This is a genomic window from Streptomyces sp. NPDC017529 (genome assembly GCF_044329785.1).
Taxonomy (GTDB): Bacteria; Actinomycetota; Actinomycetes; order Streptomycetales; family Streptomycetaceae; genus Streptomyces.
The window spans coordinates 1-56,741 of sequence record NZ_JBIRJY010000020.1; the positions used below are offsets into that span (position 1 = coordinate 1).

The 56,741-nt window shown below is 69.7% G+C and carries 53 protein-coding genes, 1 pseudogene and 1 CRISPR repeat array (1 of these 55 running past the window's edge); of the genes and pseudogenes, 22 read left to right on the top strand and 32 right to left on the bottom strand.

The annotated features are described in order from the left end of the window. Positions 1-1,258: 1,258 nt before the first annotated feature. Together ACH4K4_RS32265 and ACH4K4_RS32270 are read left to right on the top strand one after the other, a co-directional pair. A complete protein-coding gene (locus ACH4K4_RS32265; protein ID WP_398172223.1) occupies positions 1,259-1,900 on the top strand; it encodes a replication/maintenance protein RepL in 642 nt (213 codons plus the stop codon). After that, positions 1,894-2,310 carry a hypothetical protein gene (locus ACH4K4_RS32270; protein ID WP_398172225.1) on the top strand — a complete coding sequence of 139 codons (417 nt, stop codon included), beginning with the start codon at positions 1,894-1,896 and terminating at the stop codon, positions 2,308-2,310. Before ACH4K4_RS32265 ends, ACH4K4_RS32270 begins: the two co-directional genes overlap by 7 nt. Positions 2,311-2,721: 411 nt before the next feature. Here ACH4K4_RS32270 and ACH4K4_RS32275 read toward each other — a convergent pair whose 3' ends face one another. Continuing rightward, complete coding sequence (locus ACH4K4_RS32275; RefSeq protein ID WP_398172227.1) at positions 2,722-3,099, bottom strand: hypothetical protein; 378 nt, start codon at positions 3,097-3,099, stop codon at positions 2,722-2,724. Between the two features lie 241 nt (positions 3,100-3,340). Between ACH4K4_RS32275 and ACH4K4_RS32280 the strand changes: the two genes are divergently transcribed. After that, positions 3,341-3,613 carry a hypothetical protein gene (locus ACH4K4_RS32280; protein WP_398172229.1) on the top strand — a complete coding sequence of 91 codons (273 nt, stop codon included), beginning with the start codon at positions 3,341-3,343 and terminating at the stop codon, positions 3,611-3,613. Positions 3,614-3,718: 105 nt separating this feature from the next. Next, positions 3,719-4,012: a hypothetical protein gene (locus ACH4K4_RS32285; protein WP_398172231.1), complete on the top strand. Its 294-nt coding sequence runs from the start codon at positions 3,719-3,721 to the stop codon at positions 4,010-4,012. Positions 4,013-4,024: 12 nt separating this feature from the next. Here ACH4K4_RS32285 and ACH4K4_RS32290 read toward each other — a convergent pair whose 3' ends face one another. From ACH4K4_RS32290 to ACH4K4_RS32325, 8 genes are all read right to left on the bottom strand, one after another. Further along, positions 4,025-4,720: a hypothetical protein gene (locus tag ACH4K4_RS32290; protein ID WP_398172233.1), complete on the bottom strand. Its 696-nt coding sequence runs from the start codon at positions 4,718-4,720 to the stop codon at positions 4,025-4,027. Between the two features lie 154 nt (positions 4,721-4,874). Beyond that, positions 4,875-5,138, bottom strand: coding sequence for a hypothetical protein (locus ACH4K4_RS32295; protein ID WP_398172235.1), 264 nt, complete (start codon positions 5,136-5,138; stop codon positions 4,875-4,877). Then, a complete protein-coding gene (locus ACH4K4_RS32300; RefSeq protein WP_398172435.1) occupies positions 5,135-5,440 on the bottom strand; it encodes a DUF6247 family protein in 306 nt (101 codons plus the stop codon). Before ACH4K4_RS32300 ends, ACH4K4_RS32295 begins: the two co-directional genes overlap by 4 nt. A gap of 75 nt (positions 5,441-5,515) precedes the next feature. Further along, positions 5,516-6,097 (bottom strand): hypothetical protein, encoded by a 582-nt coding sequence (locus ACH4K4_RS32305; RefSeq protein WP_398172237.1) that lies wholly within the window; start codon positions 6,095-6,097, stop codon positions 5,516-5,518. 15 nt (positions 6,098-6,112) lie between these two features. Then, positions 6,113-6,670 carry a telomere-protecting terminal protein Tpg gene (gene tpg, locus ACH4K4_RS32310; protein WP_398172239.1) on the bottom strand — a complete coding sequence of 186 codons (558 nt, stop codon included), beginning with the start codon at positions 6,668-6,670 and terminating at the stop codon, positions 6,113-6,115. A gap of 4 nt (positions 6,671-6,674) precedes the next feature. Continuing rightward, positions 6,675-8,789, bottom strand: coding sequence for a telomere-associated protein Tap (gene tap, locus ACH4K4_RS32315; RefSeq protein ID WP_398172241.1), 2,115 nt, complete (start codon positions 8,787-8,789; stop codon positions 6,675-6,677). A gap of 556 nt (positions 8,790-9,345) precedes the next feature. Next, a complete protein-coding gene (gene dapF, locus ACH4K4_RS32320) occupies positions 9,346-10,479 on the bottom strand; it encodes a diaminopimelate epimerase (RefSeq protein ID WP_398172243.1) in 1,134 nt (377 codons plus the stop codon). Then, the gene (locus tag ACH4K4_RS32325; protein WP_398172245.1) at positions 10,476-10,748 is read right to left on the bottom strand and encodes a hypothetical protein; all 273 of its coding nucleotides are present in this window, start codon (positions 10,746-10,748) and stop codon (positions 10,476-10,478) included. The genes dapF and ACH4K4_RS32325 overlap by 4 nt, the downstream gene beginning before the upstream one ends. 113 nt (positions 10,749-10,861) lie before the next feature. On the opposite strand from ACH4K4_RS32325, the gene ACH4K4_RS32330 reads away from it, so the two are divergent. The 5 genes from ACH4K4_RS32330 (at position 10,862) to ACH4K4_RS32350 (ending at position 15,075) form a co-directional block, all read left to right on the top strand. Continuing rightward, positions 10,862-11,635, top strand: coding sequence for a GntR family transcriptional regulator (locus ACH4K4_RS32330; RefSeq protein WP_398172247.1), 774 nt, complete (start codon positions 10,862-10,864; stop codon positions 11,633-11,635). A 96-nt stretch (positions 11,636-11,731) separates the two neighbouring features. After that, positions 11,732-12,637, top strand: coding sequence for a hypothetical protein (locus ACH4K4_RS32335; protein ID WP_398172249.1), 906 nt, complete (start codon positions 11,732-11,734; stop codon positions 12,635-12,637). A 237-nt stretch (positions 12,638-12,874) separates the two neighbouring features. Further along, on the top strand, positions 12,875-13,084 hold the full coding sequence (locus ACH4K4_RS32340; protein WP_398172251.1) for a hypothetical protein: 210 nt from the start codon (positions 12,875-12,877) through the stop codon (positions 13,082-13,084). A 173-nt stretch (positions 13,085-13,257) separates the two neighbouring features. Next, a complete protein-coding gene (locus ACH4K4_RS32345) occupies positions 13,258-13,803 on the top strand; it encodes a hypothetical protein (RefSeq protein WP_398172253.1) in 546 nt (181 codons plus the stop codon). Positions 13,804-14,019: 216 nt separating this feature from the next. Then, the gene (locus tag ACH4K4_RS32350) at positions 14,020-15,075 is read left to right on the top strand and encodes a dihydrouridine synthase (protein ID WP_398172255.1); all 1,056 of its coding nucleotides are present in this window, start codon (positions 14,020-14,022) and stop codon (positions 15,073-15,075) included. 146 nt (positions 15,076-15,221) lie between these two features. Then, positions 15,222-15,921: a CRISPR direct-repeat array (repeat unit 29 nt; unit sequence GGGATCACCCACGCGCGCCGGGACCGGAC). A 332-nt stretch (positions 15,922-16,253) separates the two neighbouring features. Here the strand turns inward: ACH4K4_RS32350 and ACH4K4_RS32355 are convergent. Together ACH4K4_RS32355 and ACH4K4_RS32360 are read right to left on the bottom strand one after the other, a co-directional pair. Beyond that, a pseudogene (locus ACH4K4_RS32355) lies at positions 16,254-17,507 on the bottom strand (RNA-guided endonuclease InsQ/TnpB family protein); the annotation flags it as partial. 117 nt (positions 17,508-17,624) lie between these two features. After that, entirely contained in the window at positions 17,625-18,104 is a 480-nt protein-coding gene (locus ACH4K4_RS32360) for a hypothetical protein (protein ID WP_398172257.1), read from the bottom strand. Between the two features lie 361 nt (positions 18,105-18,465). On the opposite strand from ACH4K4_RS32360, the gene ACH4K4_RS32365 reads away from it, so the two are divergent. Continuing rightward, positions 18,466-19,101 carry a hypothetical protein gene (locus ACH4K4_RS32365; protein WP_398172259.1) on the top strand — a complete coding sequence of 212 codons (636 nt, stop codon included), beginning with the start codon at positions 18,466-18,468 and terminating at the stop codon, positions 19,099-19,101. Beyond that, the gene (locus ACH4K4_RS32370; protein WP_398172261.1) at positions 19,020-19,856 is read left to right on the top strand and encodes a hypothetical protein; all 837 of its coding nucleotides are present in this window, start codon (positions 19,020-19,022) and stop codon (positions 19,854-19,856) included. The genes ACH4K4_RS32365 and ACH4K4_RS32370 overlap by 82 nt, the downstream gene beginning before the upstream one ends. 334 nt (positions 19,857-20,190) lie before the next feature. On the opposite strand, the gene ACH4K4_RS32375 is transcribed toward ACH4K4_RS32370, so the two are convergent. Next, positions 20,191-20,466, bottom strand: a complete 276-nt coding sequence (locus ACH4K4_RS32375) for a hypothetical protein (RefSeq protein ID WP_398172263.1) — start codon at positions 20,464-20,466, stop codon at positions 20,191-20,193. 684 nt (positions 20,467-21,150) lie between these two features. On the opposite strand from ACH4K4_RS32375, the gene ACH4K4_RS32380 reads away from it, so the two are divergent. Beyond that, complete coding sequence (locus ACH4K4_RS32380; protein ID WP_398172265.1) at positions 21,151-21,333, top strand: hypothetical protein; 183 nt, start codon at positions 21,151-21,153, stop codon at positions 21,331-21,333. A 161-nt stretch (positions 21,334-21,494) separates the two neighbouring features. Next, positions 21,495-22,769, top strand: coding sequence for a helix-turn-helix domain-containing protein (locus ACH4K4_RS32385; RefSeq protein WP_398172267.1), 1,275 nt, complete (start codon positions 21,495-21,497; stop codon positions 22,767-22,769). A gap of 171 nt (positions 22,770-22,940) precedes the next feature. On the opposite strand, the gene ACH4K4_RS32390 is transcribed toward ACH4K4_RS32385, so the two are convergent. The 4 genes from ACH4K4_RS32390 to ACH4K4_RS32405 form a co-directional block, all read right to left on the bottom strand. Next, positions 22,941-23,636: an HNH endonuclease family protein gene (locus tag ACH4K4_RS32390; RefSeq protein ID WP_398172269.1), complete on the bottom strand. Its 696-nt coding sequence runs from the start codon at positions 23,634-23,636 to the stop codon at positions 22,941-22,943. Between the two features lie 248 nt (positions 23,637-23,884). Next, entirely contained in the window at positions 23,885-24,352 is a 468-nt protein-coding gene (locus ACH4K4_RS32395; protein ID WP_398172271.1) for a hypothetical protein, read from the bottom strand. Between the two features lie 30 nt (positions 24,353-24,382). Further along, on the bottom strand, positions 24,383-25,270 hold the full coding sequence (locus ACH4K4_RS32400; RefSeq protein ID WP_398172273.1) for a hypothetical protein: 888 nt from the start codon (positions 25,268-25,270) through the stop codon (positions 24,383-24,385). A gap of 25 nt (positions 25,271-25,295) precedes the next feature. Then, the gene (locus tag ACH4K4_RS32405; protein ID WP_398172275.1) at positions 25,296-25,790 is read right to left on the bottom strand and encodes a hypothetical protein; all 495 of its coding nucleotides are present in this window, start codon (positions 25,788-25,790) and stop codon (positions 25,296-25,298) included. 1,024 nt (positions 25,791-26,814) lie between these two features. Here ACH4K4_RS32405 and ACH4K4_RS32410 point away from each other — a divergent pair. The 4 genes from ACH4K4_RS32410 (at position 26,815) to ACH4K4_RS32425 (ending at position 33,115) form a co-directional block, all read left to right on the top strand. Beyond that, positions 26,815-30,888 (top strand): SGNH/GDSL hydrolase family protein, encoded by a 4,074-nt coding sequence (locus tag ACH4K4_RS32410; RefSeq protein WP_398172277.1) that lies wholly within the window; start codon positions 26,815-26,817, stop codon positions 30,886-30,888. Positions 30,889-31,008: 120 nt separating this feature from the next. Continuing rightward, the gene (locus ACH4K4_RS32415; RefSeq protein ID WP_398172279.1) at positions 31,009-31,392 is read left to right on the top strand and encodes a hypothetical protein; all 384 of its coding nucleotides are present in this window, start codon (positions 31,009-31,011) and stop codon (positions 31,390-31,392) included. Positions 31,393-31,423: 31 nt separating this feature from the next. Next, positions 31,424-31,711 carry a hypothetical protein gene (locus ACH4K4_RS32420; RefSeq protein WP_398172281.1) on the top strand — a complete coding sequence of 96 codons (288 nt, stop codon included), beginning with the start codon at positions 31,424-31,426 and terminating at the stop codon, positions 31,709-31,711. A gap of 735 nt (positions 31,712-32,446) precedes the next feature. Then, the gene (locus ACH4K4_RS32425) at positions 32,447-33,115 is read left to right on the top strand and encodes an HNH endonuclease family protein (RefSeq protein WP_398172283.1); all 669 of its coding nucleotides are present in this window, start codon (positions 32,447-32,449) and stop codon (positions 33,113-33,115) included. A 782-nt stretch (positions 33,116-33,897) separates the two neighbouring features. Here ACH4K4_RS32425 and ACH4K4_RS32430 read toward each other — a convergent pair. The 5 genes from ACH4K4_RS32430 to ACH4K4_RS32450 form a co-directional block, all read right to left on the bottom strand. Beyond that, positions 33,898-34,389 (bottom strand): hypothetical protein, encoded by a 492-nt coding sequence (locus ACH4K4_RS32430; protein WP_398172285.1) that lies wholly within the window; start codon positions 34,387-34,389, stop codon positions 33,898-33,900. Between the two features lie 66 nt (positions 34,390-34,455). Further along, positions 34,456-34,959: a hypothetical protein gene (locus tag ACH4K4_RS32435; protein WP_398172287.1), complete on the bottom strand. Its 504-nt coding sequence runs from the start codon at positions 34,957-34,959 to the stop codon at positions 34,456-34,458. Between the two features lie 656 nt (positions 34,960-35,615). Then, the gene (locus ACH4K4_RS32440; RefSeq protein ID WP_398172289.1) at positions 35,616-36,770 is read right to left on the bottom strand and encodes a DUF721 domain-containing protein; all 1,155 of its coding nucleotides are present in this window, start codon (positions 36,768-36,770) and stop codon (positions 35,616-35,618) included. Then, the gene (locus ACH4K4_RS32445; RefSeq protein ID WP_398172291.1) at positions 36,767-37,462 is read right to left on the bottom strand and encodes a hypothetical protein; all 696 of its coding nucleotides are present in this window, start codon (positions 37,460-37,462) and stop codon (positions 36,767-36,769) included. The genes ACH4K4_RS32440 and ACH4K4_RS32445 overlap by 4 nt, the downstream gene beginning before the upstream one ends. A 201-nt stretch (positions 37,463-37,663) precedes the next feature. Then, the gene (locus tag ACH4K4_RS32450; protein ID WP_398172293.1) at positions 37,664-39,010 is read right to left on the bottom strand and encodes a tetratricopeptide repeat protein; all 1,347 of its coding nucleotides are present in this window, start codon (positions 39,008-39,010) and stop codon (positions 37,664-37,666) included. 185 nt (positions 39,011-39,195) lie between these two features. Here ACH4K4_RS32450 and ACH4K4_RS32455 point away from each other — a divergent pair, with 185 nt between their 5' ends. Then, positions 39,196-40,305, top strand: coding sequence for an NAD-dependent epimerase/dehydratase family protein (locus tag ACH4K4_RS32455; RefSeq protein WP_398172295.1), 1,110 nt, complete (start codon positions 39,196-39,198; stop codon positions 40,303-40,305). Here ACH4K4_RS32455 and ACH4K4_RS32460 read toward each other — a convergent pair. Further along, positions 40,302-41,177 (bottom strand): glycosyltransferase family 2 protein, encoded by an 876-nt coding sequence (locus ACH4K4_RS32460; protein WP_398172297.1) that lies wholly within the window; start codon positions 41,175-41,177, stop codon positions 40,302-40,304. The genes ACH4K4_RS32455 and ACH4K4_RS32460 overlap by 4 nt on opposite strands. An 85-nt stretch (positions 41,178-41,262) precedes the next feature. Here ACH4K4_RS32460 and ACH4K4_RS32465 point away from each other — a divergent pair, with 85 nt between their 5' ends. Beyond that, positions 41,263-42,084, top strand: a complete 822-nt coding sequence (locus ACH4K4_RS32465; RefSeq protein ID WP_398172299.1) for a hypothetical protein — start codon at positions 41,263-41,265, stop codon at positions 42,082-42,084. 483 nt (positions 42,085-42,567) lie between these two features. Here the strand turns inward: ACH4K4_RS32465 and ACH4K4_RS32470 are convergent, their stop codons facing one another. The 6 genes from ACH4K4_RS32470 to ACH4K4_RS32495 form a co-directional block, all read right to left on the bottom strand. Further along, positions 42,568-43,077, bottom strand: coding sequence for a hypothetical protein (locus ACH4K4_RS32470; protein ID WP_398172301.1), 510 nt, complete (start codon positions 43,075-43,077; stop codon positions 42,568-42,570). Between the two features lie 325 nt (positions 43,078-43,402). After that, positions 43,403-44,857 carry a replicative DNA helicase gene (gene dnaB, locus ACH4K4_RS32475; protein WP_398172303.1) on the bottom strand — a complete coding sequence of 485 codons (1,455 nt, stop codon included), beginning with the start codon at positions 44,855-44,857 and terminating at the stop codon, positions 43,403-43,405. After that, a complete protein-coding gene (locus ACH4K4_RS32480) occupies positions 44,832-45,491 on the bottom strand; it encodes a DciA family protein (protein ID WP_398172305.1) in 660 nt (219 codons plus the stop codon). Before ACH4K4_RS32480 ends, dnaB begins: the two co-directional genes overlap by 26 nt. Before the next feature lie 85 nt (positions 45,492-45,576). Then, on the bottom strand, positions 45,577-46,602 hold the full coding sequence (locus tag ACH4K4_RS32485) for a hypothetical protein (RefSeq protein WP_398172307.1): 1,026 nt from the start codon (positions 46,600-46,602) through the stop codon (positions 45,577-45,579). A 261-nt stretch (positions 46,603-46,863) separates the two neighbouring features. After that, positions 46,864-47,577, bottom strand: coding sequence for a DciA family protein (locus ACH4K4_RS32490; RefSeq protein WP_398172309.1), 714 nt, complete (start codon positions 47,575-47,577; stop codon positions 46,864-46,866). Beyond that, on the bottom strand, positions 47,574-50,114 hold the full coding sequence (locus tag ACH4K4_RS32495) for a hypothetical protein (RefSeq protein ID WP_398172311.1): 2,541 nt from the start codon (positions 50,112-50,114) through the stop codon (positions 47,574-47,576). The genes ACH4K4_RS32490 and ACH4K4_RS32495 overlap by 4 nt, the downstream gene beginning before the upstream one ends. A 1,052-nt stretch (positions 50,115-51,166) precedes the next feature. Between ACH4K4_RS32495 and ACH4K4_RS32500 the strand changes: the two genes are divergently transcribed. Genes ACH4K4_RS32500 through ACH4K4_RS32510 form a run of 3 tightly spaced genes read left to right on the top strand, consistent with a single transcriptional unit; the run spans position 51,167 to position 53,369 of the window. Continuing rightward, positions 51,167-51,826 carry a hypothetical protein gene (locus ACH4K4_RS32500; protein ID WP_398172313.1) on the top strand — a complete coding sequence of 220 codons (660 nt, stop codon included), beginning with the start codon at positions 51,167-51,169 and terminating at the stop codon, positions 51,824-51,826. A gap of 54 nt (positions 51,827-51,880) precedes the next feature. Next, a complete protein-coding gene (locus ACH4K4_RS32505; RefSeq protein WP_398172315.1) occupies positions 51,881-52,528 on the top strand; it encodes an HAD family hydrolase in 648 nt (215 codons plus the stop codon). 4 nt (positions 52,529-52,532) lie between these two features. Beyond that, positions 52,533-53,369, top strand: coding sequence for a DUF1932 domain-containing protein (locus ACH4K4_RS32510; RefSeq protein ID WP_398172317.1), 837 nt, complete (start codon positions 52,533-52,535; stop codon positions 53,367-53,369). A 7-nt stretch (positions 53,370-53,376) separates the two neighbouring features. Here the strand turns inward: ACH4K4_RS32510 and ACH4K4_RS32515 are convergent, their stop codons facing one another. The 4 genes from ACH4K4_RS32515 to ACH4K4_RS32530 all read right to left on the bottom strand — a co-directional run. Beyond that, positions 53,377-53,946, bottom strand: coding sequence for a guanylate kinase (locus ACH4K4_RS32515; RefSeq protein WP_398172319.1), 570 nt, complete (start codon positions 53,944-53,946; stop codon positions 53,377-53,379). Then, positions 53,943-54,980: an AAA family ATPase gene (locus ACH4K4_RS32520; protein ID WP_398172321.1), complete on the bottom strand. Its 1,038-nt coding sequence runs from the start codon at positions 54,978-54,980 to the stop codon at positions 53,943-53,945. Before ACH4K4_RS32520 ends, ACH4K4_RS32515 begins: the two co-directional genes overlap by 4 nt. A 199-nt stretch (positions 54,981-55,179) precedes the next feature. After that, on the bottom strand, positions 55,180-56,433 hold the full coding sequence (locus ACH4K4_RS32525) for a helix-turn-helix domain-containing protein (RefSeq protein ID WP_398172323.1): 1,254 nt from the start codon (positions 56,431-56,433) through the stop codon (positions 55,180-55,182). Then, positions 56,430-56,741 carry the 3' portion of a putative quinol monooxygenase gene (locus ACH4K4_RS32530; protein WP_398172325.1) on the bottom strand. It continues 18 nt past the right edge of the window, so only the last 312 of its 330 coding nucleotides appear in the window; the start codon falls outside the window, past its right edge; the stop codon is at positions 56,430-56,432. The genes ACH4K4_RS32525 and ACH4K4_RS32530 overlap by 4 nt, the downstream gene beginning before the upstream one ends.

The following is a 56,741-nucleotide window of genomic DNA, read 5'->3' on the forward strand; positions in this document are numbered from 1 at the left end:
CCCGCGGAGCGGGATATGCCCCGGCAAGCCGGGGCATAGAGCGCGAATTACGCAAGCGCAATTCGGATTCCGGCGCAGGCGCCGGAATGGAATTCCGCAAGCGGAATTCTAAAGGCGGGGCAATTCGCGCAAGCGCGAATTGCAGGCACCCGCGCAAGCGCGGTTGCCTGGGCTGGCTACGAGGGGAGGTGCATCGTGCGCGAGCCTGTGTAGGGCTTGGGGTTATTGCGCACTACCCCCGCAACGAGTGTGACGGGCCGTCGGCCTGATCGGATGACGGCCGCACGCAGTGACGGGCTCCGCTGCGCTCCACCCGAACCCCTCCCCCACGCTCGAAACCGGCCGCTCGCGTTCACCAGTACCCCGCCAGCATACACTCCAATCCCCCGCCGTGGAGCGGAATGTGGTGAGGCATCACCCGGGCGAGCGAATGCACAGCCACCGTGATGCATCAGGTAGCGAGGCTGTGTAGCGTTTGGGTTCCAGCTGCACCACCCTTGACCCCTGTCAAAAATTTACCGGATGAATTCAGAAGCGCGCGGCCTTAAACAGCTTAGCCACAGAACGGAAGCTCGATATGGGAATGCCGAAATTCGGCGTGCGGAGGTACATGAGCCGTTCGGCCGCCAGGCCGTACGGCGGAACCCACCACCGGCACCGGCCACGCCTCCGCATTTGTTGAGCGTTACGGTCGGCACCACCCGAGACTCAGAGCCGATGGTGCTCTCCGCGACCCGCGCCGGAGTAGCGGAGCCGCACGCGAAGCTGCCTCCGCCACGGAGTTGCTTGGTGCGCAGGTGGGAGGCCGGTGAAGCCGGGTGGCGGCCACAGAGGGCGGGGGGCCACGGTGTGCGCACTTGGTGGCTTTGGTGATGGGTGCCGTCGGAGGCGGTGGGACGGGCGCAAGCGGAGGCCCTGGTGCGGCCCTCGCGCGCGCGTGCGTCTTAGGGAAAAGAGAGCGCCTCGTGGAAACATGCTCTGACCTGCGGGTTTACAAGGAGGGATGTGTCGGCCGCAACACATTGACCTGCGGAAATGTGCCCGCGGTGCCACACCGACACCCATATTTGCCAACCCGGCTTGTACAAGTGCGGATCATTGCAGGTCACTGCTGGTTCCCAGGGAGTACGGCTCGAATCCAGTGTGTCGGCGTCGACACCAAAGCGCCACGCCAGCGTGTACAAATCTGCCAACTGGGCTTGAACAACTGCTAGTGTCCGGCACGTACTCCACAAGATCGAGGACAGGACCCCCGTCGATGCCACCCCAGCCCAAGCGCCCCTCCGCCGGCCGCGGCAAGGGCCGTATCGCCGCCGTTCCGCCCGGTGGTGACAGCGCCTTCCGCGAGACCCTGTCCTCCAGGCTGGGGAAGGACATCAAGCCGCCGACCCGCAAGCGGGCGGTGCAGCAGATGGACGTCAGCGTCCGGTACACGTACCGCGCGCCCCACGACATGTACGGCCGGTCCGGCTACAGCGTCGTCTCCAACGACTTCCTCGCCGACGTCCTGGCCGTCCTCATCGCCCAGCACGGCATGTCACCGATCCAGTCCGCGGTCCTCCTGTGGTGCATCGGCCGGCAGCGCGAAGGGTGGCTGCGCGCCACGCACAAGAAGATCGCCGACAAACTCGGCGTGGAGCGATCGAACGTCACCCGGGCGATCGGCCGCCTCGAGCACTGGCACATGATCCAGCGCGTCGACAACGGGCTGATCTTCGTGAATCCGATGCTCGGGTTCGAGGGCAACGGAGACGTCCAGCGTGAGATCCTGGACGCGCTGCGCGACAAGGAGACCGGGAAGCTGCCCGAGGACGTCTTCCCCGCCCTCAACGCCCCGCGGCCGCCGCGCAGCGTGCAGCTGGAGCTCGGTGTCGAAGACGGGGAGGAACAGGCATGCTGATCCAGGCCAGCGCCGGTTTCGGAATGCTGTACCGGCTCGACCTCACCAAGGCCGCCATGGAGCTGCTGAGCGCCCTCATCGAGCGCCAGGAGCCCGGGGGCGAGGTGAACGCCTCTCAGGCCGAGCTGGGGGCGCGCGTGGGCCTGTCCAGGAACTCCGCGAACACCGCCATGGCGCTGCTGGAGAGCCGAAACCTCGTGCTGCGCCCCAAGGACCGCAAGTACCGGACCTACTACCTCCACCCCTACGTCGCCTCCTACGCCTCCCAGGAGGAGCTGGAGGAAGCGATCGAGGAAGCTGCCGAGCGCATCGAGGCCGGCGAACTGCCCGAGATCACCGCCCCGCTGTACGAGACCGCGCCGCCCAAGCGCCAGAGCCAGCCGCTCCGGGCCGTCCGCGCCGCCGGGTGACGCCGCCCGTCATCAACCTCAGGCGATGACCGACTGCGAAATGTGCCCCTGCCGCACAGGAATGTGCGGCAGGGGCACACACGTCTGCCCGAGCGGCACGCACCCGGCGCTGTATGCAGCAGCCGTGCATAGATCCCGCCCGGAACATCGCAGATCTGCGATCTTATGCAGCGCTGGAGCGGGCCCACCGTCATACCGGAGCCTGCGGAACAGGAGCCGGCGGCCGGGTGCAGCACGGCCCGAGCAGCGCGTGCAGCAGCTGGCCGTGCTGCACCGGCCGGGTCGGGCTGCTACTCGTGCGGCGCTCGGCCCATGCAAATGCTGCGCTGCACCCTGGAGACTGCTCTGCTGCACCCGGCGACTACCACCGGAGCACGAGCAGCAACCGGGCAGCAGCACCAGGAGCAGCGTCTACAGCACGGTGCCGTGCAGCGCGCGGCGGTCGCCGGAGATCGTGTAGCGGCGGGCAGCAAGGCCGTTGTCGACCGACTCCCCGATCTCGTCGCACAGCACGGCCAGGACGTCGGCGGCCGCGGTGTCGGACAGGTACGCGGGGGCGACTTCGAGCATCAGCTCCCCGAGCTGATGCGAGCACGCCGCCAGTTCGTCGACGACGGCGCGCAGCGCGGTGACGGCCGGGTCCGCCGCCGGTTCGACGGGCGCCGGGGACGGCGCGGTGCGGACGGCCTGGCGGACCACGGCGCGCACCGTGGGGTCATCGAGGGCCTGGAGGCCGCTGTGGACGAGCGCGGCGAGTCGGCGGGTGATCAGCTCCGCGACGACGTCCACGCGGCCGGAGACGGCGATCAGGGCGCGCTGGGACAGGCCGTAGTCGAGCGCGGCCGCGGCGCCGGGGTCGGTGTCTCGCGTGCGAGATGTCTCGGGGCCGGCGGTGACCGCGCCGTGGATCGCGGCCAGGGCGCGCGCGACGTCCAGGGAGCCGGTACGCCTGCGCGCGGCTGATGCCGAACTCCGCCCGGCAGTACGACTCCCAGCTGCCGTGCCCGAGCGGTACCCAGACGCGGGCGGCGTGCGCGTCGCGGACCCGGGCGGCGAGCACCGCCACGGAGCGCCGGACGTCGTCCATCGCCTCGCGCAGCCCGGCCGTCATCTCCCGGGCGCGGGCCGCGGTCAGCGGCGGCCGCGCCGGTTCGGCGCCGTGCTCCTGGCCCTCGTGCTGCTCGCCCACGACTCCATCGTCCTCCGGGCCGGCGGGCACCACCAGGGCGTGCGGGAGCACCGGCACGATCCCCACCTCACACCCTCACAGGCCAGCGCGTCTACCTGGGAAAACGGGCTGTGAGCCTGCCAGCCTCACAGCGTGACACCGTGCGGGGCGCGGTCTGTCACGCTGATCCGCGGCGGGCGGGCGCGGGCCCCGCCCGCCGCACGAGGTGAAGGGGGCCGGGTGGCGGGGATCGAGCGGGAGCCGGCGGAGGTGCGGATACCCAAGGCGGCGCTGGACGCCTTCGCCGCGGCGCTGAGCGTGCGCACGGTGGCGATGCGGACGTGGCCCGACGGTATCGAGTGGATGTACCCGGTAGGCACGTGGGACGAGGCGCACCTGGAGGTGGCGCTCATGCCCGGCGGCGAGGAGGTGTGGCTGCGGATGTCCACCGACCGCTCCAGCGTCGTCGTGTGGACCATCGAGCAGTGGTGGGCCTTCTCCGGGGAGCTGCCCGGCGCGCCGCCGCAGGCCTGAGCCGCGGCGGACTCAGCCCTGCGCGATGATCCGGCTGATGCTGAACGGGACTTCCTCCGCCAGCCGGAACAGTGGCTCCAGGACGCCGTGGTACGTGGGGTCGGTGTGGGGCGGGCAGTGCTCAGTCAGCAGACAGTCGGCGGCTTCGTCCTTCGTGCGGGGGTGGGCCGCGTTCTCGTCTGCGGCGATCTCCAGCACGAAGTCGATCGCGCCGTCCACGCCCTCGCGCACCCGAGTCCACCGCTCCGCTGTGCGCGTGCGCTCGTCGACGAGGTCGTGTTCCCGCTTCGGCAGCAGGTGGGCCACCGGCGCCGACAGCGCCTCGTGCAGCCGACCCAACGTTGGCTCCTGGCAAAGCTCCCCCACCGTCGCGGCCGTCAAGGGCGGCTTCGCCTCCGCGACGCGCTGCAGAACGGTGACGCCCAAGACGACCGCCGCGGCCGTGTACCGCCAGGCGGTCAGCGCTACATGCCGCTCGTACGCGTTCGCGCCGCTCGCGATCTCCTGGATGGCCTGCCCGTAGAACGGGAATGTCGTGTGTGCCTCGTGCAGTTCGGCCACGTCACCGCCGCTTTGAAGCCGGTCCCAGAGAGCGCACGCCGACTGCAACTCGTACCGCGCGGTCAAGAACGCCGCGTTCAACGACCGCAGCGCCTCCAGCTCGTTCGTCGTCAGCGGGCCGCGCTCATCGAACCGTGGAAACCGCATCGCTACTCCCCACCCCGGGTTTAGATCAGTCCCCGGCACGCTACCCGGCGCTGCGGCAACGGATGACGACTGCGAGCGAATACGTGTTGTTACCCGGGTGGCAACCGGTGGATGCGGCATGGCTACGGTCGGGAACGGCCGTGGCCACCTGTGGCTATCCGAGCCAGGTGATGGTGAGGACGGACAGGCGGTGCATGGGCCGGTTGATCCAGTAGGTGAGGGAGAGCCGGCCGACGGAGGCGTGGCGGACGTCCTCGCCCGCGGGGTCGCTGGCGTTCCACTGCCGAAAGCCCCACGGATCGGCCGCGGCGGCGTCCAGGACGTCCCACACCATGTCTTCGACGTGCTCGGGCAGGGTGTCGAGGACCTTCGCGGCCGGGGCGGAGAAGCGGACCGCGTACGGCTGCTGTGCGGTCACCGGCGCCGCCCGCGGAGCTCCGCCATGTCGATGAAGTCGCTGTCGTCGTAGCCGGAGGCGACGAACGCGTCGACGGCCGGGGCGGAGGCAAGTCGGCCCTGCCAGTCCTGGACGACCGCGTACAGCCCGCCGAGGGTGAACGTGCGCCGCGATTCCTCGAGGGCGGCCGCCCACTCCCGCTCGAAGGCCGGCACCCAGGTGTCGGCGCGCCGGTCGGCGCGCAGCTGGGCGAGGAGTTCGGCCGGCGCCCCGGGCGCGGGGGCGTACGGCGTGACGGGGGCGTGGTCGGGCTGCGCGCTCATCTGGTCCTCCCGGCGGGTCCTCCCCTCACGGTACGCGCGCCGGGTGGCCGTCGATGCGGTCATGGGCACATTCCCTTACCGGGTGTGCAGGGCGCGGGCGACGGCCTGGGCGTGCTCACGCAGCGGCAGGTCCTGCTTGTCCCAGTTGGCGGCCACGTAGTTGAGGAGTTCGGCCGTCGCCCGCTCTGAGTCGCTCGGGTCGCTGGTCAGCAGCCGGTCGGCGGCGTAGGCGACGGCGGCGGCCGGGGAGGCCGGCTCTTCCTCGTGGCCGGGGCGCGGGGAGCCGGTCAGCGTCAGCGTGTACTCGTTGCCGGTGCGGGTGAGCGCGGTGATGGTGTTGAGGTTGAGCGGCCCGAAGGACGGCTGTTCGAGGGCGGCGCGGATGAAGTGCGGGTGGTTGCCGATCGCAGCGACCACGGCGTCCCAGGCGTAGGCCACCCGGTCAGCGCCGGAATCCGGCTCCACGGTGGTTAGGGACAGCTCGAAGCCGATGCCGTCGGCGTCGCGGAACCAGACCGTCTCGTCGCCGGGCGCGGCAGGGGCGACGAAGGTGATGTGCGGGCTGGCGCGCAGCGCGTCGGCGATGCGGACAGCATCGTGGTCGGCATCGAGCAACGGGCTCTTGTCGCGGTCGATGGCCGGAAATTCGGTGGGCACGCTTTTCGCTCCTGGTCAGTAATCCAGATCGAGGTAATCGATGTCGTTGATTTCCACGTCCGAGAGTCCCATAGCGCGGCCGCCGCCGTCCTGGAAATACACTTCTTTGAATCCTTCGGCGATGATTCCGCGCATCTGCTGGTCGCTGGCCCCCGCGTCGCGGGCGTCGAACAGGCGCTGCGCGTACTCCGGAGGGAGGTGCACGGTCAGGCGCCGGAAGCGTCCGTCGTCGGTCGTGCCGACCGGCGCGGTGTAGCCGAACCGGGCCCGCGTCTCCACCGTGATCCCGCCCGTGGTGGCCGCCTTCTTCTGCCGGCGCTTGCGCACCAGCGGCTGCCACCGCTGCCGTACGGCGTCGTCGACCTTCGCGGCGACGTCGGCGCGAGCGTGCTTCCGGGCGCCGCGCCGATACCTGTTCACGGAGTCGGCCGTGACCCCGATCTCCGCCGCGACGGCCTTCGCGCTGCCGAACTGCTTGAGCAGGAACCCGATCTGCCCCTTGAGGGTCTTGGGCGGGTCCTTGGTGAACGCCTCGCGGTCGGCCCGCTCAATCGCGTCGTCGATCTCCCCCACGGCCCTACTCCCCTTCGTCCAGGACGGCGTCGCCACCCTTGATGTGGCGGGCCGGGTTCAGCCCCTTCTCCATCAGGTCGACCGCCCAGGCCATCTCCTGGGCCCCCTCCAGCTTCGCCAGGCCCGGCGTGGGCCCGAGGCGGAACCCGCCCGGCTGCGGCTTGCCCGAGGCCGCGTACGGCAGGAAGTCCAGCGGGCTGCTGCCGGGGCTCGGGTAGACGACGCAGTCGGAGAGCACGGCGAGCGGGAACAGGCCCGTCATCCGGGACATGTTCAGCAGCTTGCGGTGCATGTTGACCCGCGCCTTGGAGATGACCGCGGCGCGGATGTCGGGGCGCCAGGTCGGCCGCATCATGGCCGGCCACGGCTCGCCCTCCTTGTAGTTCTTGCCCTGCGGGTTCTCGAACAGCTTCCCGATGCCGCCCTTGACCGTGCCCTTGATCGCGGCCAGCACGGCAGCCATCGCCGGGTCGACGTCCTTGTGCCGCTCCATCGCCGCCAGGAACTCGATGTCGCTGAGGTCCTTGGTGACGCCCAGGTCGGCGAGGGTGTCGACGTACGCGGTCTTGAGGCGGTCGTGCCACGGGTCCAGGTACGCGCCGGTTTCCTTGCGCAGGTACGCCTCGATCGGGGCGACGTTGTAGCCGAGCTCCTGGGCGTAGGCGACGGTGTGCGTCTGGTACCAGGCCGGACCGGTCGGGCGGGTGCCGTCCGGTGTGAACGGTGACGGAAGACGCGGATCCAGCTCGATGCCGGACAGGTCGACCAGCCACGAGCCCGGGATCTTCGGGTTGAACGGCGGGTTCACGAAGTGCACCGGCTCCGACAGACCGACCGACAGCCTCGCAGCGGCCGCCAAAAACGCCGTGTTCAGGTCCAGGCCCACCGCGAAGGGCAGCAGGCACTCCTCATCGGTAAGCGTGTCCACCGACCGCACCCACTGGTACGCCTCCTCGCGCAGGAAGCCGCCCTTCCACCCGGAGTGGTAGATCGCCGGGTGCTCGGGCTGACCCTCCGGCGGCGCCGGGTCCATCGGCTCCGTACCCAGCGAGCCCGGGTTGAGGCCGGACACCCAGTTGCCAGTCTCCTCATCGCGCACCGGCCGGGTCGGCGGGCGCAGCGCGGTCATCAACTCCAGGCCGTTGACCGCCGTGCCGCCGCGCGGGGTGATGACCCGCTGGGCGTAGACACCGAGGACGCGGGCGACGTCGGCCGGCTCCATCTGAGCGACGCCGGGCCAGGAGCGGGAGTCGAGCGCGTCCCACGGCAGGATCGCCAGCTGCACGCACTGCCGCTCGCGGCCCAGGGCCTTGCGGTAGATCCGCGCCCACGGCCCGAAGCCGCGCTGGGTGAGCTGCCAGCGCGCCTTCAACACCTGCTTGACGACCGGGTGGTCCTCGGGCAGGCGCAGACCGCGCCGGTCCTCGAGGCGTTCGGGCAGTCCGAGCTTCGCGGCCGCGGCCGCCGTCAGGACGATGAGCGGGTCGGCGTCCTTGCCGTGGCGGTGCAGCCGGGCGGCGCCGAGGCCGGACTCGCGCAGGGTCCACTCCACCAGCTCCACCACCGTGGTCGCCGGGCAGTCCAGCACCAGGCCGTCGACGCCATACGCGGAACCGTCGCCATCGAGGACGGCGAGCGGGCCGTGGGGGAAGCGCGGGTCGGTCGCGGGCTTCACCGCCTTCTTCGCGGCCGGGCGCCGCGACGATGTCGCCGGGCGCGAGGCCGGACGGGCAGCACGCTCGGGCGCGGTCGGCGCGGCAGGATCGTTCACCGGTGCGGCGGTCTTCGTCTCGGGCATGGTCGGGCCTGAGAACGTCTCCGGCGCTACCGGCTGTGGCGCGACCGGGACCGGAGCGGTGGGGGCGCCGTGGGCGGGGTGCTTCTCGGCCCAGCCCTTCAGCAGCCGCTGGTACGCCGACAGGCGCGGCTCCTTCGGTTCGGAGCGGCCGTTCTCCCAGTTCTTGATGCTCTGCGTCGATGTCTTCAGTGCGACCGCCAGGCGGGCCTGGGTGATGCCGGCGGCCTCGCGCAGCCGGGCCCGCTCCGCCGGGGGCGGGAGCTGCGGCTCCTCCTCCAGCAGGGCATCGACCGATGCAAACAGCTCTTCCTCGGATGCCATGCCAATCTCCCTTCGTGTCTCAACTCTAGCAGTGCTTGCCCTCAGATTTAACCCACTCATGTAACCCGTTTGGGTCTGTCCGTGTGGACGGCACCCGACATGTCGGCGCAGCCCTGCTCACAGCTCCCAGGCTCGCCTCGGACTGCATCTACCTGCGGAAACAAGGTGTGAGGCTCACGAGTCAGCGCGCTGCGTCATCTGTTTCGGGCGCTGTGTGCTCCCATCGACCGTCTCTTCACGTGGCCTTCTGAGGCTGGGGCAGGGACTCGGGCTCGGGCACGTCGTCGCGCGGTCGCCTACGGCATGACATCGGCCGCCGCCGTGGCCTTCCCGGCGAGACGTTCGGCGCGCGGCCGGCACAGGGCGGGGCGACCAGTCGGACCGGTGACCGATCGCTAACAGATCTTCCTCATCCGATCAGACGCTGATGCTGTCCCGGGCGTGAGCCCGGGACGTAAGCAGCGCAGGCGTGCATCCTGCCTGCCTTCGTTGCCCGCGTGCCTGCGCACGCCCTACCGAAAAGGACGTCATGACCCACAGCAGTAATCAGCAGCCCTTACCCGAGCCGACCGAGCCGACCGCTGGCGAGCCCGGACGCCGCCGGGAGGTGTGGCGGGCAGTCGGTGGCGTCGCCGCGTTCGTCGTGGTGGCGGCCGCTGGCTACCTCGAACCCGGCCTCATCGATCCCATGCAGGTGGGCCTCGCGGCCGCCGCCCTCTGTACCCGTGGGCGTTCCGGCCCGAGCCGGTGAGCCCAAGATCGGCGGCTCGCTGGAGAACTCGGCCGCTTCGCAGGCGCGGGCGGCCGCGGCAGCCGCCTCGGAACGGGGCAGGCGAAGGGTGCCCTGAACGGTGATGACGGCCGGGCCGGTCAGGGCCATGGTGCTGTCGGCCGCAGCGGATATGGCCAGGCGCCCGCCGGGGAGGTCGACGCGGTACTCGGCGGCGCCGGTCTGGCCGGTGCGGCGGCGGTGGGCGGCGACGGCGGCGCAGGCGCCGGTGCCGCAGGCGCGGGTCTCGCCGACGCCGCGTTCGTACACGCGCAGCGCCAGGTGCCGCGGTCCGAGGGCGGTGACGAACTCGGTGGTCACGCCGTGGGGGTAGGCGTCGGCCGGGTCGACGGCGGGCGCGGTGCGCAGGTCGCCGGCGTCAGTGAGGTTCTCGGTGAAGACGACGGCGTGGGGGTTGCCCATGTCGACGTGGGTGGCGCGCCAGCTTCGTCCGGCGGTGGTGACGATGATGCGGTCCGGTCCGGGGAAATACGGGGTGCCCATGGCCACGGTGACCGGGCCGTGGAAGTCGTGGCGCCGCGTGGGGACGTGGGTGTGGCGCAGGCCTGCGCGGGTGGCGATGGGCAGCGGGCCTGGCGGGCAGAGGCCGGTGTCGACGAGGTAGCGGGCCAGGACGCGGATGCCGTTGCCGCACATCTGGCCGGGGCTGCCGTCGGCGTTGCGGTAGTCCATGAACCACTCGGCGTCGGCGGCCATCGCGGTGGCTTCGGGGGTGTGGGTGCAGTGGACGGCGCGCAGGATGCCGTCGGCTCCGGCGCCGGCGTGGGGGTCGGTCAGGCGGCGGACGTCGGCGGCGGTCAGGCGGAGCCGGCTGTGGGGGTCGGGCAGGACGAGGAAGGAGTTCTGGCAGCCGTGTCCCTTGGCGAAGGGTGCGGCGAGGGGCTGGATGTCGGGGGTCATGGTCGGGGGCCTTTGTCTCGTAGCGCGATGCGCAGCCAGGCGACTTGTCCGTCGGGTCCGGTGGTGACGCCGTATTCGGTGCCGAGGTCCAGGACGGCCAGCAGGCGGGGCCAGTGGGATAAGGCGTTGTCGGTGACGTCGGCTTCGATGCGGACGGCGTCAGCCTCGTCCTGGAGGCGGGCGGGGGTGCCGGTCAGCTCGGTGAGCTGCCGGGCTGCGGTGGCGGCCGCGGTACGGATGGCGGCCTTGTGGTGGCGGTCGGAGCCCACGGCACCCACATTCGGATAGCGGTGATTACTGCGCGCTCTTATTGGTCCCCCATTTTTTTATTGGTGGACTAAATTGTCAATCCGTTTCATCAAGACCCCGGGCGAGGAGATGTATGGCTGACCGCCAGGAGGCCGGCTACCTGCGCGTCGCCCAGGCCATCCGCGAGCGCATCGCCGACGGCACCTGGCCGTCCGGCCACAAGCTCCCCAACCGGCCGGGGCTGGCCGCCGAGTTCGGTGTCGGCGAGAACACCGTCCGCCAGGCCGTGGAGACCGTCCTCGCCGAGGGGCTGTTGGAGAGCTTCCGCGGCCGCGGCCGCGGCACCTACGTCCGCGCCCCGCGTGAGCGCCACCTTCTGCCGCGCACCCTGACGGCCGGTGGTGCCGCGCCCGGCCGCCTCGGGCTCACCCCGGCCGGCTCCCCCACCGGCCTGGAGTCCGAGAGCACCGCCAAGGTCGCGGCCCCGGCCGCCATCGCCGCCCGGCTGGGCATCGAGGCCGGGGAGCTGTGCGTGCGCACCGAGTACGAGGTCCTGGCCGAGCGCCGGTGCGTGCTGACCGCCACCAGCTGGGAGCCGTACGCCCTGACCGCCGGCACCCCGGTGGTGCTGCCCGAGGGCGGGCCGCTGGCCGGCCGGGGCGTGGCCGAGCGGATGGCCCAGATCGGCATCACCGTCACGCGCGTCACCGAGGTGCCGCGCCCGGCCCAGCTCAGCCGCGAGACGGCGCAGCTGCTCGGGACCACCGCGGGGGCGCAGGGGGTGCTGATCGAGCGCACGCACTACGACAGCGGCGGCCGGCCGGTGGAGACCGCGGACATCCTGGTCCCGGCCGAGCGCTGGGACATCACCTACGACATCCCGCTGGAGCCGGTACCCCGCCCCTGACGCCGGCAGGGGCGGGGCCCGCTCCTGCCCGGGGCGGGACGGCTGGTCATCAACAACGTCACGGCCCGCACGGGCTGTAGGGAGGGGACGGGATCCATGGCTGCACCGCGCAGCGGCTCCGCGGGCCGGACGGTCGACGCCTTAGCGTCACCCGCGCTCACGAACCTGATCGGCCTGGTCGGCATCGTCACGCCGATCGTCGCGTGGCTGACCGCACGCGGCACCACCAAGAACGTGCTGCTGGTCGCCGAGACGGTCATCGTGATGCTGCTGGTCGCCTCGCACATCTGGCTGCGCAAGCGCTTCATTACGCTGCGGCGGACCAATAGCCTGCGGGACATGGATGACGCGCACTACTACGACCTGGTCCGCGCGAAGCTCGAGCGCGAGCTGGTCTCCGACTACAGCGCCGTCGCCGACGGCCACATGCAGGTCTACGCCAGCGAAGTCCCCCGCCTGTCGGTCATGCTGGTCAACACCCTGCTGGAGTCGCAGTCCCAGCCGCAGCGGATCCTCGCCAGCGACCTGACCACCGACCCGAGCCTTTTGACCCGCCGCCGCGAATACCTCAGCGCCAACCGGCAGCTGCTGGACGCCGGCGGCACCGTCAACCGGCTCTTCATCGCCTACGAACGCGACCTCGCCCGCGAGGAGTACGTCCGGGGCCTGCTCAACCTCGTCACCTACCACCGGGACATGGGCGTGACCTGCGGACTTGCCGTCAGAGACCGGCTGCGCGCCGACCAGGCGGTGGACGTCATCATCATCGCCGCGGCCGCCGCCCTTGTCGAAGACGAGCAAGGCGACGCCGACTACACCAAGGGCCGCTCCACCGTGCACTTCAAGTCCGTCGACCGGTGGATCGAACGCTTCGAGTCCGCCTGGGGCAACGGCGCCGAAGCCGCCCCCGCGGCCCTGCGCACCTTCGAAGCCGCCGCCCGCCCGCTGCTCGACGCCGGCTGGGACGAGACCCGCATCCGCCAGACCATCGACACCCTGTAGGCGCACCGCTTCTCTCCGACCGCGAAGGCCCGGCACACGCCGGGCCTTCGCGCACCCGGCCGTGCTCATTCCTCGGCACCCGGGCCCGACTTGGCGTCCGGGCTCCTCTGCGCCGAGTGTCCGCCGGCTGCGGTCCGGCGGCGCCAGGCCCGCCGTCCAGCGGCAGCTCCAGCCAGAACAGCGGCTCCGGCCAGCTGCGCCGGAAGCTGAGTGAGCAAGCCCTCCACCAGAAGGTTCATGACGTCCCGCACTGAGGCCCCATTTCTCGTCGCGGCACTCCGCCGGTGCCAGGCCACCACGCTGCACCGTGCCTTGGTGCCGCAGAACGCCTTGCCACGGCTCAGGACGCTCTGTGCCACCTCCGGACGAGATGACATGCTGGCGGACAGTTCTGGACGGTTCTGGACAGCGAAGGGGGAGCTGTTGTGGGACGGCCTGGAGAACTGAAACGGCCGCAGTTGCCCGAAGGGCCTCTGAAAAGCCTCATTGACGCCTTACACGCACTTCATCTGCGAGCGGGGCGCCCCACACTGTCCGAACTGGCCAGGGACTTGGGAGGAGGGGTCTCCCGCAGCCGCCTGCACGACGCGTTCAGCAGCGGTCGGCTGCCGCGCTGGGAGGTGGTCGACGCCCTGGTGGAATCGCTCGGCACTCGCGCCCGGGGAACCACCCCCGAGCAGGAAGTCGACCGCTTCGATGCCCTGTGGCAGGCCGCCGTATCCGACAGCGGGCACCCGAAGCCGTCAGCTGTTCCACAGTCGAGGCCAAGCCCGGTGGCTCCCCCTGCCCCGCCCCGTCGCAGCACCTCGATCGTCGATGCGGCCGCCAGCCGCAGAGAAGCATCAGAGCCGCATTTATCGCTGTACATGTCGCTCGCGTTGTTCGACGAGCTCCAGGACAGCCCGTGGCAGGAGAGGATCGAGGACGGCTACCTCCGCTTTCTGACCGGAGCCTTCCGCCCACCCAAACCCAAGCACCAGTTGCCCCGCGAGGACATGACCATCGTCGCCGCACGGGTGGATCCCCAACTGCGGGCGGCGGTAGCGGACTACGCCCGGCTCCACGCCAGCGACCTCGGGTGGATTCCGACCCCGAAGCAAGTCGCCGTCGCCTGGCTCATGCACACCTCTCCACCATCCGCAGGCAAGCTGGTCATGGCGCGCTGAAGGGCCAGGCCGGGCGTCTTCCCCGTCACCGTCGGCGAGGTTCCGCGGGCGCGGTGAGTGCAGCGGCACATGAGCGCGCATGATCACCTAGCTGCGTTCGCCAGGGCCCCGGGGCCGCAGCGGCAGGACCGACCGAACTTCAATATTGGTGGACTAATAAGTACGCTGCGTGAACCATGGCGGGGACTGCCCGCCCCTCACGCCACCAGGACCACCATGCCCCTGCCTCTGTGCTTAACCCTGCTCTCCATCGGCATCGCCCTGCGCCAGGCCGACCGCCTCCACTTCGCCCACCGCCGCCCTCGCACCGCGCCGGCCGCCGAGCTCATAGCCCACCAGCGCCGCCGGGCCAATGACGTCACCCCCACGCTGCTGCTGGCCGGACAGTGGATCCAGATCGCCGGCTGGTGGGCCCTGGCCGCCCACGGCGTCCTTACCGCCGCAATCGCGGCCGTCGCCGTCGCCGTCCACTTCCGGCACCTGCAGGAGATCAGCCACTTCGCCGTCCACGGCGTCCTGGCCCGCACCGCACGCGCCAACCTCCTGCTCGCCGAGGTCTTCGCGCACCACCCCCTGGCCCTGGCTCCCGTCCCCGACCGCCGCCGGCGTCACGTCCGCGACCACCACCCCAACGCCGCGGTCCCCCACGCCGACCCCAACCTCGCCGAGCTCTACGCCACCGGCCTGCGCCGCGGCATCACCCGCACCGCCTTCGCCCTGGCCGTCCTCCACCCGCTCACCCCGCGCGGCATCCAAGCCACCCTCACCACGATCGCCGCCGTGCTGCGCCGCTCCCCCGCCCGTACGGCCACCGTCCTCGCGCTGGCCGGCGCCGCCTGCCTGCTCGGCGGACCGCACGCCCTCATCGCCGGGCTGCTCGTGCCCCGGCTGCTGCTGTACCCCCAGCTCGCCTGGTGCAGTCTGCTCGCCGAACACACCTGGTTCGACCCCGATCCGCGCACTGGTCCGTCGGCCTGGGTCGAAGCCGGCCGCTGCCTGCGCCTGTACCCCCGCAACCGCCCCCTCGCCACCCTCGCCGCCACCACCTGGCTCCCCTACGGCGACCTCCACCACTACGCCCACTCCGCCCACCCCGGCCTGCGCTGGAACTACCTCCCCGCCCTGGAACGCCACCTCACCCCGCCCCACTTCACCCCCACCGGGCTCTTCCTCGGCCGCCCCTCCGTCACCCACCGCCACTACCGCGCCCTCACCCGACACCTCACCCCTATAACGCCCCAGGCCGTGCAGCAGCATCACAACCTGTACTGACCACAGCCCACCGGCAATATGTCGGGCACCCAGCGGTCCTTCACGCCCGTCGCGAAGGACCGCTTCACGTATACAGTCCTGGTTCTGCGGCGGCGCAGCGGCACAACCGGGCACCGGGAGGCAGGGCAACACCGTGACCATCGGTCGGGATCACCCACGCACGCTGGAGCCGGACCACAGCCCCGCGCCGCACACCATGTGCATTACCGGATCACCCACACGCGCCGGGACCGAACCTGCTGACCGGTCAGGTGGCTGTAGTCGCGCCGGGGTCACCCACGCGCGCCGGGACCGGACACGCAAGAGCTGGCACGGGTCAGCACGGGAGTGGGATCACCCACGCGCGCCGGGACCGGACATTTCGCGGACCTCGGCTCGGGCCTTGTCGTCGGGATCACCCACGCGCGCCGGGACCGGACGTGGCGGGCTTGATGTTGTATGTACCGGGTGTGGGATCACCCACGCGCGCCGGGACCGGACACGCGCAGCCTGGTCGGACAGGGCATCGGCCAGGGATCACCCACGCGCGCCGGGACCGGACACGCGCAGCCTGGTCGGACAGGGCATCGGCCAGGGATCACCCACGCGCGCCGGGACCGGACATCCGCAAGCTGGCCACCGCCCTATCCGAGCAGGGACCACCCACGCGCGCCGGGACCGGACCCCTCGAACCGGGACGTCCGGAGTTGCTGAATGGGATCACCCACGCGCGCCGGGACCGGACCACCGACACCCGGTCGCCGAAGAGGTCAATGAGGGATCACCCACGCGCGCCGGGACCGGACAGGGCGGCGGTGTCGAGCGTGGCGATCATGAGGGGATCACCCACGCGCGCCGGGACCGGACCGTTCGTGAGCTGCGGTGATGAGCGCGCGTTGCTCGCTTTTTACTTGTTTTAGGGTGCCCCGTCGGGGCGGTGGTGCCGCGCGCTGTGCGGGTGACCGGAGGATTGCTCCTTCGGGGTGGCCCGGCCGGGGCCGGGTCTTCCCGTTTCGCTGGGACCTGCCTTCCGCCCTGGTGGGCGGCGGGACTTGCGTTCCCTCCACGGGCGTTTGCCGCGCCGGCCCGCTGTCGCGGGCGGCGGTCTCCCCTCTTCCAGGGGCGACGGGTCGGGCGTGCCGCTCGATGTTGCGGGCGGCGTTGAGGTCGCGGTCCAGGATCAGGCCGCAGGCGGTGCAGGTGAATACCCGGTCGGCGAGCGTCAGGCTTGGGTTTCGCCATCCGCAGGACGAGCAGGTCTTGCTGGACGGCCACATGCGGTCCAGGACCGTGAGACGGGAGCCGTACCAGGAAGTCTTGTAGGCGATTTGCCGGCGGAGTTCGCCGGGGGCCGAGTCGAGGATCGCGCGGTTCAGGCCGGCCTTCTGCCGCACTTGGCGGCCGGGGGCGTCGGGGGTGCCGCGGGCTGAGCGGGTCATCCCGGCCACGTGCAGGTCTTCGACGGCCACGGTGGCGAAACGTGTGGTCAGGCGCTTGGTGAGGTGGTGCAGGGCGGTGTCGCGCTGCAGCGCCACCTCGTGGTGCAGGCGTGCTACGCGGTGCCGGGCTTTGTCACGGCGCGCCGAGCCCTTCCGGGTGCGGGCCAGCTTCTTCTGGGCCTTGGCCAGGCGGCGGGATGCCGCGCGCAGCGGGCGGGGGTTGGTGATGAGCCCGCTGTGCGGGTCGTCATCGGTCAGGGGTTTCGAGAGGGCGGCGAGGACTTTGACGCCAGCGTCGACGCCGACAGTGCCGCGGGCCTGCTGCCGGCGCGAGGGCCGGTCGGGGACGGTGAGGGTGTCCGTGCACAGCAGGGAGGCGTACCAGCGGTGGCCGTGACGGGAGACAGTGACGGATTGGACGGCGGCCTCACCGCGGGTGATGCGGCGCACGAGGCGCTTGGCGGAGTTGTGCAGCCGCACTTCGCCGAAGGAGGCCAGGCGCAGACGCCGGTGGGTGGCCAGGCGGATGCCGGGCTTCTTCACGTCGTGGTGCAAGCGGAAGGAGTCGCGGCTGCGGCCGCGCTTTTTGAAGCGGGGATAGCCCACGCGGCGTCCGGCCCGGGTGCCTTTGACGGAGTCCAGCCAGTTCTTCCAGGCCCGGTCGGCGTCAGCGAACGCGGACTGGAACACGTAGGTGTTCACCTCGTGCCACCACGGGCACACGCCGTCGGTGCCAGTGCGGTCATCTCCCCGGGCGGCCTGGAACGCCTTCTGGATGCCGGGCTTGGCCGGCAGCGGCACCCGCACCTTCTTGCGGGCCTGCGCCTCCGGGACGCCCTGCTCCAGGAGCGCATCAACCTCGGCCCGCCACTGCTCATGGGCCTGCTTCTTGGCGGCCAGGGCGAAGTTGAAGGCCAGACGGGCGTTGCCGCACCAGCGCAGCAGCCGCTGCTCCTGGGCCGGGGTCGGATCCAGGGTGAACCGGTAGGCGCGCAGTACCGCTTCGGTCGCCATGGCCGCTCCTTCCGTCCCGTCGGCCGGGGCCTGGTTGCCCGGTCGGCCTGTACGAATACGAAAGGATGTTTTACGGACGCCAGTTCCTGAAGCACCCTCGGCTCGTGTCGGAGAAGATCACCACGTCGGCGTAGCGGGGCCGCCGTCACCGGCTCGCTCGTCCCACTCCAGGCGGATCGGGCCGTCGGGGATCCAGCCCTGCAAATAGCCCTCGATCAGCCGGTGCACCTCCGCCCACCGCGGGCCGTGCGGCGGAACGCGCCCCGGCTGGCACCAGTGATGGCCGGGCGGGGAGACTGAGCTGCCGCGGCGGACCCGCACGAGGTGGAAACGCTCCTCGACGCGCAGGGCCGGGCCTGCCGGGGCCCACCGGTGACCGCTGACGGTCCCGGGACGCAGCACATGTACGCCCAGGCGCTGCTGCAGATGCCGGGCGGCGGCGGCATATGAATCCCCCGGCCGCAGCCACAGCGCGGGAAGCGTGCCCACTGCCGTGCCTGGGGCTGCTGCCAGGAGCAGGAGGCCGGCCTCGTCCAAGGCGACGAGGCGCACGACGCGGCGCAGTCTCGGCCCGGGAATGCATTGGTACGGCGGCATGGCGGTATCAGAGCACGGAGCACTGACAACGCCGTCTCCCCGCCGTTCTGTCCGCAGAATCTCAGGGTGGTCTTGCCAGGATCTCAGGGTGGTCTTGCCCGTCAGGTGCTGTACATCCTCATCTGCGGCCGTCTGCCTTCTCGTCCTGCCCGCGCGCAGCTCGGCAGCCAGGCAGCCCTCCTCTTCTGTCAGGCAGCGGGCTGGCCATTGACCTTGGTGAAGCCTCCCGGCCCTCGCGGACGGCCGTTGGCGAAGGTTGTCTGAAATTAGCTGCACGACGCTGCGCGCTCACGATGCATAAGGGAAGGGCAAAGTGCTGTACATGGGTGCAGCACCCTCGGAGGGAAACGAGGAATCTGCCGTGAGCCACGTTCTTCCGCTCGCCAACGGTCTGCGCACCGACCACCCGGTGCCGGGCCTGCCGTTCGTCGACGACTCCCACCTCCCCCTCGAGGAAGGCCCGGAGGCCATCGAGGCCGTTGGCCGCCACCACAACAGCGGCATGTGGGGCCGCTACGACAAGAACCGCGCTGACGGCGGCTGGCACGCCTTCACCACCGACCCCAAGCAGCACGCGCTGGGCTGGTCGGTGCGCCACCACCCCGAGCATGGCCGGACCGTCCTGCTCATGCACGACGGCGACATGGCCCTCTGGCACAACACCTGGTCCGGAGAACAGCTGCTATTCCGCGCCGGCGGCTACTGGTGGAATGGCACCACCTGGTACCGGCCCGGACAGGTCTGGAACCCCGTCGAACAGGACTACGAGCGGCGCAAGGCGCGTCTGGCCGTCACGGTCTACGCCGCCGACATGCTCGACGGCCGCGCCGATGCGTCCCGGGCACACGTGGGCAAGGTGATCACCTTCGACCCCGAAGCGGCCAGGCCGGACACCTGGCCCGACCACCTGGCCCTGTGGGCCGAGCACCGTTCCAGGAGCAGGAGAACGCCCTGCCCCTGGAACGGTGCGTGGTCGACCTCTCCAGCCCCGAACTGACCGCGACACAGCTGATCGGCGTCCCGGAGATGGCCGAGCTCGGCGGCATCACCGCCTCCACGCTGCGGGCCTACATCTCACGCGGCAACAACGAGGTGCCCCAGCCACAGGCCACCGTGGGCGGCCGCGACCAATGGGCGCGCACGGTCGCGGAGGACTGGGCGGAGGCTCGCCAGCGCTCCCACGAGGGCGTCGGGGCCGCCATGTCCGCCGGCGACCGCGACAGCCTCTCCCCCGGTGCGGCCGAGGTGCGCGACCGGTTCGCCACCGACTTCCAGCACACGCTGTACGACCGGCCCGACGTCCGCAAGCGGTGGGTGCTGCGCCAGCGCAACAAGGAATCCGTCGCTGAGATCGCGAACGAACTCGCCTGGTCTGTCGCCGCCAGCCTCGACCAGATCATCCCCACCCAGCACCTGGGGCGGGTCGTGCAGGGCGCTGTGATGCACGACTGGCAGGAGACCGTCGACATGTACGCCGACGAGGACCAGGACAGTGACGAGGCGGAGAAGTGGTGGCACCTCAACCTGACGGTGCCGGTGGCCAAGATGCTCGACTGGTACGTCCGCCACTTCCCCGGCGACGCGTACACCACCATCGGAGAAATCCAGAGGCAGGCCCACACGGCGTGGGGCGTGCCGGCGGCGGACGCCCTGAGTTCGCTGCGCTCGGCGCTCTCGCTCGGCGGCAAGCTGACCGAGCAGCAGCGTGAAACCTACTTCGCTCTGCTCGAACCACACGAGGCCACCGGCTGACACGTCCTTGCCCACCAGGGCCAGAGCCAACGCCAGTAGCTCAGGCCCCTGCGCCGTGACTGAAGCCAGGAACGCCCCGGGCGATTCGGCCGAGCCGGCCCCGTACAGCGCGAAGGTCGCCCGGAATGTTCCGGGCGACCTTCGCCGTGAGGTCTGAACCCTGGGTGTGTGGCCTGCCGTCCGGCTACCAGGGACGATTTCAGGGGCTTCATCGGTGAGCCTGTACCGAAGATCCTCCACCCGCGCAGCAGCGAGGCCCGGCAGGGCAGCATCGGCTTCGTGATGGGCGCCCTGCCAGGCCTCGGAGCAGCTCCGGCCCTCTGGCCGGAGGGTTTCAGCTTGCGCTGGGGTCCTGGCCCACCAGGCGGGAGAGCAGCTCGATGATCTGGGCGTTGCCTGTGCGCACCTCGTCGGTGAGGGCGTCGATGCGGGCGTTCATCGCGGTGAAGCCTTCGCGGACCTCGCGGCGCAGTGCGGCCTGGCCTTCGATGACGGCGGCGAAGTTGCCGCCGGACTGCACCTGTAGGGCTTCGACCCGGTCTTCGACGGCCACGGTGCGGCGGCTGAGTGCTTCCAGCTCGTTGTGAGCGATGGGGTCCTCGGAAGCCATGTCAGTCCCTGGGTCGGATGCGGGTGGTACGTGCACCCTGCGATTGTCCCAGAAGCAGCGGCACTGGCGGAAGCGGGATCAGCCCGGCAACGGAATCCTGCACCGTTGTGCAGCTGCCTGGCTCAGAGGGCCGAACCTGCAGCTCCGTCGGGGGGCAGAGTGCCTCCGCGCGCCGGCTGGGTCGGGCACGTGTACGAACCGGCCGCTCACCTGGCATGGCTCGTCGAGGCGGCTCCCTTGGGGTCGTTTCCGCCTCGGGAGCAGGGCCGCACTTATGAACGAATACTCGGTAGACGTCGGCATCTGGTGGGGTGTCCAGGTCTTTCATCTGCGGTTTTACCGAATGACGCGCGTAGCTGCGCGGCTCCCTATACCAAGATCAGATGTGAGGGAACGCTTCTTTCTGGATTCCGAGGTAATTACCCGCCGATGCGTTACGAAAGTGTCCGATAGACCCGAAAATGGGCTACGGGTGGGCGCATTTGACCGAATGGCATTGGGCAAACCGTGTCGTTACAGTCACGGAGCGCGAGCCTGACTCTTTCCACGGACCCGGGCTCGCGCTCCTACACGCAACTGCGACCTACAGGAAGTTCAATGCGTGAATTCCCCGATCGCTTTTGGGACAAACACCGAAGGCGCCGTCCCGCGAAGGACAGTAACAGCGCCGCCCGCCCTGTGGACATGGGGGGCAACGCCGCTCATGACCCGGGCAACAGCGCATGGCCCGGCCCGCGCCCGCCGATGGCCGTGCCCCCGCTCGTCGTCCTCGACCCGCCGCAGGACCCGGTGACGCTGACGGTGCTCCTCGTCACCGCCGCTCTGTGGGCCTACGCGGCCTGGCGGCACCCGCGCACCGGCGGCTGACCTTCCCGGCCCGGGAGTCCGCCGCTGCTGGCTCCCGGTGTCATTTCCGCACCGGTGTTCCCTACGGAACGGACGAACATCTCCGTAATCCGTCACGTTTCGCGGGCGGCGAAACCCGTTTCGTCGCCCGCCAGGACACGACCAGACAAGGACACGGCACGATGCCGGGATACTTTCCCCCAGCAACCTGTGAGAACTGCGGAGAACTGCTGAAGGAGCAGAGCGCGGGCCGGCCCGGAAAATACTGTGACACGCAGTGCCGTCAGGCCGCGTACCGCAAACGCCAGCAGGGCCTGGTCGACGTCGACACCTCGGATCTGGACGGGAAACTCGCCGACCAGATGGAAATCCTTGAAGAGAAAATCATGTGTCTGCCGCAGCTCCTGACGGCACCCGGCGCCCGGCCCGAGCTCTTCCTCGAGTCCCTGGTCCAGATCCAGCTCCTGGCCGAAAAGATGGTTACGCCCGCCGTCCAGCGTGCCCGCCGCCACGGCACCGACTGGGCCACCATCGGCACCCTGGTGCGACTGAACAAGGACACCGCCCGGCACAAGTACGGCGAAGGCTGCGACCGGCCGGCCCCCCGCGCGCCGCGCCCCCGCCCCGCCACCCCGCCGTCCGCCGGCGACGACACCTCTGGCAGTAAACAGAGCCGGCCCCTCGGCACCGAACCACCCCCACCTGCGAGCCTGGAGCCGCCCGGGCCGCCAGGCCAGCTCGCCCCGGTCCTCAGCAAACTCCAGCGCGCCTCTCAGCTGAGCCTGCGCAGTCTGGGCGACGCCACCCGCCTGTCCTCCAGCTACCTCTCCCGCGTCATGAGTGGCGAGCGTTTTCCCTCCTGGGACGCCACCGCCCGTCTAGCCCGCGCCTGCGGCGCCGACCCTGCGGCCCTGCGCAAGGTCTGGGAGGACGCCCAGGCCCGCCGCACCACCCGCCGCACCGGACACACCCTGGCCTCGGCCCTGCGCTATCTGCACCGGCGCGCCGGCTCCCCCACGCCCTGGGCCATGGCCGTCACCAGCGGCGGCACCTTAGACCAGCACCAGGTGGCCGCCGTCCTGGACGGCAGCGACGTACCCGACTGGGAAATCGTCCAGCGCATCGTCATGGTCCTCGACGGCGTCCCGGACTACTTCGCCCCCCTGTGGGAGAGCGCGCTCACCCACCAACCCGCTCCCGAGACCGAACCCGAGACCGCAGCCCAGGCCGGGGCCGAGCCGCCCCCGCACCCCGCCCCGGCACCGCCGCCCACCCGGCAGCTGGACGACCTGCTGGGCGCGTTCAGCAACACTCTCACCGCTCCCCTGCAGCACCTCACCACTTCCGAAGCTGGGAGACCGCCCGGCCCCCTGCCCCCGCCCGCTCCTGGCTCCGCTGTCCACCGCCGCCCCCGGCCCGCCCCCATCCCCGCCCTCACCCACTGGACCGCCCGCTGACTCACACGGCCCGAACTCGCCCGCCGCGGCTGAGCCCGCGGCGGGCGGGTGGCGGCAGACTGCCCGTGCGGCCCTTCGCGTACCCCGGCCCGAAGGGCCGCCTGCTCCCCGCCGGACCGGCACGGACGGAAACCGGGAGCAGGGCAAAGCCGCCCCGAACCGGCGGGAACTTTACGAGGCTGGAACGAAGGTCACCATGGTCTTCGGGCAGCCGGCGGCGAGCTTGCGCAGCGCGGCGCGCTCGGCGGTGTCGGCGCTCAGGTTCCAGCGGAGCTTGGTGCTGACCCAGTCGGCGGCGTAGGTGCAGTACGCGCCCTTGGCGGGCGGCAGCCACTCGGCGGGGTCCTTGTCGCCCTTGGCGCGGTTCGGGCCGGAGCTGACCGCCACCAGCCCGCGCTCGGCCGCCAAATCGTTGGCGTACGCCTCGCGGCGCTTGGCGCTCCACTTCGATGCACCGCAGTCCCACGCCTCCGCCAGAGGAACAACGTGATCGATGTCCAGCTTCGACGGGTCGTTGACGGTCTTGCCGTCGTAGTACGACTTCCACTGCCCGCCGCTCAGCTTGCAGCCCTTGCCCTGCCGGGGCTTCTTGACCGCCTCCGAGAGCAGCACCTCCTGGCGGGCGTCGCAGCCGTCGTGGTCGACGTCCACCCACAGCTTGAACTTGTCCCGGTTGTACCCCGCCCGCGACTCACGGCTGATCTTCAGCTGATCGACCGCCTTGGCCAGCGCCAGCCCGCCCGGCGCCGACGGAGCAGCCGGCCGCGGCGGCTTGGCGTCCTCACGAGACGCATCAGCAGAGCACGCCGCCACGGACAGCAGCAGGACAGGACAGGCGAAGACCGCGGCGCGGCGGAGGGGGTGCAAATTGGCTCCCGGGCCAGGTGAAACAACGTCAGGGCCTGAATCTACCCACCGGTGGCACCTCGCCGAACGCTGCGCGCACCGCTTCCTACCGGCGCACCGCAACACTCGGCCGGCCTTCGAGAGCTGCCCGCACCCGCTGCGCCCTGCGCTGGGGAAGGAAGTGGGGCCGCGCCGTCACCTGCACGGGTTGTTACCGGTCGTTCCCGCCGTGCGCAGGCTGGCAAGTCAGTATCCAGTTGCGCGCGCTGTCAGGCTGTGGTGCGGGTGCTGTCGCGCCACAGGAGCGTGAGCTCCGGCGTCGGCGTCGGGCCGGGGGCGGTGAAGGTGTCTGTGCACAGCGGGGAGGCGTACCAGCGGTGGCCGTGGCGGGAGACGGTGACGGACTGGACGGTGGCATCGCCGTGGGTGATGCGGCGGGCGAGGCGCTTGGCGGAGTGGTGCAGCCGTACCTCGCCGAAGGAGGCCAGGCGCAGGCGCCGGTGGGTGGCCAGGCGGATGCCGGGTTTCTTCACGTCGTGGTGCAGGCGGAAGGAGTCGCGGCTGCGGCCGCGTTTTTTGAAGCGGGGGTAGCCCACGCGGCGTCCGGCCCGGATGCCTTTGACGGAGTCCAGCCAGTTCTTCCAGGCCCGGTCGGCGTCGGCGAACGCGGACTGGAAGACGTAGGTGACGTGAGGAAGGCCGACGACGGGCGGCGCGCCAAACGGGCCAGCCGCCACAGCAAGCAACTGTGGCGGCTGGTAATAGGGTCAAACGGCCTTCGCCTTGGCGACGGCTTGCTTGGTGGCCTCGGCTGACTTGCTGATCGCCTGGAGATGTTCGGCGATCTTGCTGCGCTGGAGCTTGGCTTCGGCGTCGAACCACGTCCGGGCAACGTCGGCTTCGTCGCGGCAGGTGATGTCCGCCTGGGCCGTCTTGACCTCCTGCTTGCTGACCTTGTGCGGATCAGCGAAGGCAGGGTCGTCGTTGGCCTCCATCGGTGCCTTGTACGAGTAGCCCTTGGTCTTCATACAGCTGGACCACTTCGTGAAGGCCGCGACGACCTTGGGATCCGTGCGCGACTCGTTGAACGCTTCGCCGCTGACCTGCTGGAGCACATCCGCTGGCTGGGCCGCCGGAACAGAGCCGTCGGCCTGGCTCACACAGCGTTTGACTACGTCATCGGGCGCGCCGGATTCGTCCACTGCGCCCTCTGACATCGCAGCGTCGTACGCTTCCTGCTCACCGGCTTCGGGGTGGTAGCCGCGCTCGGCAGCGAGCGTGGCATCGTGGATGCCGTAGCGCCAGTCGGTGAGCGTCTTGCCCCCGACCTGCGGCAGGTCGGGGGCAGGTTTCCAGGCGGGGTAGCCGGCCTTGTCCATGCAGCGGTCGATCAGTGTGTCCCGCGAGGTGCTGACGAGCCTGGCCTGCGCACGGGTGGGCATGTAGGCCTCGATGGGCAACCGCCATGTCGCGGGGTCGTGCGGGTCGCCCACAGAAGCCTGAGCCACGTGGGCTTCGCTAGCCGATGCGGGCGCTGCGACACTCTGGGCCGGGTTCCGCGTACCGGCGTCGTCAGCCAGGAAGTACACGGTGCCTGCTCCCGCGGCGAGCACCATCGCCGTGAGAGGAACCGTCACCTTCGTTGTCATCTTCATGATGCCGTCCTCCTTCGCTACGCCCTCAGCCGGTGAACTGGAAGGAGGCGTTCTGGTTGTAGACGTGCCGGAACCGGTCGATGTGCTGGTAGGGGGCCATCACGTCCTGTGCTCCCTTGTAGCCGCTGTTGAAGTACACACGCGCCATGTACTTGTAGTGCTCGTTCTCCCCGGAGGCGGCATTGTTCTTGATCCGCAGACCTGAGCCCGGCCACGCACCGCTGGCGCCGACCTTCTCGCAGAACGTGAGCGGGGTCCGCGCCCCGGCCACGCCGTCCGGCACGTCGTCGAAGTTATAGACGGCGTAGCCGATGTTGCGGTAGGAGCCGTTCTGGCCGGACTGGAAGAAGATGTGGAACTTGAAGCCCGAGGCGCCGGGCACCTTGCAAGCCTCCGCGCTGTAGAGGTTCGCGGTGTCGTCCACGGCATGGGCGGCCGGGGCCGCGCCTAGGACGGCTGCGGCCGCCAGCGACCCGGCGGCCAGGATGTTTCTCTTACGTGCTGCGCCTTTCAGACGCATAGGTCCCCCCTCGAAGTCGGTGCCCGGCGGCTGGTCCTCACCACCCATGAAGAAACGCCGCCAGTGGTTACGTGTCGCCCGGAGAGCCGGGACGTGTCGGTCCGTCCTGGCAGGGCGGGGCCACCGTAGACGCTGTGTGTAAAGGCCACGCAATGAGTTCGTCGGCCTGTGGCCGGAAACGCACGCCTGCTGTACCCAGCGGGAACGCAATTCCGATGCGCCCTCGGGGCGCCCTTGCCTGTGAATCTCCTGTGAGCGCTATGCGGCTTAAGCGACAAAACACGTGGGGAGATTGGCCGATCTTGGCCGTTGGTGCCCGGTGCGTACCACCTCGTCGCCGGCGGGGAGGAAACCGGGCCCGCGTCCCTAGCGATGTGGTGGCCAGTCCTCCGGCCCGAGCGCTGGTCGGTGGTTCAGCCGCTCCGGGCTGCGCGTCTGCCTGGATCTCGCCTTGCCGCTCGGTGGCGCGCAGCGGGCGGACTGCTGCTCCTTGCCGGAGCGGGCGAAACCGCCCGGGCGTGAAGGCCAGGTCGCAGACTTCTTCGTGGCTTGCTCGTGGCCCTTAATAAGCCTCACCAGCAGCGACCGGAAGCACTGATTCAGGCCTGCTCTCAAGCAGGTGAACTCCATGACTACAAGGAAAAATAGTCAAGCACTAGCAAAGCGCGGCCTGATTTAGCCTGTCTTGTATGCGGCGGTTGCCAGCCGCTTGTGAAAAGCATCTCTCCCTATGCGGGAACCTCACCGTTACTGTGCTTCTTCCGTCGAGTCGCACCCGCTCCACACCCAGGCAGACACACCGACTGGAAACCGGTTCTCACCGCCTGCACCAACTGCGACGTAACGGCTGCCTGACTGCCCGTCGAGCTCTGCTCACCACCCAGCCTCTTCCTTTTGAGGCGAGCGAGCTCTCCGGCCTTCCCCATGGCACAAGGCTCACGTCAATCCCCTGCCGACTGACTGCGATCGACGTGTCCACGCATAAGCCAACTACCTGAGGAACGTTTTGATACGGCGTCACCGCGTGTCGAGACGTCTGCGCACACCGCTGCTCATCGCTACGGCCATACTGGTCGCGAGCGGCCCCCTGATGTCGCAGGCACTCGCTGCAGAAACCCCTGCCCCAACCGGCCCCGCTCCTGATACGGCTGCGCCCGCCAAACCGAAGCCGCCGAGCGATCCCGGCCCGGCTCGGGTGGCGAATCCGGATACCAACCTCGGCAAGGACTGGAAGAAGAGCCAGGACCGGGCCGTGGCCGGTGCAGCCGACGCGAAGGCTTACCGGATTCTCGTCGCCGACGAGGCGAAAGCGTACGACTGGAAGACGGTCGCGACCCTTTCAGAGCCCGGTATGCCCGCCGATTCGTGGATCGGCAACCAGTGCGTCATGGACCGTGACCACGTCGCCGCCGTGTACGCGCCCCGCGCCTTCACGAACAAGCCCGACCTGATGCAGGGCGGCGCGTTCACAGCGATCGTGAACACGAGGACGGGCGACGTGACGAAGCTGCCCTTCACCGGCACCCTCGCCTACTTCGACCCCACCTGCAACACCACCACGCACACCGCCGCCTTCACCCAGTACCGCGACATGAACAACGCGGCGAAGGTGAAGACACAGGTGATCACCGTGGACACGGCCGGCAAAACGGTTGCCACGACGGGCGAGCTGCAAGGACAGGTGTCCTCGGCGGCCCCGGTCAAGGACGGCGTGGTCGCCGGCCTCGGCCGCGACCTCGTCCACATCGACGGCAGGGGCAAAGCCCGCCGACTCGCCACAGGCGACAGCATCCCCTTCGACATCCGCCCCATGGCGGGTGACCGCATCGGCTTCGTGGACCGCAAGGACACCAAGACGGCCCAGGCGAAGGTGTACGACGGCCACGGCAAGCCGCGCACGATCGCCACCGGACGCCTTGGCGACCTCGACCTCGTCCCCGGCGAACAGGGGCGCGCCTTTCTTACTGGTGACACCAAGGATGCGAAGACGGAGGGGAGCGGCGTCACCAAAATCGACGCGCCGGCCGACACCGACGTCTCCTCCCACGGCCGCCTCGCCGTCGACCCCGTCCTCACCCCCGGGATCCGCGCCGGCCTGACCCGTATCCAGGCGGCCGGGAAGGGCTTCGACAAGGCCGACGAGCCTGAAGCGGGCGTGCATGACCGCTCCGGGCAAGCCCCCAGCACCGCGGATGACGCGGCCCCGCTCACCGTCACATCGACCGCCACAGCGACGGGCAACAAAGTCCAGCAGCGAGTCGCCGCCACGCCGCCGCGCACCGGTAACGTCCTCTCACCCGCTCTGACCGGCGCTTTCGCACCACGGGTGATGTCGCGTACCGCAGCCGCGGTCTCCCACGATCCCCGGGACACCGACCGCTGGTGCTCCGTCTCCCGCAACGACATGAGCGCTCAGGCGCTGCAGCCGACGCCGAATCAGGTCGAGTGGGCGGTGGACATGGCCGTCCGCGGTGAACTGCGCAGCAAGTGGATCCGCCAGGGTGACTACCGCAGCCAGGCCGGCCTCGGCACGATCGACCCGCAAGGACTGTTCCCCCTGCCGAAGCTGAAGGGCGGCGGACGCATCCCCGCCAACGTTCTTCTCGGCATCCTGGCCCAGGAGTCCAACCTGTGGCAGGCGGAGAACGGTGCGGTGCCCGGCCAGATGGGCAACCCGCTGGCCGCCACGGACGGCTACTACGGCCACAACGTGAAGGACACCCTGCTGGGCTACTGGCGTATCAACTGGAAGAAGTCCGACTGCGGTTACGGCGTCGGACAGGTCACCGACGGCATGCGCCTGGCGGGACACGAGAAGGTAGACGAAAAGACAGGCCAGAAGATCGAAAAAAGCCTGGATCCCAAGCTGCAAAAGCTTATAGCGATCGACTACGCCAGCAACATCGCCGCATCCATGAAAATCCTCGCCGACAAGTGGAATGAGGTACACGAGGACGGCCAGAAGATCACGGTCAACAACGACGACCCTTCCCGGGTGGAGAACTGGTTCACCGCCGCCTGGAACTACAACCTCGGCTTCAATGCCAAGTCGGCCTTCGCCAGCAACGGCGGAAACTGGGGCCTTGGCTGGTACAACAACCCGGCGAATCCCGTTTACAAGAAGGGCGCCTGGGACCACCCGTTCATGGACGTCAGTCTCGACAAGAAAAACATCCGTGACGCGGCCCACCCGCAGTACTGGCCCTACGAAGAAAAGGTGATGGGCTGGGCCGCCTGGTCCATCGACACCGGCTTCTCCTACGGCACGGACGGCCGCCAGGACTGGGTGGGCGATCCCGGGTTCTCTTCCGCCGGCTTCCGCCCCGCCTGGTGGAACAACGACGCTGCCCGCTCCCACGTCAGTCCGGAACTGGACACCTTCTGCAACGAGAAGAACGGCTGCAGTACCGAAACCCCGGTCAACTGCCCGGACGAGGCCTGCTACCGGCAGTTCTGGTGGAACCAGGAGAACGCCACCTGGAAGCCCCTGTGCGAGCAGTCATGCGGGCATGAGAGCATCAAGTACGAGTCCCTGCGTGCCGAGCCCGGACGCGGCTATCGGCTGAAGAACGGTGAACCGGTATGCAATACCGCGCCGAAGGGCTCCGAGGTTGTCACGTCCATCCCCAACGGCACCCAGACCTGGTCGAAATGCGGGCCGGCCTCGTCGAAGGGAAGTTTCGACTTCACTTTCTACCCGGACTGGGACAGTAACTACGAAGCAAAAGCCGATCTGCATTCGATCGGAGGCGGCGACGGCGGTCACTTCTGGTACACCCACACCCGAAACGAGGACAACCTCGGCGGCGACGGCAACCGCATGACGATCAAGGGCCAGTGGACACTCGGGCACAAGCTCGACTGGGCACGGGTACTGGTGCACCTACCCGACACCGGCGCCCATACCCGCCAGGCCGCCTACGTCGTACAAAATGCGGACACCCTAAGCCCCAAGCGCCTCGTGCCCCAGCGCGCCGACCGGTGGGTCAGCCTCGGCGTATTCCACTTCACAGGAACACCGCAGGTCGAGCTGTCGAACGTGACGAAGGACGGAACCGCAGACGAGGACATCGCCTGGGGCTCGATCGCCTTCCAACCCCTGCCCGGTAAGCCGAAGCACTCCATCGTCGCCATGGGCGACTCCTACTCCTCCGGGGAAGGAGCCTCCGAAGGCAACCGCGACTACTACCCGGAGAGCAACTACCGTGACAAGCTGAACAAATCTACGCGCAACCCCTGCCACCGGTCGAAGATGGCGTGGTCCCGGCAGGCCGCTGCGCCCGGCCTCGGTACGTCCATCGGAGCGCTGGACGACAGCCTCGACCCGCGTATGGACTACCACCTCATCGCCTGCTCCGGAGCCCGCACGTACAACGTGATGAAGGTCCCGCAAAACGGCGAACTGCCGCAGGTGGAACAGGGGTACCTGGACCAGAACACAACGTTGGTCACAATGTCCATCGGCGGCAACGACACCCGCTTCACACACGTAATCCAGAATTGCCTGGTTTCTTTCGGCATCAAGGCGAACTGCAACGATGTGCCGTTCGAAGACGAGGACACGGACATCGGCGGCCGGGACAAGAAGTATCACGGCTGGCACTTCGGGCAGGCTCTGCCCGCACTGATCAAGGAGGTGGTGGCGCCGGATATCATGCGCTCTCTCCAGGAGATTCACACGAGGGCGAAGAATGCCAAAATCGTCCTCATGGGCTACCCGAAACTGATCTCTGCGGATGGTTCCTGTCTGCGTCTGGGCGCATTCGGCCTTTCGAAAGACTCGAATGCCTGGCTGGACAGTGTCGCGGGGGAACTGGCGGCCAACATGCAGAAGGTGGCCGACACCGCCAAAGCCGAGCACGGTATCGACGTCCGCTTCTCCAACCCGATGCCGGACTTCGAAGGCAAGGGAATCTGCGGCAGCCCAGAGACCATCAACGGACTGGTCCTGCACACCGTGGACAGCGACGATCCGGTCGCGGACTGGCCGATCCTGAAGGACTACGGATTGTCGGCGCAGTCGTTCCACCCCAAGATCGCCGGTGCACGCCTGTACGCAAACTCTCTGGAGCGCACCATGAAGGACTGGGTAAAGTGACCTGCAAAGCATAACCACCACGAAGGGGCGAGGAAGAATATTTTTCCCCGCCCCTTTTGCCCTCATGAACCGCCGCCTCGGAATCACTGAGGCGGCGCGCTGACAAAGAAGGTGAATGCCATGCAGTCAGTCCTCAAAGGAGGGATCGCCGCCCTCTTGGTGGCTGTTATGTTGATCGCCTGCATTAGCCTTGCTCACCGGTACGGGATGGGAAAGAACGAGGAACAGTTCCCGCTGATCCAGCAAGCGATATTGACTGGCATCGTGACCGTCTTCACGTTTATTGCCGCTCCATTCCTGCTGTGGGTGGGAGCCCGCTGCATTGCGGCCGGCAGTCCTGTAGGGCGCTACGTGCTCATCATGTCGGGGCTGTGGCTGCTAGCGGGCAGTGCCGCACTCATCGGCTTTGTGCAGGAAACTTACCCAACGCCCGGTGTACTGATCCTGACGGGTACGGTCTACATGTGTGCCGGCGCCTTGGCCGGGTGGCTCATCAAACTCTAGCCGCATCGCGTGACGTTGGAAGGAACATGCATTGACAGACCGCCCCAAGCGTCTGTGGCCCGCGTTCTCAACAGGCCTGGCCTTACTGCTCCTCACCGCCCTTGTGCGCGGTGTGTGCTGGGTGCTCGCCTATGACCACATGCAAGGCGGGCATCACGAAGGCGATGACAACACGCCTGGCGAAGCCATAGCCGCCGATCTACGGCACAAGGCCTGGAGCGTGTATCACGGAACCACAACGGCCGCCTTAATCATCATCGTTGTCACCGTGCTGTGGGCAGCCATCATAGTGTGGATGAATCGCCGGGCCCGTCAGTAGGTTTTCAATCGCCTGCGACGGCCCTTCACGCTCGATGATGGGGTCCCCGCCGGTGCTGCGGCGCTCGCTGCACCACTGACCGCGACCACCGCCTCCGTGCCATCCGGCGTCGGCTGGAACCAGACGGCGCCGAGAGAAGCCCAAAAGCCGCCAGTACATGATCTTGGGCAGATGGAAGCCTCGGAGGGTGCCGACGCGGTTCTCGTGCTCACGGCGGGCATTGAGCAGCGCCGTGACGTGCGGGGTGTAGCGGTGCCGTCGAGCGGCTTTCCTAGTCCGCGGGGTACACAGAGGGCCAGCGGCTCCCCGAATGGCTTAGTGGAAGGGCGCCGCCCTGCGCGGGGACGAGCTGGCGGCGGGCACGCCGACGGTGCAGGCCGAGCCGCCCACCGACACCGGACCGCAGACCCAGGCGTGGCGCCTGGAGCCGCTGGCCCCGCGAGGAGAGGTCAAGGCCTTCGACACGCTGACCGCCACGGTGGTGCATCCCGGCGGCGGTGTCATCGGCAGGGCCCTGGCGGGGATGACGGGCGTTCAAGCAGACGCTGGGCGCGGGCGGGAGGCTGTTCGAGGCGGCGGCGGGCGTACTACGGCGCTCGGCCGGCCTTCGAGAGCAGCCCGTACCCGCGCTGTCCTCCGCCGCTGGGGAAGGAAGTGAGGCCGCGCTGTCACTCGCGCGGGTTCTCCCGGGCCGTTCCCGCCGTACGCCGGCTGGCGAGCCGGTATCCAGTTGCTGTGATCAAGATGACTGCGCGCGTCCTCGCCGGCGCCGCCCTCGCCCTGCTGCCCCTGACCGCCGCCTCCCCGGCCCAGGCCGACGAGTCCGACGCGCCCGCCCGGTACGCGAGCCTGCACGACGGCATCGAAGCCCTTCCGCTGGCGGCCGAGTCCCGCACCGGCTACCAGCCCACTTCGTTCAAGCACTGGGTCGACGCCGACCGGGACGGCTGCTCGACGCGCGCCGAGGTACTGATCGCCGAATCCCGACAGCGACCGGAGATCGGACCGAAGTGCACGGTCGTCTCCGGCCGCTGGTACTCCTACTACGACGGCGTCACCGTGACCAACCCCAAGGGCCTGGACATCGACCACATGGTGCCCCTCGCCGAGGCGTGGGACTCCGGGGCCTCACAGTGGAGCGCGGCACGCCGCGAGGCTTACGCCAACGACCTCGACGCCGAGCGCAGCCTGGTCGCGGTCACCGCGAAGACCAATCGGTCCAAGGCCGACCAGGATCCGTCGACCTGGCTGCCGCCGCTGGCTGACGCGCGCTGTACGTACGCCGCCGACTGGGTCAGCACCAAGCTCCGCTGGTCGCTGACCGTGGACCGGGCCGAGCGGGACGCCCTGCGCCGCCTGGCCGCAGGATGCGGCCACACCTCCGTCGAGTATCAGCCTGTGTAAGAAGCTGTGCGAGAACCTCCGGCACGAGGCGGGCGCAGCGCGGATTCCTTGGAATGCCAGAGCACCACGGGCACTCCGTGCATAGAAGGTCAAACCGGGTGGTCACGGGGCCCGCGCCGAACGCACGACGAAGCGGGTTGGTGCCGGCGGTGAGGGAGTTGGAAGAGCCTCTGAAACCTCTGCCGTGGAGCGGGCAGCCATCGCGGCAGCAGGGGTGACGGCCGGTCAAACCTCGTGGTCAGGTCATGCGGCCTGCCCGAGCCGGCGTGCGTTCTGGGCCCTCTCGGCCTTCTCGGGACGGGCCCGCCGACTGGTTGGCGGCCGCGATGATGCGGCCAGGACATCACCGTCCTGGAATGCCCCAAAGGACCGGCCGACAAGCCGTTCCTCGAGACGGTCTACGTGGTGAAGGGCGACTGAGCTTGTTCCTTTAACCGTTAGGGAACAAGCTGAGGCCGGGCGGGAACAAGTTCTTGTCGACGTAGTAGGCGTAGTAGTTCTCGCGGGTGTGCAACTCTCCGCTTGGGGGTGTGCTTCCGGTTCGCGCAGATTGGCTGTTCCGCTTAATCCGAAGCGATCACGTGAACAGACCGACGTTCCCCGATGTGGTGGCACTTTCAGCGCAGCCCTCTTCCCTTCCCAAGGGATTGGGGGGGCTCCTTCCAGCTCGTCAGGGCCCTTCTGCCGTGGCGAGAAACTGACTCGCGACCCAGTGGATCGCCAACCCGGTACGCATGTTGCGCTGAGGAGCGGTCCACGGTGCCTCGGCGGTACAGGGCGCCTCAGTCAGCCCTTTCTATGAGAGCTGCGCAGGGCAGGCTGTCGTCGTCCGTTGCCGCGGCGAGGAGGTCCAGCGCGGTGGAAGTGACACGCGCCTTGAAGATCGATGCGGCCTCCGGTCCGGTCCAGTTCCGCCCGGAGCTGTAGGCAAGGAGTTTGAGTGCCTGGACCTGTTCGTCCCGGCCTGCTTCGGCAGGCAGCGACGCGAACAGCTCGTGTACAGGCCGGCTGTGCACGGCGTCGGCGACCTCGGACACCGTTACACGTCCGGCATCGGCCGGAGTAGAATCCGCCGCCTGGTCCATAGCAAGGGAATGCAGTGCAAGGGCGATCTGCGCTCGGGCCTTGGGCTCTATGCTTTCCGGTGTCGCTTTCCATATCTTGTAGCGGCCTTCGAGGGCTGCACGGCACTCCGGGTCTGCCACAGCAAGGCTGTAGACCTGACGGGCGAAACGTTGGCAGTACATCCACACCGTTTCCTGTTCAGCGCCCATCGAGAGCTCCTCCCTCTGCGTGGTGTGCCCGTGCAGCACCAGGCAGTGCTGCACGGGCAACTGGTTCTATACGCACTTGATGTTGAAGACGTCACTATCGAGGTGCCTGGACTTCGGCCTGTTGTCGTGGACGATCGTCCCGTAGACCCGGGTCATGTAGCTCCAGTTTCGGGAGGTCGGGTGACAGGTGAACTTGGCGTTGCTGGTCGCTTTCGGCAACGGGCACTGGTAGCTCACGTTTCCGTTCGCTATGACTAGCCAGTTTCCTGTTTCGGGGTAGTAGCGCAGCAGATCTGCTTCGGTCCTGCAAGTCTCGGGGCGATTCGGCGTGCAGCTGCTCATTGTCCCCAGGCCCGTGATCACGTTCCCGGTCTTGAAGGGTTTGAAGGAATTTATCTTGCAGGTGATGAGGTGATCCGGGTCTGCCAGATCTCCCGCCGTGATCGTGGCAGTTGTCGCCTCGGAATCGGGGTCGTCATCTGCCGTATTCGCCCACGCAGGCGTTCCTGCGGCGATAACCAAAACAAGTGCGGCGAAGAGTCCCCAAGCAGACTTGAAGGAACTTCTCATACATTCCCCTTTCCGGTATTCCGTGGAGTGAGTCGAGCGTTGTGTAGGTGCAGGGGAAACATATCTTTGGCCGCCGTGACCGGGAAGGGTGTTGTGAGCCAGTAGGTGAAACCGCCACATCCCCGCCATCCGGGAAGCAAGGACACTCATTCCACTTCCGGGCATCAAGCGGATCTACGCATTCCATCGATGGCGCTTACCCGGTGCGGTTTCCGGTACGTCTGCACCTGACTCTCCGGTTGCCCCCCGGGGCTCCATGGTTGGCGCGTTGCTGGTGCGACTTCGGTGGCTCAAGAGCGACCGAACAGGGTTCTCCCAGATACTGGAAGAGATAGGCAGAAACGGCAAGCCAGGGGGTTCTCGCCGCCGCCGGTGACCAGCCCCCACTGGCCGCAGACGGCAGCGGTACAGGTCCCCGTCACCTACCGGGAAGCGGAACCCGGAGGCCGTGAATTCATCCAGAAAGCGCCCTCAAGGCGGTCGGCGTCGACGCGCCCCTCGAACCATCCCGGCGTGCGCATCAGACGCTGCACGTCCGGTCAAACCGGATGGTCAGTCACGGGGCCCGCGCCGAACGCACGACGAAGCGGGTTGGTGCCGGCGGTGAGGGAGTTGGAAGAGCCTCTGAAACCTCTGCCGTGGTGCAGGGCGCCATCCTATGCGGTCTTCGCGAAGGTCTGGGGCACCGTCGTGCCGGACGTTGCACCCGCCCGCTCGGCACACGCCCGGCGCAGGGCAGCGGTATGGGAGGCGTCGGCCACTCGCCGCCGCTCGGCACGCACGTCCTCGAGGGGAGTCGGGCCGCCGTCCGGGGCCGGCTCGGGATCCGGGAAGGCGCGGCGGCTGAGTTCGCGCATCGCTCGGTGCTGCCGTTCGACCGCTTCGGTAACGCCCGAGCTGACGTGCTGGCCGCGTGGGACGGCCTGGTGGGCGGTGAGCGAGCGGTGGAAGCCGGGCGGGGCCATGCCGCGGGTCTTCACCGGCGTCTCGGGCGCGGCCGCCGCCTTCGGGACCACGGCCGCTGTTCCGGCTTCACGCGCTGCACGCTCCGCTCGGGCACGGCGCAGGGCCGCGGCGTGGGAGATGTCGGCCTGGCGGCGGCGCTCGGTGCGCGCCTGCTCGATCGAGGCCGGCGCATCACCGGGAACGGCATCAAGCTCGGAGAGCGCCCGGCGGGACAGCTCGCGCATCGCCTTGGTCTGCCGTTCCATCGCCTTCGCGATGGCCGGGTTCACCCGGGGCGGCGGCGCGGCCTGGCGGTGCGCCTCGATCGCGCGCCGGTACCCGTCCGGCGGCGGCCGGCGCTCCACCTGGACGGCGGGCAAGGCGGGCGCGGCCGCGGCCGCCGTAGTGGCGGGGCCGGTCTTCACGGGCGCGGGCGCCAGGACGTGCAGGGCGCGGACGTTCGCGTCGGGTACCCGCCCGTTGGCCGCCGCGATCAGCTTCGGGGCGCTCCAGCGCAGCTTCGTGCCGACGGCCGGGGCGGCGGGGACGACGTCCAGGCGGCCGGTGTCCGCGTCGAACGCCACGGCCTGCACGCGTCCGGCGAGCTCGGGCACGGACGCGGCGAGGATGGCGTCGAAGGCGGCGAGGACGGATCCGCCGGCGGCCGGGGCGGCCATGCCGCGCTCGGTCATCATCATGCCGATCGCCGCACCGAGCCCGAGCGGCTCGCGGCCGTCATGGCGTACGGCGGTGCCGGTGCGCTGTTTCGGCTTCTTCGTCCGGGTGGCGCTGTTCTTCTTCGCCGCTTCCCGGGCCGCGGCCAGGGCCTGGCGGGCGAGGTCGACGCCGCTCAGCTCGCCGGTCATTCGGTCACCGCACCGCCGGCGTCGTCGTCCAGCGGGCGCGCGGCGAGGCCGGGCAGCCGCTCCGTCCACGACGCGGGCCTCTCGGGCCGGGCGGCGGAGCGCTCGTGCAGCTGCTCCAGCCGCGCCGCCAGCAGGTACTCGGCTACGCGCTCCCTCGCCGTGCCGGCGGCCTTCGTCGCGGCGGCGACGGCGTCCGCGCCGGTCGGGTTGTGCCGGAACCAGGGGCGCCCCTGCTCGGTCCGGAACGCACGCCGGGCCTCGGCTTCGGCCTCCTCGGTACGGCTCAGCACCGCCAGGGCGTCGGCCCGGTACTCGCCAGCGGCCTGCTGCGCGGCCTGGAACGCGGTGAACGCGTACGCGTCCGCAGCGGCCTGTGGATCGGCCTCCAGGGCGGCTACGTCGGTGATCTCCAGGAACTCCTGCCACGCGGCGGCGGTGCTGTCACCGATGGCCGTGCGGGCCCCGGCGACGCAGGCCGCGATGCTGCCCGCATCGCTCAGGTCGGCGGACCCGGCCGCCGCAAGGAGACCGGCCTCACCGATCAGGGCCTCAGTCTGACGGCGGTGGTCGCACGCCTCGCACAGCCCGACCGCCTGGCCGCGCCCGCAGTCCTCGCACGCCAGCGCCTGGCGGACCGCGTCGGCGGCGGCCGCGGCCTGGCGCTCGCGTTGCGCCTGCTCGGCTGCTGCCACACGGGCCGCATCGCGCCGGGCCCGCTCCTCGCGGGCCTGCTCCTGGCGCCACGCGCTCGAGCGGAGGTGAACCGTGCCTTCCGCGTCCCGGGGCGCCGCAGACGGCATGCTCTCCGTGCGAGCGTGCTCTCCGCGCAGGCGGAGGTGACCTTGAAGTATTCGACGTCGAGTTCACCTCTGCTCGCATGGCAGGAGAGCCGGTCAGGTAAGGAGGCGGGCTGCCGTTTGCCGAAGCTGCTGAGCTTCGCTCATCCCCTCGAAGCGGCGCAGTCGTACGCGCATGTCCCGCAGCGCGGCCTGGACCTTGATTGAGCGGATGCCGTCGGCGCAGTCAAGGAAGGTGTCCCAGGAGGTGAGGGCTCCGTCGAGGTTGCCTCGGCGTAGGCGTACGCCGGCGAGGTCGGCGTGGACGATGGCGCGGGTGCGGCGGCGGTCGAGGCCGTGGATGTCGAGGGCGAGGTGGAGGTGTTCTTCGGCGGCGGGCAGGTCGCCGAGGCGGGAGAGGATCATGCCCGATTCGTGGGCCCAGCGGCCGGGTGAGTAGTGGGCCGCCCATGAGTCGCCGGGGGTGGCGGCGGCCGGGCGGCCGATGGCCGCTTCGGAGGCGGCGAGGTGTTTGGTGGCCAGGTGTCGGTCGTCGTCCTGGGCTGCGGCGGTGGCGAGGGTGGCTTCGTAGTAGGCGATGGCGCGGGCGTTGTCGAGGTTCTTGCCGTGTTCGACGCAGGCTTCGCCGAGCTGGACGGCTTCGGCTCTAAAGCCGAGGTCGACGCACTGGACGGCCAGGCCGCGCAGGGCGGTGGCCGACAGTTCGGGGTCGCCGGCTTCGGCGGCGAGGCGGAAGGCGTGTGCGTAGTAGCCCTGGGCCAGGCCCCGGAGCTCTGGGGTGTCGCCTTCGTCCTGGGCCATCCATCCGGCCAGGTGCATGAGCTGGGATGCGGCGGCGAACAGGGCGCGTCCGGTGGCTTGGGTGAAGGAGCCGTTGAGCCAGGGGGCGACGTCGTCGGTGAGGTAGCGCACGGCGAGGTGGCGGGCGTGGCCGCCGCCGAGTTCGGCGGCGGAGTCGCCGAGTTCGGCGGCGGAGTCGCCGAGTGAGATGACCATGCGCTGGACGGCGGCGACCTCGCCCTTGCCGACGCGTACCGCGCCGGCGGGCGGGTTCTTGGTGCGGCGGGTGATGCTGTCCGGGTCGGGCAGGCCGAGGGCGGCGAGGGCGTATCCGCTGGACGCGGTGACGAAGTTCCGGCGGTCCACGTCGCTCCTTCCCAACTCCAGGGCTGAGGCCACGGTATCGGTGCCGACATTCGCTGGAGGGGGTGTGTCCGGCACGCCGATCACGCGGATATCCAGATCTAACACCTGGGCGAGGTAGGGCCACCAGTAGGCGGGGGTGCGCTCCCCCGTGAGCCAGCGGCGCGCGTACTGGCGCTCGACCCGCTCCGGGTCGCCGCTCTCGGCTTGGCCTGCCGCGCGGGCCAGGTCGGTCGGGCCCCACCCGCGCTCGGCGCACGCGTTGCGGATGAGCTGCGCGATGGCCTGGTTCTTCGGCATCGGGGCCCCTTCCTGACCTACGCGGGCCTACACGGGACTACGCCCGGGCCCCTCCTCCGGCGGTCTACCCGCCCCTTGACTGAACTGCACGTCCAGTGCCTACGTCGCGCGCCGACGCCCAACGGGCCCAGCTGCTGTCCGACGGCTGAAGGCATCTCCGCACCCGCTTCGACGAAGGAGGAACCGTGCTCGCCAGTTTCGACCTCACCCAGCTCGCCGGTCGTACCGTTTTGGTGACCGGCGGGGCCGGGCTGATCGGCAGCCGCATCGCCGGCCTGCTGCGCGCCCTGGGCGCCCGCCCGCTGTCCCTGTGCACCCTCGACGCCTACCCGATCCCGGTCTACCGGGACCTGTTCGGCGTCGACCCGAACAGCCCTGATGTGGTTACCGGGGACGTGCAGGACGCCGAGCTGGTGCGGCATCTGGTGCGCCGCTCGGACTACGTCATCCACGCCGCCGCCCTCGCGGATGTCGCCGCCTGCACCCGCGAGCCGATGGCGGCGCTGCGCACCAACATCACCGGAACCCAGGTCCTGCTCGCCGCGGCGGCTGCCAGCGACCGTATCCGGCGCTTCGTGCTCACGTCCTCGGCCAGCGTCTACGGCAACGGCACCCCCGACGACTGGTCCTCCCCCTGCCCCGAACTGCGCACCGTGCGCGAACTCCTCGAAACCGTCTACGGCCGCACCCCTCCCCGCTTCCATGAGCAGGCGCCGCTGCGCCCGCTGTCGGTGTACGCCAACACCAAGGCGTGGGCCGAGACCCAGACCGACCTCGTGCTGCGGCCGGCCGGGGTGTCGTACGCGGTGGTGCGGTTCTTCAGCATCTACGGCGAGCCGCAGGTGGTGAAGCCCGGCAGCCACTCCTGGGTGGTCGCCCACTTCACCGCCCAGGCCGCCCGCGGCCTGCCCCTGCACCTCAACGGCGGAGGCCACCAGGTCCGCGACCTGATCCACGTCGACGACGCGGCCGCCGCCACCGTCCGGGCCCTGGTCGCCCCGCGAGCACACCAGGAGACGGTCAACGTCGGCACCGGCATCCCCATCAGCGTGCGGAAGGTGGCCGAGCTGGTGCGCGAGCACTACCCGGCCACCACCTTCCTGGAAACTCCCATGCCACCGGGCGACCCGCTCGGCGGCTATGCCAGCACCCACCGGATGACCAACATCCTGGAATGGCGGCCGTCCGTGCCGCTCGCCGACGGCGTACGGCGGTACGCGCGGTGGCTAGACCAGCACCCGCAGGCCGTGCCCGAGCAGTGGCAGAGCCCGGATGAGCGCCCGGTGGGGGCCTAGATGACCGGCGGGCGCCCGAGCCGCGTCATGCGCCACACGGTCCGCCAACGCATCGGCTTCCGAGGCCCGCACGAGGTGCGCACGCCTTCAGCGAACCCGCCGAACCACGCCCGCAGCCCGCCCAGCGACCGGGTCCGCGCCAGCGTCAGCCCCGTCCACACCCCCAGGTAGACAGGGACGAGGAGGGCGGGCAGGTGGCGTTTGGCCAGCCAGACCCGGTTGCGGGCCACCATCCGGTAGAAGACCGCGTGCCGGGTCGGCGAAGTCCGCGGATGCTGAAGCACCAGCTGCGGCTCGTAGACGATGCGCCAGCCGGCATCCAGCGCCCGCCACGCCAGATCCGTCTCCTCATGGGCGAAGAAGAACGCCTCCGGCCAGCCGCCGACCTCCTCCAGCATCCGCATCGACAGGCTGTGCCCGCCCCCAAGGAAGGTGGTGACCTCCCCGCCGCGCAGCGGATCCCCCGCCCGCAGCCGCGGCACATGACGGCGCTGGGTGTGACCGGTCTCGTCCGCGATCCGGAAACTGACGATGCCCAGCCGCTCATCCGCCGCGTGCAGCTCGGCGATACGGGCGAACACGTCCGCGGCGATCAGCAGCCCGTCGTCGTCCAGGTCGACCAGCACATCCACGTCACCGAACTCGCGCAGCGTGCGCAGCGCGACGTTACGCCCGCCGGAGACGCCCAGGTTCTCGTCCAGCTCCACGCCGGTCACCCACTCCGGCAGCTCCGGCAACGGCGAACCGTTCGCGACGACCACCACCCGCTGCGCGGCCGTGTCCTGCTTGGCGACCGAGTCGAGCAGCGCCCGCAGCTCAACCGGGCGGTTGCCCATGGTCAACACGGCGACGCCGATACGGGGATGACGCACCGATGAACTCCGTTCTGCCGACCGGTTGCCCGCGATGCTAACCGCCCCGACCCCAGACCCGCTTCGCCTGACTTACGGAGGACTGATGCCTCAGCTCATCCTCGGCGCCTACCTCAGCACGCCGCACACCGGCCACCTCGGCCGCGGACCCTACGGAGAACTGGCGAAGGCCGAGCTGGCGGAGTTCCTCCGGCACTGGACCGGCCTGCACCGCCAGGCCCTGGCCAGCGTGCGCGACCGCATCCACCCCACCGCGCAGATTCACCCGACCGCGATCATCGGCGACGACGTCATCATCGGCCCGCACGTACGGGTGTACGAGTTCTCCACCGTCCGCGACGGCAGCGTGCTGTGCGCGGGCGCCCAAGTGGGTTTCAACTGCGAGGTCACCCGCTGCTTCCTCGGCGAACGCGCCGTCCTCGGCCACCGCATCGGCATCAACCGCACCCTCGTCGGCGCCGACGCCCACCTCTCCGCCAGCCTCACCATCGCCGCCATCAGCTTGTGGAACAACGACCTGCGCCACCCCGACCGCGAAATCACCTTCCGCGTGCCGGACGGCCTCTACCGCTGCGGCACCCCACGCTTCGGCGGCGTCCTCGGCGACCACTGCCAGACCGGCCGCGGCCGCCCTGATGCACGCCGTCATCCGGCCCGCAATACCGAAGGTCCGCACCGCCAGAGGAACAGGAAAACGAAGACTCTGACGAGTAGCCGAAGCGGCCAGCTCCCAGCGAGCTCGAGTATGGGGGGCAGGCAAAATGTCGAGGATGTCGGTGGTGCTCGGGGCAGTCCGCCACCGGCACCGCTACTCCTACCCAGCAGGCCCAGCCTCCCCTGCCTGGTGGTCACCGCACGGGAGCAACGAGCGAAGAAGGTCCGGAGGATGCGAGCTGCGCGGGCCTGACCACTGAGGCCCACTGCACCCCCCACGCCTCTCAGCGCACCCTGTTTCCGCAGCTCAGTCCCGATTGTCAGAACCTCTCCGTAGCGTTGTGAGTCCTACTCGTGGCGGCTGCGGAGAGTACCCATGGACGACGACCTCCTGAACGTGTTCCTGCGCATGCGGGGGCGTCTGCACCGACTACGACCTGTGGGCCACAAAGGTGGCAGGCCCCGCACCGCTCATCAGGGCTCTCCTAAATGACACCGAGATCGAGGCGGTACGACTGCCCTGGGCCCCTGAGCCTCGTCTCCGCCCAATGGCCTCCACTGTTGCCGTCCGTCTCCGGCGACTACAGAAGATCAGCCACGTCGTCGCGCGCTACGGCGCGCGGACGCGCTGCCAGCCGTCGATGTGCACCGTCACGTACAGGTTCCCGAGAGCGCCGCCATGCTGGCCGGGGCCGCCGAGTTCATCGGCCAGGTCTTTGAGGCCCGCACACTGACGCTACCTTCGCCTGCCGAGGCTCGGCAGGCCGGCGGGGATCTCCCGGAAGCGACTGCTCCCAGATTCCGGATAACGATCGGTTGTCGCGACGCTGACCACCTTCGGTTGGCTGAGGCGTTTCGCCGGAGCCTTCAGCGGGATCCCGTGCTTCTGCATCTGGCCAACGATCAACGCATGCCAGCGGCGCACTTCCACCAACTCAGCAGGCAGGGAGAAAGTGATGGCCATCGCGCCCGTGCGTCGTGTCAGGCTGGCGTGCAACTCCTCCCCGCGTTCCCACACCCGTACGGTTATTGCTGGCAGGTTTTTCGTCACCGGATGGCCAGCTTTTTCACGCTCGGCGATCATCTTCGTCAGATGACGGTAGTAGCGCCGCAGCCAGGCTGGGTTGGTCGGCAGCGGCACCTGGCGCAACACCGCGTTGGTGCGTGGTTCCCAGCCAGCGTGCAGGCCACCGTATCGATTGCGCCACACCCACACGTCCACCGCGAATAACGCTTGCTCACCCATTCTCAGATTCTCATCCGCTGACGCCCGGTACACCAGGCCCGGCGGCAAAGTAGAACAGCGCCACGGGAAGGAGAAGCTGAAACGCCCGTGGCGGATCGTGTGGTGACCAGAGCTTGGCGGTGGGTGACGTCCACGGCAGGTACGTCGAGAACCTGGACACCGAGCTCCCCCAAATCATCGGCGCCGGGCCTCAACGGGGACGACACACGCTTACGTCGCCGCGATGTACATCGCGCCGCCCCAGCCCACGAGTGACTGCCTGTGTAGCTGAGGTGCCAGCGCTCTGAGATTATGAAGCTCGATTTGAGACCTACACAAATGATCATCAGGTCTGTGCCATGTCGACGAAGCGTGAGTAATGGCCTTGGAAGGCTGTGGTGATCGTGGCGGTGGGTCCGTTGCGGTGCTTGGCGACGATGAGGTCGGCCTCGCCGGCGCGGGGTGACTCCTTTTCGTAGGCGTCTTCGCGGTGGATCAGGATGATGACGTCGGCGTTGTCCTCCAGGGCCCCGGAGTCCCGTAGGTCGTTGACCATGGGTTTTTTGTCGGTGCGCTGTTCCGGTCCGCGGTTGAGCTGGGAGATGGCGACGACGGGGACGTTCAGTTCTTTGGCCAGCAGTTTGAGGCACCGGGAGATTTCGGAGATCTCCTCGTAGCGGGAGGCGAAGGGGCGGGTGCCGTAGGTCAGGAGATGAAGAGAGTCGACGACGATGAGGCTGATGCCGGCCTGGGTGTGCAGGCGCCGGCAGTGGGCGCGCAGGTCGGTGAGCGTGGCGTAGGCGTCGTCCTGGATGTACAGGGGTGCCGCGGAGATGTCGGGCATGCGTCTGGCCAGGCGGGTCCAGTCTTCGTCCTCCATGGTTCCGCTGCGCATGCGGTGCAGAGCGACGCGTGATTCTGCGGCGCACAGCCGCATGGACACCTCGTAGCGGCTCATCTCCCGAGTGAACAGCACCGACGGCAGGTTGCTCTTGATGCTGGCGGCGCGCAGGAGGTCCAGGGCGAGCGTCGATTTGCCCATGGCGGGGCGGGCGGCGATGACGATGAGCTGGCCGGGGTGCAGGCCGCCGGTGAGGGAGTCGAGGTCGGTGAAGCCGGTAGGCACGCCGAGGGCGCTTTTGCTGTGGCCGGCGGCTTCGAGTTGGTCCAGCATGTGCTCGATCACGTCGCCGAGGGCGAACGCGGGAGGCAGGCTCCGGCTGTGCCGGACGGTGGCCGCGTGGATCTCGGCCTGCGCCGTGTCGATGATGCGGTCTGCGTTGTCGACGGTGCCTTCGGCGGCCAGGTTCTCGATATGGACCGCCGCGATTTTGATCCGCCGGAGCACGGCCGTGGTCTGCACGCGTTCGGCGTCCTTGGTCCAGGCCGAGCTGCGGGCGGAGCCGCTGGTCAGGGAGAGGAGATAGGCGTTGCCGCCGGCCTTCTCCAGCTGCTTGTGCCGGGCGAGTTCAGCGCCCACCGTGGCGGGATCGGTGTTCTCGCCGCGGCCGTACAGGTCGAGGATGGTGTGGTAGATCAGCTCGTGGGCAGGACGGTAGAAGTCATGGCCCTGCAAAATCTCCACGATGTCGGCGATCGCCTGGGAAGACGACAGCATGGCCCGAAGGACGGCCTTCTCTGCACCCAGATCGTGCGGGGGCGCCGCCGCGGCGTCGGTCTCTTCCTCGGCCATGTGTTCCCTTCGCCTGGCGGGCGTGCGCCCCGCGGTGCCACCTGAACAGCGTAGTGGCGTCTGAGCAGGCAGGGGCCCGGACTCAGGCAGAGGGCCTGGTGCGGGCACGCAGCAGAGCGCGGGTGCGGACGACGAGTCGGCGGGTTTCAGGCTGGGCGGAGCCGGCGCGGGTGTCCCGTGCGGCCGGGAAGGAGCCTTCGGGTTCGCGCGGCGTTCCCCGTGCCTGTCTCGCGGCCGCCGCGAGGATCTGCGGGTCCTCCGGCGCCCTTGCTGCCCTGCGGAGTTCTGGTCTTGGCTGAGCAGGGCCTGAGCCGGCGGGGAAGGGGTTCGGCGCGGGGTCCAGCAGACGGACGGTGCGTACGGTGCCGCTGCCGAGATGAGCGTTCATGGCGCGGATGAGGGCGGGAACGAGCAGACGCCCTTGGACAGCCCAGACCGGCGCGACCGGTTGCAGCGCCAGAGTCCTGGTCCTGGTATCGAAGCCGACGGCGGCCAGGCCGTGGGCGAGTTCCCCGGCGAGGGCCCGCCACTGGGCCAGCACCCGGAGGACAGCAGGCTCTGCCCACTCGGGCTTCAGCTCGTCGAGGACGGCATGGACGGACACCGGCTCGGTGCTCCCCCGCCAGCGGACCGGACGGGCAGACGTTCTGGCAGCACGGAAGCGGCCGCGCCGGGCGTCCTCGCGGGCAGCGGCCAGGGCCAGGCGTGCCGGGTCTGCCGCCGGGCCGGAGCACGCGGTCATCCCGCGTCCGTCCGGGCCGGATGCGGCAGGTCCTGGTTCACCGTCCTGCGGCGGCTGCGCACCGCGGGAGCGGTGCCCGGCATGGTCACCGTGTGGAACAGGCCGGGCAGGCGGCCTGCTCGGGGTTGTGACGGCGGCGCCGGCAGACGCACCAGGGCCAGTCGAGGCATTCGGGGCACTGGGTATGCGGGAGTGTGACGGGCCGTCCGCAGGTTCCGCCGCGGCCGGTGCATTCCTGAAGCGGGGGCCGGTAGCTGACGGCGTCGGCGAGCGTGCGCGCGGCGGCCAACTGGCCCTCGGCTTCTTCGTCGCCTTCCTCGGCCTCATGACGGCGGGGGGTGAGCAGCCATCCGCCGCGGCAGACGGTGCACGGTTCGTCGTCGCGGTCGGGCCGCTCCGGCGGGGCCGGGTGCCAGCCGTCTTCGCACCGGCCGTTGCAGGCGGTGGGGACCAGCAGCCACACCGCGACGTCATCGGGCCCGTAGCCGTCGCGGTGCCCGTCGGTCTCGCGTTTGAGGGGCCGGCCGGCCCAGCTCTGCCACCAGCGGCGCTCGATGCGGGCAGCGAGCCGGGCCGGGGTGTGCCGCCGCAGTTCGTCGTGGACGAGGTCGACGACGGCGGGCGGCACGGCGCCGCCGCAGGCCAGGACGAGCTTGTCGGGCAGCGCGGCCAGCACCGCACGCAAGGGGTCTTTCGCGCTCGCCGCGGTCTGGCACGCCTCGCACTGGTCGCGGTCCCAGGAGCGGGGGAAGTAGGTGCGCGCCCACTTGCGGCGGCGGTCCTTGCGCTTCTCGGGTGCGACGTGCGTGATGCCGGAGGCGTAGTCGGGGCGCTTGGGCAGGGGCCCGGAGCAGGTGCGGCAGCGGTCCCGGCAGGTGCGGCAGCGCTCGCCGTTGGAGGTCTGGGCCTGGCAGGTGGGGCACTCGCGCCGGCACACGGAGCACAGGTGGTCGTCGGGGTGGGGCTGGGGCAGCCAGCGGTGCTCGCCCTGGCAGCGCACACAGCGCCGGGTGTCGGTCTCTTCCCGGTGGGTGGGCAGGACAGGCTGGCCCGGGCACTGGTCACAGCGGATGACGGCCCGGTCAGCGGACGGGCGCAAAAACGTGCTCATGCGGCACTCCCGGCTTCGGCGTGGGCGAGTGGGTCAGCGTAGCGGTGGTGCCAGACGCAGCGCGCCGCCGTGCACCTTGGCGGCTGCTGACGCGGCTACCCACGGGTTCCCCCGGCGGGGGTGATGACGCGTACCGGAATCGAAGCCGCCCGCGCTGAGTCCACGACGCGCGTGGGATGGGCCGGGTCCGAAAGGAAGGCAAGGCACAAATCGGGTTTCCGTGCGATCAGTTGTTCCTCCCGGGCCCGCAATGTCTCTGCGTCAGCGCCCGGCAGCATAGAGGTCAGTCCGACGCCGCCGCAGGGCCCGGCGTTGTGTGCCGTCCACTCGGCGACGACGCGGTCGGCCGGGCTGTGTGCGGTGTGCGGTGTGCTCGAAGCACAGTGAATGCCCCGGGCCATAGACCTGCGTAACGTCGTGCCAGGTGTCGAACAGCACGCTTTCGATGATGCGCGGATCGTCCCAGCCCTCGGACGCGGTCACCGCCACGGTCACCGGATACAGGGCGGGGACGGGAATCTCCGTCAGGGCACAGTCCGGATCCAGGAGACGCCGAGCCGCCTCGAGGACCTCCGGGATCAGGGGCCGGAAACGTTCGCGGGCCTCGGCGGAGAGCGCCAGCGTCGACAGCTCCCGGCCCTGGCGGACGACCTGCAGAGGAAGGATCTGCGCGCCAAGGTCTTCGCCGACCAGTTCGGGCCAGTGCTCCTCCAGCACCAACGGGACGGGAACCGCGTAGGGACGGACGACCACGCCGGTGACCTGGTACTGAGGAAGGCACCGGGCGAGCCGCTGCGCCAAAAGGTGCGCGAGCAGTCGTACCTGCGTCGTCCAGGCCCGGCTGTCACATTCGACGTGCAGGCGAAGCTCGGCGTCGAACCCCAGCGGCCGGACCCGCGCTGCGACTTCCTCACCGACCGCCGGTACCCACCAGGCGTCAACGTCAGCGAACCACGCGGGCTGCTCCAGGCTCATACCGGCATTCCCCTCTGCACATCGCCCTTATCCTGGCATCCCCGAGGAACAACCTGGCCGGCGCCCGGGCGGGGCGGCATGTCGTAGACGTTGCCGTGGTGGGCGACCGTGACGGCGGCCAGGCCAGGCATCTCGGCGGCGATCTGCGCCCGCAGCCGGGCGATCTCCTCGGCGTCGGCGGCAGCCTGCAGCGCATCCGCCTCCGGGCGGACCAGGAGGTGGCCGGCGTCCGCGGGCCGTCCGGCACGGCCGTCCCGGGCCGCACGCGGAGCGCCGGCGGCGCGGGCCCGGGCGGCACCGGCCTCGTACACGGCGCAACGCGCCGCGGGCACCGGCGCCGCGGCCGCTGAAGCCCGGACGGCGAGCCAGGCATTGCTGCGCTGGGTCAGCAGGTACTCGGCCGTACGGCGGCGGGCCTCCTCACCGGCCTCCTGGGCGGCCTGCCGGGCCGCTTCGGCGCTGGGGTGAAGGTGGCGGCGCCGCATCTGCGCGGCGTAGGCGCTGCGGGCCTCGGCTTCGGCCTGGGGGCTGCTGGTGCCGAGCAGCAGCAGAGCGGTCGCCCGGAATTCGTGAACCACGGACTGCGCGGTCAGCCGGGCCTGAAGGGCAACCACCTCGTCGGTTCCGCCAGCGGAGGCGAGGCGGGCACAGGCGTCCTGGATACGGGAACGGGCCTCCTGCTCGGCCATGCCGGCCAACGCCGCGGTCATCGCGGGGTCGTCGGGATCACCACAGCCGGCGGCCGCCAGCGCGACGGCCTGCGTGACCAGGGCCTCGGTCTCCTCATCGGCCCAGCACACCCCGCACAGCCCGGCGGAAGCCGGCTCGCCGCACCGGTCGCAGGGCGTCTGGGGCCGCCGCGCTGCCGCTGCCTCCCGCCGGGCACGGACGGCGCGCTCCCGTTCCACCACCGCCAGCTCGCAGTCGTCGCACCGGACGGTGTCGGCGGGCCTGGCCCTCACCGTGCCCTGGCAGCCGCGGCGGGAACACGGCAGCGTCGTCAGGCCGCCGGGCGTGTAGGGCAGGCCGACGGTCAGTGCCCACGACAGGCCGTCACGGCGAAATGCGTAAGGCCGGTCCTCGTCACCGGTGGCCAGCGGCTTCAGACGCTCCCGCAGACGGAACACGATCATTGCGTCGTCCTCACCCCCCGCCAGCAGGCCCCGCACCACACGGTCCAGGCGCTCACGCTGGTAGCTGTTGGACGACGGAATGATGCTGGCGAGCAACTCTGCCACCTGCGGAACACGCCGGCTCAGGGCTGGGCCCAGGCAGGTGAGAAGGGCCGGGTGGGAAGGGGTGGGCTGTTCCGCGCGCAGCGCGCTCCCCCGCACCGAGGGAGACGTGCGCCGAGGCCGAGGGAGATCCGCAGATGGCGGCGGTTCCTCGTGCACGCCCGCGCGCTCCGGCCGACGACCGGACCCACCACGGCCTTCGCCGGAAAACCCACAAGCACCCGCACCATCTCCCCCCTCAACTGCCCCAGAAGCGTGAACTGCGTGAAGGTGTGAGGTATCCGCACGGTCCCGCAAATCCCCCTCCGGGGCCTCCACAGGCTCCGAAACCCCAGCAGCCCCAAGGGATCCACCTTGCCCCGCAGGCCCAAGATCCTCGTGTGACGCATCCGCGCGGTCCCGAATCCCGGCGTTCTCCCCGCCGCACGGCAGTCCGGGGCCCGTACGACGGCCCCGCGCCGTCGCCACCGGCACCACACACACCCGGCCACGGCCGCGCATCCGCGCCACCGTCTCCCTCCGCGACGTCTGCACCAGCCCCGCACCCTCAAGCCGGGCCAGCAGCCGGGCCGCCGCATCGGCAGAACACCCCAGCAGCCGCGCCACGGTCGCCGCCGGACGCCCCCGGCCACCACGCACCGTCCCCGGGCACAGCCGCAGCCAGCCCGACGGGCCCGCCGACAGCACCATCAGCAGCAGCCCGAGCCGGTCCATCGCCGCGCCCTTACCGCACCGCCCGGCCAGCAGCCCCCGCCCCTTCCCGCCCCACCCCGGCGCGAACAAGGCCTCGCACAACGCCAGCAGCACCGCCAGCTCCGAACGCGACAACGCCAGCGGATGCCGCCGCTCCCCCGCCTCCTGCGCCCGCACCAGCGGCACGACCGCGCAGTCCAGCGCCGCATTCCCCGACGCATCCCGCACCTCGTGGTCATTCAGCTTCCCGGCCAGCCGCAGCTCCGGCAGCACCGTGCGCGCCACCTGCTCCCGCGACTGCCCCAGCCACCGGCCCAGCTCCCGCGTCTGGATCACGACACGGTGCCCGCGGCGGGCGTTGGCCTTCGCCACCAGCACCACCGCCCCCAGCCGCGCCCCGTACGACACACCCGCCAGCGCCGGATCATCCACCAGCACCCGCACCGCGGCCAGCAGCCGCTCCCGCGTCGTCTTCGTCAGCAGCAGCGGATTGCCCAGCCCCAGCTCAACGGGCGGGCCCGGCAGCAGGTCCGACGGGCCCGGCACGGCCCGCAGCCGGCGGCGCTGCCCCGGCACCCACCCCACGGCCTCCGCCGCCACGGCACTCACCGGCACACCCCCGCCGCAACGGACAGCCGCACCGACGCCGATGAGATCAGAGCAGGAAAAAAGCAGGTCAAGGTCGTCATCTGCCGACCCTCACCCGGCACGCCTGTGGACAGAGGTCCGCGAGCCGCCGCTCCCGCCCCGCGCATCACCGTCTTGAGAACTGGTCCCGCCTGACGGGAACACCGCGGTACCGGGGCAGTTGCCGGGCCGACTGGCCGAGTTGCCGTCCGCGTGCTTCGACGACACCGCCCACGCCGACGGAACCCGGCTGCGGCCCGTACCGCCGCCGCACGCGGCGCAGCGAAAACCGACCGCACGAGCAGACAAATCAGGCACCGTGCAGGCCGGAGTGGCGCATTACACGCCATCCGGGCATGGGAGAGCTGACAGATGGCAGCACTGTGCTGCATGATGGGGATCGACCTCTTCGTGAGAAGTGGGTACGACAAAGCCCCGCTTCGGTGGGGCAGCTCTGGGGAGAGCACATTGCTCGGAGCGATACCGGCGTGGCAGCCGGGTCGAACCGGGCGCTGGGACGGTCGGCAAACCGGACCAGCAGTACGGGCCGCAGGGTCGGGTGGTGTCGGCAAACACCTACCGGGCAGCGGCCAGGCGGTAGAGGAGGCCCCTCGGCAAGGGGGCCAGGCTCACCGCCTTCGAACGAACTAGGTCATCTCAACCTCCGCAGCAGCGGAGGTGCGCCCGCACCCGGACCGGTGCGGAAGATCAGAAAAGGCACCCAGCGGCCGGAGCGACGCGCGAGACGTCGCTACTACGGCGGCGGGTGCCTTGGTGTGTGCCTGTCGGAGGGTACGGGTACCCTGAACCACGACGTGACCTCCTTCGACTTCAGGTCGCGTGGTGCCCCGCAGCTTGCTCAAGGCTGCGGGGCTCAAGTCTGTATAGGGATTTTCCGAGATCACTCTACCCCTACAGCACACCCCACAGGGAACCCACCGCATACCGTGTCGCCGCGCCCCCATAGGCTCCTGACACACCGACAACTCCACATCCGCCGACGGCTTCACCCCCGCCCCGCGACTACCCACGGCATGATGATCACCATGGACACGCCCGACCAGCCGATCACCAGCTACGCCACGCCCGCCCGGCGCCGCGGGTACGTCCGCGCCATGCACCAGATCGCAGCCGGCCGCAGCCCCGGAATCCCCGTGCGCGTGTACCTCAGCGCGCCCCCCGAATTCCTCACGCGCCCCAGCTGGCAGCACCGCATCGACACCATCCGCGCCGCACTCCCCACCGGCATCGAACTTCTCACCTACCAGGACGCCTTCGACCCGGCTGCGGACTACCACCCGCAGTGGGCCGCTCTCGCCGAGACCCTTGACGGACTCGTCGTCACCGGAACCCGACGCGACAAACGACGCCCCCGCGAGCAGACCCTCGGCCCCATCGCACGCCAGGAACTCATCACCATGGTCAGCGCTGGCCGTCCCGTGCTGCTGCACCGGACGGAGTACGGGCTTGTCCCCGTACTCGACTGCCGGCCCAAACGCATCGGGCAAGAGCCTCACCAGCGGCTGCGCTTCACCATTCCCCGGGGCTGGTCGGCAAGCGAACCCACCCTGCAGGCCGCCCTCACAGCTCTCGATCCGGTCGACTCCACCACCGCCAGGGAGGTGCCGAGGCAAGGCGAACCCAAGCCAGACCACCTTGCTCGCCCCTTCGCCGCAGCGCCTCGTCAGCCGTAGGGCCAGGCCCCCGCCAGGGCGGAAGCACGTCGACGGTCGATACAGTCCGGGAGTGTGTCCCGACTCGCGCTCTTCGACCTGGACGGCACGCTGATCGACCGGCAGGCGGCGTTCAGCGAGGCCGTGACCAACCTCTGCCGTGCGCGCGCTCTCGACCCAGACATCGAGCAGTGGCTGCGCACCGAGATGGCCGTCCGCGCGAACGCCGAAGACTTCGTCCGCCTCCGCACTGTTTTCGGCCTGGAATCCCCCGCCGCGCACCTCTGGCAGGAGTACGCCGCTCTGATCGCAGCCGCTGCCACCTGCCGAACGGATGTCCTTGAGGGGCTGGCCCGGCTGCGCGCTGCCGCGTGGACGATCGGCATCGTGACCAACGGCACCAGCGGCATCCAGCGCGCCAAGCTCACCGCGACCGGTATCGCCGAACTGGTCGACGGCGTGGCCGTCTCCGGTGATATGGAAATGCGCAAGCCGGACCCGCGCCTCTTCGAACTCGCAGCCCGCCGTTGCGGCCGGAGCCTTGCTGACGGCGGCTGGATGATCGGTGACGACCCAGCCGGAGACATCGCTGGCGGCCACCAGGCCGGACTGCGGACCATCTGGCTGCGCGGCCTCCCCTGGCCCGACGGCCTCAAGACCGCACACCACACCGTTGACGACGTCACCGACGCTATCGACATCCTGCTCAACGAACGGGAGTAGCACCGTGGACCAGCCCACCGTCGGCATCCTCAACCCCGGCAGCATGGGCGCCGCCGTCGCCGCCTGCGCCGCGACGCAAGCGGCTGCGGTCCTGTGGTGCGCCGAGGGGCGCAGCCCAGCATCGAAGGCGAGGGCCGAGCAGGCTGGGCTGAAATCGGTGCCCACGCTGCGGGAGCTGCTGGACCGCAGTGGCATTGTCATCAGCCTCTGCCCGCCGGCCGCCGCTGAGGACCTGGCTCGCGATGTCGTCGCGTGCGGATTCGGCGGGGTGTACGTGGAGGCGAACGCTATCAACCCCGAACGGGCCGTGCGGATCGCCGAGCTGCTCGGACCGGACGCGACCGTCGTGGACGGAGGCGTTGTCGGCTCCCCGCCCGCAAACGGCAAGTCGGCGACGCTGTTCCTGTCCGGCCTGCAGCACGCGACCGCCCAGGTCGCTGAGCTCTTCGAGGGCACGGCGCTCCGTACGAAGACGTTGGGCACCGAGGTCGGCAAGGCTTCCGCGCTGAAGCTGTCGTACGCCAGTTTCCAGAAAACATCGCGCGTGCTCGTGGCCCTCTCGACCGGGTTGGCCCGCGAGTACGGCGTCGACCAGGAACTCCTCGAGGTCGCCTCACGGCGCACCGACTCGTACCTTGCCGAGCCCGAGTACATCGCCAAAACCGCAGCACGCGCCTGGCGCTGGGGACCGGAGTTGGAAGAAGCCGCCGATACGCTTGCTGCTGCCGGTCTGCCGCCGGAGATGCTGCGCGCGGCCGCGTCCACGCTGGCACGGTGGCACGACGCCAAGGACAGCGAGCTCACGCTCACCGACGCCCTGGACCGACTCGCCCAGCCGTAGCCCACGCTCATGTATTCGCTGCCCCCGCCCGCTGCGCCAGCAGCTCGTCGATGAGCCGCGCCGCGTCCTGCGGGGCCGCCTTCGTGGTGTCGACGGTCAGGTCCCATGCCGCACCCGGGTGCTTGTCCAAGTCCTCGCGGGTCGCATCCCACGCCACCAGACGCGCCGCGGTGTCGCTGTCGCCGCGTCCCGCCGACCGCTGCTCGGTCACCTCGCGCGAACACCACAGCAGCACCACCGACCAGTCGGCCGGGTAGCCGTCGACCAGCGCGCGGATGCCGTCGACCTGCCCGAGGTGCACCACAGGCACCCCGGCCGCGAACGCCGCGTCGATGCCGGGCCGGTCGATCACGTACGTGTTGCCGTACCGGGAGTTCGCATAGACGACATCGCCCGCAGCCTCCAGCTCGTGCAGCTGCTCCGGTGTACCCATCCGGTAGCCGGTGGCCTTACCCGTCCCCACCTTGAGCCGCGCAAACTGCTCATACCTGGGGTCGAGGTCGCTGAGCGCGGTAGTGACGGTGTCCTTGCCCGACGCCGGCGGGCCATACAGGATCACGCCCTGCTTCGGGTTCACGAGTACATCGCCCCCATCGCCTGCCGAGCCTGATCCGCGAGCGTCACCGCGGTACCCAGCCGGTTGTCCACCACCAGGTGCGGCACCGCCGGGCGCAGCTCCAGGTCGATGGTCGCCATGTACTCGTCCCAGCGCGCCAGCTTCCACGCGTCGCGGGCCGCGGACCGGAATCCGATGTACTCGCGCATCGACTCTTCGTCGCAGCGCACCCACACGGGGAAGACGTCGACCCCCATCGAGCTAGCCCGGTTGGTCAGGCGCTGCATCCAGGCCGGGTCGGTCATCTCGGCAATGAACGGCGCGGTGAGCACGGTGGAGATGCCGCACTTGATGTTGGCCATGGCCGATTGCATCAGGCAGTCGTACTCCACCGGCCGGACCTGCTCGCGGTAGAGGTCGGTGTGCCTGTCGTTTGCGTCGCCGCCCAGGGCGACCAGGAGGCGTTCCACGAGCGGGCGGGTGAGCGGGTCCTTGTCGAGCAGCGGCCAGCCGGTGAGCTGAACGAAGAAGCGGGCGAGCTCGGTCTTACCGCTGCCAGCGAAGCCGCCGACCAGGATGAGCACGGGACGGTGGGGATCGCCTCCGGTGTGCCGGCGCTTCCACGCGTCGATGATCCGCTGCTGCAAGTCGAAGTGATCGGCCTCGTCCGAGCCCGGCGCGATGCGATGAATGGCGCGCTCAACAGCCAAAACGTGCGATCCGTTAAGACGGTCATCCAGCGGCGTGAGCTTGAAAGAGGACTCCTCCCCGGGCAGGGCCGCACGGAATCCCAAGTCGGGTTCGGTGGCCCGGTAGAGGAGGCAGTAGGCCCGCCGGTAGTGGGGGCCGGGGAAGACCTCGCCCTGCTCGTGCTGCCACAGGGTCTGCGGATTCGCGGCGGGGATGCCCTTGAGTTTCGCCTGCTCGGCAACTGCTCGAAGGCGTTCGCCGGCTTTCTCCAGGGTCAGGCCATGAGCCTCCCGCTGCTCCCGGAGACGGTCCGGCCTCCACCCTGCTCGCTGCTTCCCCACCCTCTGCCCCTCCGTCACCATCATGGCCGCGAGCCTAGAGCTCGGGCCTCAAATCCCATGTGTACGTCGATGTTGAAAACCCGTGAACGGAAGTGTGCACGGGCTTCGACAAGCCTCTGTGATGTTCTATCTCCGCTGCTGCCGGTGTGATTGCTCCCACAGACAACGACGCGGTTGGCAGGGGTGCAGATCAGTGGCTGCGGACCACCAGGGCAGATCCGAACTAGTCCAGGGCACCAGCCCTTTCAGCGAGTTCCAGCAGCTCACGGGATGCGTTCGGTCCTGCCACCAGGACCAGCTCTCGGATGGCTGCGCGGGCGGCCTGATGGGTCTGGATGATCTCGGGCGCGATGGCCTCAGCGCGCAACAGGCAGTCGAGAGCCTCACCGCCGTGGCGCCGTTGGGCGTGGGCGCGACCCAGGTCCATCAGCAGCCGGCCTTGGCGTTCGGGCGAAAGCTCAGCGGCGTCGATGGTGAGGCCGATATCCAGCGCCTCACCGGCGTCGCCCAGATCCACAGCGGTGCTGACCGCTTGGATCTCAACGTTGACCGGGCCGAACTCCAGGTTGAAGTCGTTGCGGTTCTCACCGAGCTGCGCGGCGATGGCGCGAGCCCTGGCGATCTCCTCCTTCGCTTCGGTGCGCGCCCCAGCGCGGGCTCGAACGAGCGCCAGGGCCAAGTGGAGGGAGCCCAGGACGGACAAGGACTTCGGCGACTGGCTGGTCTGTCCTTCCAAAGCATTGATCGCGGTCTGGGCAGCGTGTTCGGCCTGTCCGAGGCTTCGCAGACGGACGAATGCCTGCACCATGCGGAACACGCTGGCGCAGACGTGCAGCGGGTCGCCGGACCGCTCGGCTGCGAAGACCGCGCGATCGGCGGCTACCCAGGCGGCGTCTGCTTCGTCCTGGCGTACGAACGCCGCGGACAGGGCCTGGTAGGACCGGGACAGCAGAAGGTTCAGCTCCGCCTGGTGCTCGCCGAGGTCGGTCCGGACGGTGCGCTCCAGGTCGGGGAGCAGCTGCACCGCAAGGGTGCTGACCTGCGCCAGATGACCGGCATGGGTCAAGTCCCAGAGGTCGTCGACGTCGCCCTGCAGAAGGCCGAGGGCCCGCGTCGGCCCGGCGTCGCCCGCGCCCCCGAGCAGGGTCTGAAGCGCGGGGTGGCCGGACAGCAGTCGGCGGGTCTCGTCCAGATCGTTGGAGAGCGATTGAGCGGTGGGTGCTTGTGATGGCCCATCTGCCGGAACGCCGGGGCGCAGCTGCTGGACGGACACGCCCAGCTCGTCCGCGATCTGCTGGAGCGAGTCCATTCGCTGGACCGGCTGCACACCGCGTTCGACCTGGGAGAGCCAGCTGCTGGTCTTCCCGAGCGCTGCTGCGAGCTCGGTTTGTGTGCGTCCGCGTTCCTTCCGGAATCTCTGGACGCGCTGCCCGAAGGCCCGGTCCTGCGGATCGATGTCCTTCCCACTCGGCTTCATGCCTGCTCCGTTCCGGGGCGCTTGCTCAGAGCCTCCAGCTCGTTGAGGAAGGTCACGTCGACGTTGCTCAGGAACTCTTCCCGCGCCGCGAGGAAGTGCCGGGTGTGGGCCTGGTCCTCGTGCGCCAGGAACGCATCGCGGTCGGCGTACAGCTCGTAGAAGACCCTGGTCAGTGGCTCGTCCGTCGGGGTGTGCACGGCGTAGACGAGCGTGTCGGGCTCCGTGCGGATGCCCTCGATGGTCTGCGCAACCAGGTTGTCGAACTGCTGGGCTGCCGAGGTGTCTCGCAGGGTGAAGCGCACCACCAG

Bases quoted from the DNA above. Each gene is read 5' to 3' on its own strand.
- ACH4K4_RS32265 (WP_398172223.1), top strand. From the start codon at position 1,259: ATGCCACCCCAGCCCAAGCGCCCCTCCGCCGGCCGCGGCAAGGGCCGT.
- ACH4K4_RS32270 (WP_398172225.1), top strand. From the start codon at position 1,894: ATGCTGATCCAGGCCAGCGCCGGTTTCGGAATGCTGTACCGGCTCGAC.
- ACH4K4_RS32290 (WP_398172233.1), bottom strand. From the start codon at position 4,720: ATGCGGTTTCCACGGTTCGATGAGCGCGGCCCGCTGACGACGAACGAG.
- ACH4K4_RS32300 (WP_398172435.1), bottom strand. From the start codon at position 5,440: ATGAGCGCGCAGCCCGACCACGCCCCCGTCACGCCGTACGCCCCCGCG.
- tap (WP_398172241.1), bottom strand. From the start codon at position 8,789: ATGGCATCCGAGGAAGAGCTGTTTGCATCGGTCGATGCCCTGCTGGAG.
- dapF (WP_398172243.1), bottom strand. From the start codon at position 10,479: ATGACCCCCGACATCCAGCCCCTCGCCGCACCCTTCGCCAAGGGACAC.
- ACH4K4_RS32330 (WP_398172247.1), top strand. From the start codon at position 10,862: ATGGCTGACCGCCAGGAGGCCGGCTACCTGCGCGTCGCCCAGGCCATC.
- ACH4K4_RS32335 (WP_398172249.1), top strand. From the start codon at position 11,732: ATGGCTGCACCGCGCAGCGGCTCCGCGGGCCGGACGGTCGACGCCTTA.
- ACH4K4_RS32340 (WP_398172251.1), top strand. From the start codon at position 12,875: ATGACGTCCCGCACTGAGGCCCCATTTCTCGTCGCGGCACTCCGCCGG.
- ACH4K4_RS32350 (WP_398172255.1), top strand. From the start codon at position 14,020: ATGCCCCTGCCTCTGTGCTTAACCCTGCTCTCCATCGGCATCGCCCTG.
- ACH4K4_RS32360 (WP_398172257.1), bottom strand. From the start codon at position 18,104: ATGCCGCCGTACCAATGCATTCCCGGGCCGAGACTGCGCCGCGTCGTG.
- ACH4K4_RS32375 (WP_398172263.1), bottom strand. From the start codon at position 20,466: ATGGCTTCCGAGGACCCCATCGCTCACAACGAGCTGGAAGCACTCAGC.
- ACH4K4_RS32380 (WP_398172265.1), top strand. From the start codon at position 21,151: ATGGGGGGCAACGCCGCTCATGACCCGGGCAACAGCGCATGGCCCGGC.
- ACH4K4_RS32385 (WP_398172267.1), top strand. From the start codon at position 21,495: ATGCCGGGATACTTTCCCCCAGCAACCTGTGAGAACTGCGGAGAACTG.
- ACH4K4_RS32400 (WP_398172273.1), bottom strand. From the start codon at position 25,270: ATGAAGATGACAACGAAGGTGACGGTTCCTCTCACGGCGATGGTGCTC.
- ACH4K4_RS32405 (WP_398172275.1), bottom strand. From the start codon at position 25,790: ATGCGTCTGAAAGGCGCAGCACGTAAGAGAAACATCCTGGCCGCCGGG.
- ACH4K4_RS32415 (WP_398172279.1), top strand. From the start codon at position 31,009: ATGCAGTCAGTCCTCAAAGGAGGGATCGCCGCCCTCTTGGTGGCTGTT.
- ACH4K4_RS32430 (WP_398172285.1), bottom strand. From the start codon at position 34,389: ATGGGCGCTGAACAGGAAACGGTGTGGATGTACTGCCAACGTTTCGCC.
- ACH4K4_RS32435 (WP_398172287.1), bottom strand. From the start codon at position 34,959: ATGAGAAGTTCCTTCAAGTCTGCTTGGGGACTCTTCGCCGCACTTGTT.
- ACH4K4_RS32440 (WP_398172289.1), bottom strand. From the start codon at position 36,770: ATGACCGGCGAGCTGAGCGGCGTCGACCTCGCCCGCCAGGCCCTGGCC.
- ACH4K4_RS32450 (WP_398172293.1), bottom strand. From the start codon at position 39,010: ATGCCGAAGAACCAGGCCATCGCGCAGCTCATCCGCAACGCGTGCGCC.
- ACH4K4_RS32465 (WP_398172299.1), top strand. From the start codon at position 41,263: ATGCCTCAGCTCATCCTCGGCGCCTACCTCAGCACGCCGCACACCGGC.
- ACH4K4_RS32470 (WP_398172301.1), bottom strand. From the start codon at position 43,077: ATGGGTGAGCAAGCGTTATTCGCGGTGGACGTGTGGGTGTGGCGCAAT.
- ACH4K4_RS32480 (WP_398172305.1), bottom strand. From the start codon at position 45,491: ATGACCGCGTGCTCCGGCCCGGCGGCAGACCCGGCACGCCTGGCCCTG.
- ACH4K4_RS32485 (WP_398172307.1), bottom strand. From the start codon at position 46,602: ATGAGCACGTTTTTGCGCCCGTCCGCTGACCGGGCCGTCATCCGCTGT.
- ACH4K4_RS32490 (WP_398172309.1), bottom strand. From the start codon at position 47,577: ATGAGCCTGGAGCAGCCCGCGTGGTTCGCTGACGTTGACGCCTGGTGG.
- ACH4K4_RS32500 (WP_398172313.1), top strand. From the start codon at position 51,167: ATGATGATCACCATGGACACGCCCGACCAGCCGATCACCAGCTACGCC.
- ACH4K4_RS32520 (WP_398172321.1), bottom strand. From the start codon at position 54,980: ATGATGGTGACGGAGGGGCAGAGGGTGGGGAAGCAGCGAGCAGGGTGG.
- ACH4K4_RS32525 (WP_398172323.1), bottom strand. From the start codon at position 56,433: ATGAAGCCGAGTGGGAAGGACATCGATCCGCAGGACCGGGCCTTCGGG.